General features: G+C 66.4%; 53 protein-coding genes (2 of these 53 cut by a window edge). 33 read left to right on the top strand and 20 right to left on the bottom strand.

What is annotated here, in order from left to right:
- The 3 genes from AC2YJX_RS15455 to AC2YJX_RS15445 all read left to right on the top strand — a co-directional run.
- Positions 1-510 carry the final stretch of an ABC transporter substrate-binding protein gene (locus AC2YJX_RS15455; protein WP_255582552.1) on the top strand. It extends 639 nt beyond the left edge of the window, so 510 of the gene's 1,149 nt are visible here — the last part of the coding sequence; the start codon falls outside the window, past its left edge; its stop codon occupies positions 508-510.
- A 43-nt stretch (positions 511-553) separates the two neighbouring features.
- A complete protein-coding gene (locus AC2YJX_RS15450) occupies positions 554-1,420 on the top strand; it encodes an alpha/beta fold hydrolase (RefSeq protein ID WP_121419559.1) in 867 nt (288 codons plus the stop codon).
- A gap of 80 nt (positions 1,421-1,500) precedes the next feature.
- Entirely contained in the window at positions 1,501-1,968 is a 468-nt protein-coding gene (locus tag AC2YJX_RS15445; protein ID WP_121506988.1) for a DM13 domain-containing protein, read from the top strand.
- Positions 1,969-1,992: 24 nt separating this feature from the next.
- Here AC2YJX_RS15445 and AC2YJX_RS15440 read toward each other — a convergent pair whose 3' ends face one another.
- A complete protein-coding gene (locus AC2YJX_RS15440; protein ID WP_055400446.1) occupies positions 1,993-2,235 on the bottom strand; it encodes a glutaredoxin domain-containing protein in 243 nt (80 codons plus the stop codon).
- Between the two features lie 111 nt (positions 2,236-2,346).
- Between AC2YJX_RS15440 and AC2YJX_RS15435 the strand changes: the two genes are divergently transcribed.
- From AC2YJX_RS15435 to AC2YJX_RS15405, 7 genes are all read left to right on the top strand, one after another.
- The gene (locus AC2YJX_RS15435) at positions 2,347-2,913 is read left to right on the top strand and encodes a lipocalin family protein (protein WP_487256538.1); all 567 of its coding nucleotides are present in this window, start codon (positions 2,347-2,349) and stop codon (positions 2,911-2,913) included.
- The gene (locus AC2YJX_RS15430; RefSeq protein WP_487256537.1) at positions 2,910-3,926 is read left to right on the top strand and encodes an NAD(P)/FAD-dependent oxidoreductase; all 1,017 of its coding nucleotides are present in this window, start codon (positions 2,910-2,912) and stop codon (positions 3,924-3,926) included. The genes AC2YJX_RS15435 and AC2YJX_RS15430 overlap by 4 nt, the downstream gene beginning before the upstream one ends.
- Before the next feature lie 18 nt (positions 3,927-3,944).
- The gene (locus AC2YJX_RS15425; RefSeq protein ID WP_409860204.1) at positions 3,945-4,127 is read left to right on the top strand and encodes a DUF2256 domain-containing protein; all 183 of its coding nucleotides are present in this window, start codon (positions 3,945-3,947) and stop codon (positions 4,125-4,127) included.
- On the top strand, positions 4,124-5,440 hold the full coding sequence (locus AC2YJX_RS15420) for a DASH family cryptochrome (protein WP_487256536.1): 1,317 nt from the start codon (positions 4,124-4,126) through the stop codon (positions 5,438-5,440). The genes AC2YJX_RS15425 and AC2YJX_RS15420 overlap by 4 nt, the downstream gene beginning before the upstream one ends.
- Positions 5,437-7,002 (top strand): cryptochrome/photolyase family protein, encoded by a 1,566-nt coding sequence (locus AC2YJX_RS15415; RefSeq protein ID WP_487256535.1) that lies wholly within the window; start codon positions 5,437-5,439, stop codon positions 7,000-7,002. Before AC2YJX_RS15420 ends, AC2YJX_RS15415 begins: the two co-directional genes overlap by 4 nt.
- A 47-nt stretch (positions 7,003-7,049) precedes the next feature.
- Positions 7,050-7,787, top strand: a complete 738-nt coding sequence (locus AC2YJX_RS15410) for an SDR family NAD(P)-dependent oxidoreductase (RefSeq protein ID WP_487256534.1) — start codon at positions 7,050-7,052, stop codon at positions 7,785-7,787.
- Between the two features lie 195 nt (positions 7,788-7,982).
- Entirely contained in the window at positions 7,983-9,011 is a 1,029-nt protein-coding gene (locus AC2YJX_RS15405) for a phosphotransferase enzyme family protein (protein ID WP_487256533.1), read from the top strand.
- A 28-nt stretch (positions 9,012-9,039) separates the two neighbouring features.
- Here AC2YJX_RS15405 and map read toward each other — a convergent pair whose 3' ends face one another.
- From map to AC2YJX_RS15385, 4 genes are all read right to left on the bottom strand, one after another.
- Entirely contained in the window at positions 9,040-9,837 is a 798-nt protein-coding gene (map, locus tag AC2YJX_RS15400) for a type I methionyl aminopeptidase (RefSeq protein ID WP_487256532.1), read from the bottom strand.
- Entirely contained in the window at positions 9,837-10,091 is a 255-nt protein-coding gene (locus tag AC2YJX_RS15395; protein ID WP_121506978.1) for a ParD-like family protein, read from the bottom strand. Before AC2YJX_RS15395 ends, map begins: the two co-directional genes overlap by 1 nt.
- 131 nt (positions 10,092-10,222) lie before the next feature.
- Positions 10,223-11,107 (bottom strand): alpha/beta fold hydrolase, encoded by an 885-nt coding sequence (locus tag AC2YJX_RS15390; protein ID WP_487256531.1) that lies wholly within the window; start codon positions 11,105-11,107, stop codon positions 10,223-10,225.
- Between the two features lie 29 nt (positions 11,108-11,136).
- Positions 11,137-11,937, bottom strand: coding sequence for an SDR family NAD(P)-dependent oxidoreductase (locus tag AC2YJX_RS15385; RefSeq protein WP_487256530.1), 801 nt, complete (start codon positions 11,935-11,937; stop codon positions 11,137-11,139).
- 108 nt (positions 11,938-12,045) lie between these two features.
- Here AC2YJX_RS15385 and AC2YJX_RS15380 point away from each other — a divergent pair, with 108 nt between their 5' ends.
- Positions 12,046-12,993, top strand: coding sequence for a GlxA family transcriptional regulator (locus AC2YJX_RS15380; protein ID WP_487256529.1), 948 nt, complete (start codon positions 12,046-12,048; stop codon positions 12,991-12,993).
- 136 nt (positions 12,994-13,129) lie between these two features.
- Here AC2YJX_RS15380 and AC2YJX_RS15375 read toward each other — a convergent pair whose 3' ends face one another.
- Positions 13,130-15,064: a sigma 54-interacting transcriptional regulator gene (locus AC2YJX_RS15375; RefSeq protein ID WP_431152469.1), complete on the bottom strand. Its 1,935-nt coding sequence runs from the start codon at positions 15,062-15,064 to the stop codon at positions 13,130-13,132.
- Between the two features lie 280 nt (positions 15,065-15,344).
- On the opposite strand from AC2YJX_RS15375, the gene AC2YJX_RS15370 reads away from it, so the two are divergent.
- The 9 genes from AC2YJX_RS15370 to AC2YJX_RS15330 all read left to right on the top strand — a co-directional run bounded on the left by AC2YJX_RS15370 (position 15,345) and on the right by AC2YJX_RS15330 (position 24,579).
- Positions 15,345-16,820, top strand: a complete 1,476-nt coding sequence (locus AC2YJX_RS15370) for a benzaldehyde dehydrogenase (RefSeq protein ID WP_487256528.1) — start codon at positions 15,345-15,347, stop codon at positions 16,818-16,820.
- A gap of 74 nt (positions 16,821-16,894) precedes the next feature.
- Positions 16,895-17,662 carry a coniferyl-alcohol dehydrogenase gene (locus tag AC2YJX_RS15365; RefSeq protein ID WP_487256527.1) on the top strand — a complete coding sequence of 256 codons (768 nt, stop codon included), beginning with the start codon at positions 16,895-16,897 and terminating at the stop codon, positions 17,660-17,662.
- Positions 17,663-17,677: 15 nt separating this feature from the next.
- Positions 17,678-18,601, top strand: a complete 924-nt coding sequence (locus tag AC2YJX_RS15360) for an alpha/beta hydrolase (protein WP_487256526.1) — start codon at positions 17,678-17,680, stop codon at positions 18,599-18,601.
- Positions 18,602-18,756: 155 nt separating this feature from the next.
- Complete coding sequence (locus AC2YJX_RS15355) at positions 18,757-19,677, top strand: SphA family protein (protein ID WP_431152473.1); 921 nt, start codon at positions 18,757-18,759, stop codon at positions 19,675-19,677.
- Between the two features lie 31 nt (positions 19,678-19,708).
- Positions 19,709-21,052 carry an ABC transporter substrate-binding protein gene (locus AC2YJX_RS15350; protein WP_487256525.1) on the top strand — a complete coding sequence of 448 codons (1,344 nt, stop codon included), beginning with the start codon at positions 19,709-19,711 and terminating at the stop codon, positions 21,050-21,052.
- Between the two features lie 5 nt (positions 21,053-21,057).
- Entirely contained in the window at positions 21,058-21,834 is a 777-nt protein-coding gene (locus tag AC2YJX_RS15345; RefSeq protein ID WP_487256524.1) for an ABC transporter ATP-binding protein, read from the top strand.
- Positions 21,835-21,836: 2 nt separating this feature from the next.
- Positions 21,837-22,634, top strand: coding sequence for an ABC transporter ATP-binding protein (locus AC2YJX_RS15340; RefSeq protein WP_487256724.1), 798 nt, complete (start codon positions 21,837-21,839; stop codon positions 22,632-22,634).
- Complete coding sequence (locus AC2YJX_RS15335; protein ID WP_487256523.1) at positions 22,631-23,530, top strand: branched-chain amino acid ABC transporter permease; 900 nt, start codon at positions 22,631-22,633, stop codon at positions 23,528-23,530. The genes AC2YJX_RS15340 and AC2YJX_RS15335 overlap by 4 nt, the downstream gene beginning before the upstream one ends.
- Positions 23,527-24,579 (top strand): branched-chain amino acid ABC transporter permease, encoded by a 1,053-nt coding sequence (locus tag AC2YJX_RS15330; RefSeq protein ID WP_487256522.1) that lies wholly within the window; start codon positions 23,527-23,529, stop codon positions 24,577-24,579. The genes AC2YJX_RS15335 and AC2YJX_RS15330 overlap by 4 nt, the downstream gene beginning before the upstream one ends.
- A 98-nt stretch (positions 24,580-24,677) precedes the next feature.
- On the opposite strand, the gene AC2YJX_RS15325 is transcribed toward AC2YJX_RS15330, so the two are convergent.
- Positions 24,678-25,559, bottom strand: a complete 882-nt coding sequence (locus tag AC2YJX_RS15325) for a LysR family transcriptional regulator (RefSeq protein WP_487256521.1) — start codon at positions 25,557-25,559, stop codon at positions 24,678-24,680.
- A gap of 121 nt (positions 25,560-25,680) precedes the next feature.
- Here AC2YJX_RS15325 and AC2YJX_RS15320 point away from each other — a divergent pair, with 121 nt between their 5' ends.
- The 5 genes from AC2YJX_RS15320 to AC2YJX_RS15300 all read left to right on the top strand — a co-directional run bounded on the left by AC2YJX_RS15320 (position 25,681) and on the right by AC2YJX_RS15300 (position 29,933).
- Positions 25,681-26,376, top strand: coding sequence for a class I SAM-dependent methyltransferase (locus AC2YJX_RS15320; protein ID WP_487256520.1), 696 nt, complete (start codon positions 25,681-25,683; stop codon positions 26,374-26,376).
- A gap of 121 nt (positions 26,377-26,497) precedes the next feature.
- On the top strand, positions 26,498-26,947 hold the full coding sequence (locus tag AC2YJX_RS15315; RefSeq protein ID WP_228894509.1) for a hypothetical protein: 450 nt from the start codon (positions 26,498-26,500) through the stop codon (positions 26,945-26,947).
- A 44-nt stretch (positions 26,948-26,991) separates the two neighbouring features.
- A complete protein-coding gene (locus AC2YJX_RS15310) occupies positions 26,992-27,408 on the top strand; it encodes a DUF2141 domain-containing protein (protein WP_487256519.1) in 417 nt (138 codons plus the stop codon).
- A gap of 24 nt (positions 27,409-27,432) precedes the next feature.
- Positions 27,433-28,953: a carotenoid oxygenase family protein gene (locus tag AC2YJX_RS15305; RefSeq protein WP_487256723.1), complete on the top strand. Its 1,521-nt coding sequence runs from the start codon at positions 27,433-27,435 to the stop codon at positions 28,951-28,953.
- 104 nt (positions 28,954-29,057) lie between these two features.
- Positions 29,058-29,933, top strand: a complete 876-nt coding sequence (locus AC2YJX_RS15300) for an alpha/beta fold hydrolase (protein WP_487256518.1) — start codon at positions 29,058-29,060, stop codon at positions 29,931-29,933.
- Between the two features lie 130 nt (positions 29,934-30,063).
- On the opposite strand, the gene AC2YJX_RS15295 is transcribed toward AC2YJX_RS15300, so the two are convergent.
- On the bottom strand, positions 30,064-30,453 hold the full coding sequence (locus AC2YJX_RS15295; RefSeq protein WP_487256517.1) for a nuclear transport factor 2 family protein: 390 nt from the start codon (positions 30,451-30,453) through the stop codon (positions 30,064-30,066).
- A 144-nt stretch (positions 30,454-30,597) separates the two neighbouring features.
- Here AC2YJX_RS15295 and AC2YJX_RS15290 point away from each other — a divergent pair, with 144 nt between their 5' ends.
- Positions 30,598-31,578 carry an AraC family transcriptional regulator gene (locus tag AC2YJX_RS15290; RefSeq protein WP_487256516.1) on the top strand — a complete coding sequence of 327 codons (981 nt, stop codon included), beginning with the start codon at positions 30,598-30,600 and terminating at the stop codon, positions 31,576-31,578.
- A 78-nt stretch (positions 31,579-31,656) separates the two neighbouring features.
- On the opposite strand, the gene AC2YJX_RS15285 is transcribed toward AC2YJX_RS15290, so the two are convergent.
- On the bottom strand, positions 31,657-32,079 hold the full coding sequence (locus AC2YJX_RS15285; protein WP_487256515.1) for a DUF1810 domain-containing protein: 423 nt from the start codon (positions 32,077-32,079) through the stop codon (positions 31,657-31,659).
- Positions 32,080-32,218: 139 nt separating this feature from the next.
- Here AC2YJX_RS15285 and AC2YJX_RS15280 point away from each other — a divergent pair, with 139 nt between their 5' ends.
- Together AC2YJX_RS15280 and AC2YJX_RS15275 are read left to right on the top strand one after the other, a co-directional pair.
- Positions 32,219-33,091, top strand: coding sequence for a lysophospholipase (locus AC2YJX_RS15280; protein WP_487256514.1), 873 nt, complete (start codon positions 32,219-32,221; stop codon positions 33,089-33,091).
- 47 nt (positions 33,092-33,138) lie between these two features.
- Complete coding sequence (locus AC2YJX_RS15275; protein WP_306553811.1) at positions 33,139-36,123, top strand: KAP family NTPase; 2,985 nt, start codon at positions 33,139-33,141, stop codon at positions 36,121-36,123.
- A 26-nt stretch (positions 36,124-36,149) separates the two neighbouring features.
- Here the strand turns inward: AC2YJX_RS15275 and AC2YJX_RS15270 are convergent, their stop codons facing one another.
- Both AC2YJX_RS15270 and hemH read right to left on the bottom strand, forming a co-directional pair.
- Positions 36,150-38,642 carry a Lon protease family protein gene (locus AC2YJX_RS15270; protein ID WP_487256513.1) on the bottom strand — a complete coding sequence of 831 codons (2,493 nt, stop codon included), beginning with the start codon at positions 38,640-38,642 and terminating at the stop codon, positions 36,150-36,152.
- Positions 38,643-38,768: 126 nt separating this feature from the next.
- On the bottom strand, positions 38,769-39,884 hold the full coding sequence (gene hemH, locus AC2YJX_RS15265) for a ferrochelatase (protein ID WP_121419588.1): 1,116 nt from the start codon (positions 39,882-39,884) through the stop codon (positions 38,769-38,771).
- A gap of 59 nt (positions 39,885-39,943) precedes the next feature.
- Between hemH and AC2YJX_RS15260 the strand changes: the two genes are divergently transcribed.
- The 3 genes from AC2YJX_RS15260 to AC2YJX_RS15250 all read left to right on the top strand — a co-directional run bounded on the left by AC2YJX_RS15260 (position 39,944) and on the right by AC2YJX_RS15250 (position 41,863).
- Entirely contained in the window at positions 39,944-40,687 is a 744-nt protein-coding gene (locus AC2YJX_RS15260) for an HAD-IA family hydrolase (protein WP_487256512.1), read from the top strand.
- Between the two features lie 112 nt (positions 40,688-40,799).
- On the top strand, positions 40,800-41,654 hold the full coding sequence (locus AC2YJX_RS15255) for a DUF2189 domain-containing protein (RefSeq protein WP_487256511.1): 855 nt from the start codon (positions 40,800-40,802) through the stop codon (positions 41,652-41,654).
- Complete coding sequence (locus AC2YJX_RS15250; RefSeq protein WP_137748564.1) at positions 41,651-41,863, top strand: DUF2788 domain-containing protein; 213 nt, start codon at positions 41,651-41,653, stop codon at positions 41,861-41,863. Before AC2YJX_RS15255 ends, AC2YJX_RS15250 begins: the two co-directional genes overlap by 4 nt.
- A 50-nt stretch (positions 41,864-41,913) precedes the next feature.
- Here the strand turns inward: AC2YJX_RS15250 and AC2YJX_RS15245 are convergent, their stop codons facing one another.
- The 9 genes from AC2YJX_RS15245 to hpnC all read right to left on the bottom strand — a co-directional run bounded on the left by AC2YJX_RS15245 (position 41,914) and on the right by hpnC (position 52,448).
- A complete protein-coding gene (locus AC2YJX_RS15245) occupies positions 41,914-42,951 on the bottom strand; it encodes a Bug family tripartite tricarboxylate transporter substrate binding protein (protein WP_487256510.1) in 1,038 nt (345 codons plus the stop codon).
- A gap of 47 nt (positions 42,952-42,998) precedes the next feature.
- Positions 42,999-44,396, bottom strand: a complete 1,398-nt coding sequence (locus AC2YJX_RS15240; protein WP_487256509.1) for a sensor histidine kinase N-terminal domain-containing protein — start codon at positions 44,394-44,396, stop codon at positions 42,999-43,001.
- Positions 44,397-44,528: 132 nt separating this feature from the next.
- Positions 44,529-45,212, bottom strand: a complete 684-nt coding sequence (locus AC2YJX_RS15235; protein WP_063463203.1) for a response regulator — start codon at positions 45,210-45,212, stop codon at positions 44,529-44,531.
- Positions 45,213-45,368: 156 nt separating this feature from the next.
- Positions 45,369-46,382, bottom strand: a complete 1,014-nt coding sequence (locus tag AC2YJX_RS15230; RefSeq protein ID WP_487256508.1) for a Bug family tripartite tricarboxylate transporter substrate binding protein — start codon at positions 46,380-46,382, stop codon at positions 45,369-45,371.
- A gap of 120 nt (positions 46,383-46,502) precedes the next feature.
- Positions 46,503-47,819 (bottom strand): hydroxysqualene dehydroxylase HpnE, encoded by a 1,317-nt coding sequence (gene hpnE / locus AC2YJX_RS15225; protein ID WP_487256507.1) that lies wholly within the window; start codon positions 47,817-47,819, stop codon positions 46,503-46,505.
- 16 nt (positions 47,820-47,835) lie between these two features.
- The gene (gene hpnD, locus AC2YJX_RS15220) at positions 47,836-48,678 is read right to left on the bottom strand and encodes a presqualene diphosphate synthase HpnD (RefSeq protein ID WP_218299328.1); all 843 of its coding nucleotides are present in this window, start codon (positions 48,676-48,678) and stop codon (positions 47,836-47,838) included.
- Positions 48,679-48,787: 109 nt separating this feature from the next.
- A complete protein-coding gene (locus AC2YJX_RS15215) occupies positions 48,788-49,684 on the bottom strand; it encodes an amino acid ABC transporter substrate-binding protein (RefSeq protein ID WP_216845919.1) in 897 nt (298 codons plus the stop codon).
- A 117-nt stretch (positions 49,685-49,801) separates the two neighbouring features.
- On the bottom strand, positions 49,802-51,211 hold the full coding sequence (locus tag AC2YJX_RS15210; protein WP_228894551.1) for an L-serine ammonia-lyase: 1,410 nt from the start codon (positions 51,209-51,211) through the stop codon (positions 49,802-49,804).
- Between the two features lie 301 nt (positions 51,212-51,512).
- A complete protein-coding gene (gene hpnC, locus AC2YJX_RS15205) occupies positions 51,513-52,448 on the bottom strand; it encodes a squalene synthase HpnC (protein WP_487256506.1) in 936 nt (311 codons plus the stop codon).
- Between the two features lie 207 nt (positions 52,449-52,655).
- Here hpnC and AC2YJX_RS15200 point away from each other — a divergent pair, with 207 nt between their 5' ends.
- Positions 52,656-53,864, top strand: coding sequence for an efflux RND transporter periplasmic adaptor subunit (locus tag AC2YJX_RS15200; protein WP_370449711.1), 1,209 nt, complete (start codon positions 52,656-52,658; stop codon positions 53,862-53,864).
- 8 nt (positions 53,865-53,872) lie between these two features.
- Positions 53,873-56,071 carry the 5' portion of an efflux RND transporter permease subunit gene (locus AC2YJX_RS15195; RefSeq protein WP_487256505.1) on the top strand. Its footprint extends 984 nt past the window's final position, so the window shows 2,199 of its 3,183 coding nt (coding positions 1-2,199); its start codon is at positions 53,873-53,875; the stop codon falls past the right edge of the window.

Genomic DNA, 56,071 nt, shown 5'->3' with positions numbered 1-56,071 from the left:
GATGAAGCCGTCAAGGCCATCAAGGCCGCCGATGTGCACGCGGTCATCATGATTGCGGTGAACAAGCCCGCGGCGGCCTTCATCCAGCGTTACCGCGAGCAGGGCGGCGGCGCGCAGCTGTACAACATCTCGGTGGTGGACCCGACCGAGCTGGTCAAGCTGGCGGGCCTGAAAAACGCGCACGGCCTGGGCATCAGCCAGGTGGTGCCTTACCCCTACCGGCCCCAGTTGCCAGTGGTGCGTGAATACCAGTCGCTGCTCAAGAAATACGCCCCCGAGGCCGAGGTCAACTACACCAGCTTCGAGCAGTTTCTGGGCGCCAAGGTGCTGGTCGAGGCCCTGCGCCGTGCCGGGCCCGCGCCCACGCGCGCCAAGGTCGTCAAGGCGCTGGAGTCGCTGCAGAGCTTTGACCTCGGCGGCATCACGCTGGGCTACTCCCCCACCAACCGCATCGGCTCACGGTATGTCGAGGTCACTGTCATTGGCAGCAATGGCCGCCTCATGAAGTGAGCCACCGATCCTTTTTTATTCTTTGTTCCACAAGGTCGCCATCATGTCCCCCACCTCGCGCTACCTCACCTGCGCTGGCTATGAAATCCACACCACGGAGTGGGGTGCGCCCGACGCGCCGGTGGTGATTGCCTGGCACGGCTTGGCGCGCACCGGGCGCGACATGGACCCCCTGGCCGCCCACCTGGCGTCACGCTACCGCGTGATCTGCCCCGACACCCTGGGCCGGGGCCTGAGCCAGTGGGCGCGTGCACCGCAGGACGAATACCGGCTCTCGTTCTACGCGCGCATTGCGGCCGATCTGTTCGACCAACTAGGTGTCGAGAAAGCGCACTGGGTGGGCACTTCGATGGGCGGGGCCATCGGCACCGTGTGCGCCTCGGGTTTGTTCGAGCCGCAGCTCAAGGGCCGCATCCAGAGCCTGCTTCTCAACGACAACGCCCCGCGCCTGGCCGACGCCGCGCTGGAGCGCATCAAGGCCTACGCAGGCCACCCGCCCGCGTTCGACACCGTGCGGGAACTGGAGGCGTTCTTCCGGCAGGTCTACACGCCCTACGGCTGGCTCAGCGATGCGCAGTGGCGCCTGCTGACCGAGAGCAGTACCCGCCGCCTGCCCGACGGCCGCGTGACGCCGCACTACGACCCGGCCATGGTGCAGCAGTTCACCCACCACACCAACGACTACCTGATCTGGGACCACTACGACGCGCTCGACATCCCCGTGTTGTGCCTGCGTGGCGAAGAGTCGGACCTGGTGCTGCGCGATACCACCGCCGAGATGCTGACCCGGGGGCCTGGCGCCCGTGGCTTGGCCCAGGTGGTGGAGGTGCCCGGCTGCGGCCACGCGCCCGCGCTCAATGTGCCGGAGCACTACGCACTGGTGGATGGCTTTCTGGCCCGCGCATCCTGATCGGACACCGGGGAGCAGCGCAGCGTTGAAGGCGAGGGCGCTGCGCAGTACATTGGGCTCAGTCCACTGAACCCGCTGCCATGAAACCTCTGCTGCTCATCGCCTCGCACCTGCTCACCCTGGTCATCGGGTTTGCGCTGGGTGTGTATGTGCTGCCGATCCTGATCGCGCCCGACGCCCCCACGCTGCAGCAAATCCAGTCAAGCCAGCCCGCTGCGCAATGGACTGCCACGTTCCGCCGTGACCTGAAAGACAGCGACGCCCTGCACTGGGGCGAAGGCGCCGTGTCCATCAGCCCGCAGGCCATCAGCCTGGTGGGCAAGCTGGCCCCGGGGCCGGACTACAAGCTCTACCTGTCGCCCGAGTTTGTCGAGACCGAGGCAGACTTCAAGCGCCTCAAGCCCCAGATGCAGCGCGTGGGCGATGTGAAGACGTTCAACAACTTCATCGTCCCGTTGCCGCAGGGCGTGGACCCGGCCAAGTTCAACACCGTGATCGTGTGGTGCGAAACCTTCAGCGAGTTCATCACCGCTGCGAAGTACCAATAACCAGGGGAGGGACGAAAGCAGGTGTCACTGGCCGATCTGCGCCAGCGCAGCCTGCAGCCCCGCCAGTCCGCCCACGCGCTGGTTGTTGATAAAGATCTGTGGCATCTGCCGCACCGAAGGCCCGCACTTCGCATAGAACGCCAGGCGCTCGGCCTCGTCGTCGATCTTGATTTCCTCAAAAGGCAGCGAACGCGACTGCAGCAGCTTCTTGGCCGAATCGCATTGGGGGCAGGCGGATTTGGAGTAAACGGTGATTTGAAAAGTCATGGGCAGAGTTTACGGGTGGCCCATGGTAGGCGCTCGCGCCGGGCTTTCGCCGCAGCAGCGCTGGCGGTGGCAGAATACCAATTGGTTTGTTTTGTGACCGATTGGTAATTTATGTTCTTCTTCCTATCCTGCTTCCGCCGCTGCGCCTGGTTAGGGCTGGCCGTGTTTTTGCTCGCCTTGAGTGGCTGCTCGTCCACCCGCCCGCCCGAGGGCATCACGCCCGTCACCCCGTTTGACCTAGCCCGCTACGTGGGCCGCTGGTACGAAGTGGCCCGGCTGGACCATTCGTTTGAACGCGGCATGACGGACGTGAGCGCCACCTACCAGCGCCAGGCGGACGGCAGCGTGCGCGTGCTCAACCGGGGTTTTGACACCGGCAAAAACGACTGGCGCCAGGCCAAGGGCAAGGCCCTGTTCACGGGCGATGCCAACACCGCCTCACTCAAGGTGTCGTTCTTTGGCCCGTTCTACGGCGGCTACCACGTGGCCGCGCTGGATGCCAGCTACCAGTGGGCGCTGGTGGTGGGGCCGGACCGCAGCTACTGCTGGATCCTGTCGCGCACCAAGCAGCTGCCCCCTGGTGTGCGCGAGCAGCTAATCGCCCGCGCACAGGCCCTGGGCATAGACACCCAGGCGCTGATCTGGGTGACCCATGACCGCACGGACCCGCAGCCATGAGTGGCGCTACCACCTCTTTGCCCATCGCAATCGTCGGCGCAGGCCTGGCGGGCTTGTCGTGCGCGCAGGCGCTGCTGCAGGCGGGGCACACGGTGCATGTGTTCGACAAAGCCCGGGGCCCGTCTGGCCGTATGAGTACCCGCCGCGCCGAAGATGACAGCGGCCCCTGGCAGTGCGACCACGGCGCCCAATATTTCACCGCCCGCGACCCGGCCTTTCGCGCTGAAGTGGCCCGCTGGCAGCAAGCCGGTGTGGCGGCTTTGTGGGATGCCCGGCTGGCCAGCTTTGACGGCAATGCCTGGTCCACCCCGGCCACCCCGCTGGAGCGATTTGTGGGCACACCGCGCATGACGTCGCCCGCCGCCTGGCTGGTGCAGCACCTGGGCGAGCCTGCGCTGGCGCAGTGGCAAACCACCGTGCAGCGGCTGGACCACACCGAGGGCGGGTGGGCCATCACCTCGGCGGAACATGGCCTGCACAGCCCGCGTTACAGTGCCGTGCTGCTGGCCGTGCCTGCCCCGCAGGCCGTGCCCTTGCTGGCGCCCCTGGCCCCTGCAGGCGCCGCCTTGGCCGCCAGCGCACGCATGCGTGGCAGCTGGGCTGTGATGCTGCGCTACGCAGGCCCCGTGGCCCTGCCGTGGGAGGGTGCGTTTATCAACACCGGCCCGCTGCGCTGGGTGGCGCGCGACAGCAGCAAACCCGGCCGCACGGGGCAAGAAACCTGGCTGCTGCACGCCAGCCCCGAATGGAGCGAAGCCCACATCGAAGACAGCGCCGAGTCGGTAACCACCGCATTGCTCGCTGCCTTTGCCGCCCTGGGTGGCCCCGCACCTTTGGCGGCCACCGCCCACCGCTGGCGCTATGCCGACACCGAACCCGCGCTCACGCAGGGCAGCTGGTGGGATGCGCAAATGCGCCTGGGCCTGTGTGGCGACTGGCTCCACGGCGGCAAGGTCGAAGGTGCGTGGCTCAGCGGGCGTGCGCTGGCACAGCAGGTGTTGAAGCCTGCTTAACCAAACCACAGGCCCGCCATGCGCATGCGCAAAAAATCAGACCTACCGCAAAAAACCTGCCTGCACTGCGGCCTGCCCTTTGCCTGGCGCAAGAAGTGGGAGAAGGTGTGGGACGAGGTCAAGTACTGCTCCGACCGCTGCCGCAGCGAGCGCAAGCGCAGCGGCACTTCGCAAGGTGTGGCAGGGGAGGGCACCGCATGAGCACCGTGCTGTTTTGGTTTCGTAACGACCTGCGCCTGCACGACCAACCCGCGCTGCGCGCAGCTCTCACCAGCGGTGCCACACATTTGCTGCCCGTGGTGTGCCTGTCTGCGCCCGATGAAGGCACGCCCTGGGGCTTTGCCCGCGTGGGCGCACACCGCCGGGCCTTCACCGCTGCAGCGCTGCGTGGGTTGCAGCAACAAACGACCGCACTGGGCAACCCGCTGCTCATCTGCCAAGCTCCACCCGCCACCGCATTGCCGCAACTGGCCCAGGCTGTGGGGGCCACCACCGTGGTGTGCGAAGACATCGCCGCCCCCTACGAGCAAGCCGAGGTGGCCGCACTGCGCGCAGCAGGCCTGCAGGTGCGCACCGTGTGGCACAGCAGCCTGCTGCCCCCGGCGCGCATGCCGTGGCCTGTGGACCAGTTGCCGGGCGTGTTCAACACCTTCCGCCAGAAGGTGGAGCGCGCAGACATCTCCCCCGCAGCGCCATTGCCCGCACCTTCCCAACTGCTGCCACCGCCCGATGTGTCCGCCGCCTTGCTGCAGGCCGTGGGCGCAGAGCAGGGCGCTGTCAGCATCCAGCTACCCGCTCCGCCCCAGGGCTGTGATGCCCGTTCATCCTTCCCCTACGGCACGCCTGCGTGTGATGGCAGCGAAGCCGCCGCGCTGGCCCACCTGGCGCAGTACCTGGCCCGCAAGCTGCCCCACAGCTACAAGGCCACGCGCAACGGGCTCACGGGGCTGGACTACTCCAGCAAGTTCTCCCCCTGGCTGGCTACGGGTGCGCTGTCTCCGCGCCAGATTTGTGCCGACTTGAAAACCTTCGAGCGCGACCACGGCGCGAACGATGGCACTTACTGGCTGTGGTTTGAACTGCTGTGGCGCGACTACTTTCGGCTGCTGCACCTGCAATACGGCGCAGCGCTGTACCGGGTGCGCGGCCTGTCAGAACTACCGCCCGCCCCGCACAACCCGCGCGGCTTTGACCACTGGTGCCGGGGCGAGACGGGCGAGCCGCTGGTCGATGCCGCCATGCGTGAGCTGGCTGCCACCGGGTATCTGAGCAACCGCCTGCGCCAGGTCGTAGCCAGCTATCTTCTGTACGACCTGCACAGCGACTGGCGCGCAGGCGCTGCGTGGTTTGAATCGCAACTGGTGGACTACGACGTTTACAGCAACCAGGCCAACTGGCTCTACATCGCCGGGCGCGGCACCGACCCGCGCGGGGGGCGCCGCTTCAACCCCATCAAGCAGGCGCAAGACCACGATGCCGATGGCAGCTACCGCCGCCTGTGGGGCACGGCATGACCACGCCGCCGTCCCGCACTCACACCCTGCGACTGCTGCTGGGCGACCAGCTCAACCCCGAGCATTCGTGGTTCGCCGCGCAGGACGAAGGCGTGGTCTACGTGCTGATGGAAGTGCGGCAAGAGACCGACTATGTGCTGCACCACGCGCAAAAAATCCTCGCCATCTTTGCCGCCATGCGCGACCTGGCCCGGCATCTGCGCGAGGCGGGGCACCGCGTGCGCTATGTGGCGATTGGCGACGCGAGCAACCGCCAGTCGATCCCCGACAACCTGGCCGCCCTCATGGCCCACTACGGCGCGCACACGCTGCAATACCAGCACCCCGATGAATGGCGGCTGGACGAGCAACTGCGCACTTGGGGCACCGCGCAGCGCTCCAGCCCGCAGCCCTTTGCCGTGCAGGCTGTCAGCAGCGAGCACTTCTACACCACCCGCACCGAAATGGCCGAGGTGTTCCAAGGCCGCAAGCAGTGGCTCATGGAGCACTTCTACCGCCGCATGCGCCAGCGCCACAGCGTGTTGATCGACGAGGCTGGCGAGCCCGAAGGTGGCCAATGGAACTACGACCACGACAACCGCAAGCCCTGGCCCGGCACACCCGCACTGCCGCCCGACGCCCGCCCCACGCACGACCACAGCGCCCTGTGGGCCACCATCCAGGCCGCAGGCGTGCAGAGCTTTGGCAACCCGCAGGCCCATGCACTGCGCTGGCCGCTGAACCGGGCCGAGGCGTTGGCGTGGCTCGACCACTTCGTCACCACCACGCTGCCGCACTTTGGCGCGTATGAGGACGCCATGAGCACACACAGCACGCGGCTCTTTCACTCCCTGCTGTCCTTCGCACTCAACACCAAAATGCTGCGCCCGCACGAGGTGGTGCAGCGCGCCCAAGCCGCTTACCACGCAGGCACTGCGCCCCTGCCTGCCGTGGAGGGCTTTGTCCGCCAGATCCTGGGCTGGCGCGAATATGTGCGCGGCATCTACTGGGCCCACATGCCTGGCTACGACGAGCGCAACGCCCTGGGCCACAGCACGCCACTGCCAGCGTGGTTCTGGACGGGCAAGACCCAGATGCGCTGCATGCAGCACGCCGTGGGCCAGTCGCTGGAGCATGCGTATGCCCACCACATCCAGCGCCTCATGGTCATCGGCAACTTTGCGCTGCTGGCGGGGCTGGACCCTGCCGCCGTGCACCGCTGGTATCTGGGCGTGTACATCGACGCCTTTGAATGGGTGGAAGTACCCAACACTGTGGGCATGAGCCAGTTTGCCGACTGCGGCCTGCTGGCCACCAAACCCTATGTGAGCAGCGCCGCGTACATCGACCGCATGAGCGACTACTGCAAGGGTTGCCACTACGACAAGAATCAAAAAGTGGGTGAGCGGGCCTGCCCCTACAACGCGCTGTATTGGGATTTTTTTGCGCGCAACGAAGGCACGCTGGGTAGCAACTTCCGCCTCGGCATGGTGTACCGCCAGCTGCAAAAGATGCAGGGCCCGCAGCTGGATGCGCTGCGCGAGCATGCGGCCAGCTTGCGCACGCGGCTGGATGCGCTGTAGCCCGCCTGCCGAATCACCCAACGACACCTTCACCGCAGAACCGCGCCATGTCTCAAGCACAACCCGCCGCAATGCCGTTCACTTCTTTGCAATCGCTGCCTGATGGCTACCGCGCCCTCGTCATCGGCTCCACCGGTGCCATCGGCAGCGCCTTCCTCGCCCACCTGCAGGCCGACCCGCGCTGCGCCCTGGTCGTGGGCCTGGGCCGCCACACCCACCCGGCGGTCGATCTGGACGACGAAGCCACCATTGCCGCCGCCGCCCAGCAACTCAGGGCCCAGGGCCCGTGGCACTGCATCATTCACGCCGCTGGCCTGCTGCACGGCCCCCACGGCATGCCAGAAAAGCGCCTGGGCCAGTTGAACTACGCGCAGATGGAAGCCACCTTCCGCACCAACACCTTTGGCCCCGCGCTGGTGCTGGCCCACTTTGCACCGCTGCTGCCCAAGCAGGGGCGCGGCGTGCTGGCTGTGCTCTCGGCCAAGGTGGGGAGTATTGGCGACAACCGCCTGGGTGGCTGGTACGGCTACCGCGCCAGCAAGGCCGCGCTCAACATGCTGGTCAAAACGGCGTCCATCGAAGTGGCCCGCACCCACCCGCAGGCCGTGCTGGTGGCGCTGCACCCCGGCACCGTCAACTCGGCCTTGTCGGCCCCGTTCAATGGCGCAGAAATCGGCCGTCCCGCTGCAGATGCGGCGGGCGACATGCTGCGGGTGCTGGATGGGTTGCCGGTGGAGGAAACGGGGTGCTTTTACGCCTACAGCGGCGACAAGCTGCCGTGGTGATGGCGACGTGGAGTGCTATGGTTTTGATACCGATGGTGCAATACCAGCGGGCGGTAGCAGCCATTTCAAGCAGTTTCTCGTGATGTAGCTGTTTTCCCGCTAGTACCAGCCTGGGAGGCAGCGACAACGTCTGGGTGCAAGCCCATCGAACCACGTCGCACGGGTGTTTCATGCTGCATCCATGGAGAATGCCGCATGCTTTCACCAACATCGCATGACCTCAGCCCGATTGCCTCGCACACCACAGCCGCTGCCTTTGCCGTGAGTGTTTGGGTGGCGCAGCACTACGGCCTGCCAGTGCAGCAGTGCTACCTGATCCGCCGCAACCTCAATGACAACTACGCCGTGCGGGCCACGGACGGCAGCCGCTATGTGGCGCGGCTTTGTGCCATCCGGCCGCGCGGCCCATTCAATGTGGATTTCGAGGTCGCGCTGCTGGCCCACCTGCACGCACAGGGTGTGGGCGTGGCCACACCGGTCCTGGCTGCGAATGGTGCTGCCAGCGTTACCCTGCCGTTCCCTGAGGGGCCGCGTGCGCTGGTCCTGTTTCGCCACTGCGACGGCGCCGTGCCCGATACGCCCGAAGAACTGCACCTGACTGGCGCCACGCTGGCGCAGATTCACAGTGCTGCGCAAAGTTACGCAGGCCCAACAAGCCGCTATGTGCTGGACGGCCACCATCTGGCAGGCCGCACGCTGGACTACCTTGCCGCCCATCCCGAGATCGACCCTTCCGTGCTGGATGCCTACCGGCAACTGATTGAGCGTCTTCAGAGCGAGTTGGCGGATGTTGAGGGCACCTTGACCCGCGTGATGTGCCACGGCGACACGCATGGCTTCAACAACCATGTGACCACCGATGCCGAGGGTGTGCGGCGCGCAGCCTTCTTTGACTTTGACGACGCCGGGCCAGGGTTCCTGGCTTATGACCTGTGTGTGTGGCTGTGGTCGAACCTGCCGCGCAAGGCCCCCATGGAGCCCGACGAAGCCTTGCTCAAGCGCTGGCAGCAGTACCTGGCCGGCTACCGCGCAGGCGGCGGCCATATCACCGATGCCGACCTCGCCGCCTTGCCGCTCTTCGTGCAGTTGCGGCACCTGTGGAACATGGGGGAGGGCGTGGCGCGCATCCACCACTGGGGCGCCAACATGATGTCTGCCGACTGGATCAAGAAGCAGCTCGATGTGATGGCCGCTTGGGCCCGTCTGGAGCTGCCACCCGGCTGATGCGGCAATCTCCTCGTGCAGGCCATCCCTAAATCGCAGGGTAGCTGCCCGTGCCCCCCGGCCATGCTGTCAGCACCTCAAAGCCGCTGTCTGTCACCGCCACCATGTGCTCCCACTGGGCCGAGAGCGACCGGTCCTTGGTCACCACCGTCCAGCCATCGGCTAGCTCCTTGGTTTCCCGCTGGCCTGCGTTCAGCATGGGCTCGATGGTGAAGACCATGCCTGCTTCCAGCCGCAGCCCCTGGCCGCGCCGCCCGTAGTGCAGCACCTGGGGCTCATCGTGGTACACGGTGCCAATGCCGTGGCCGCAGTACTCGCGCACCACGCTGAAGTTCTCGCGCTGCGCCACGGTGGCAATCGCATGGCCCACATCGCCCAGTGTGGCGCCGGGTTTTACCTCGCGGATGCCTGCGCACAGCGCCTCGTACGTGGTGCGCACCAGCCGCTGGGCCAGCACGCTGGGCGTGCCCACGCAGAACATGCGGCTCGTGTCGCCGTACCAGCCGTCTTTTTCCACCGCCACATCGATGTTCACGATGTCGCCCTTCTTCAGCATCTGCTGGGGCGAGGGGATGCCGTGGCACACGACATGGTTCACCGAGGTCAGCACCGTTTTGGGGTACCCCAGGTAGCCCACATTGGCAGGCCGCGCGCCCTGCACGTTCACGATGTGGTCGTGGCACATGCGGTCCAGTGCGTCGGTGGTTACGCCAGGCACCACATGCGGCTCGATCATCGCCAGCACCTCGGCCGCCAGTTGTGCGGCCCCCCGCGCCATCACCAGTTCTTCGGCCGAGCGGATCGGCACCCCACCACCGCGCGCCATCAGTGCTTCCCGGCGGGGCGCACCCCCGCTTTGTCCAGCTGCGCTGTGGCCGCCAGCGCCACGTCCAGCCCGCCCGCCAGCTCTGCCCGCACGAGAAGCTGGCAGATTTCGCGGTGGTCCAGGTCGGGATACATCTCGGTCAGCATGCCCACCCGCATCCAGTGCTCGGCCTGGGAGTTGATGGAACGGCTGAGTGCGCCACTGGCCACGCGCAGGTTTTCGTGCATCTGGTCGGAGATTTTGACTATGCCCATGGTTGACTCTATATAAAATATATACGAATTGTATATGTTTTGTATGGTGTCGATCCAGCGGCACCCGCGTGTTGGCGGTGCCGAAGCTTGTGCGGGCAGCATCTGCCTGCGGTCTTCGAAACGCACTTGGGTCAGGCCACGTCGTTCAACACCTTCGCAGCGACGTCCGGCCGCTCAAGAACAATGAAGTGGCCCGCGCCAGGCACCTGCACAAACTCGGCCGCGGGCAGGAGCTGCTGGTTGGCTTGCCGGTCCGAGGGTCTGGACCAATCCGTCTCTCCATAGATGAGGTGGACGGGTGCCCTGACCTCGGGGTAGCGGGCGCGGGCCGCGATGAGGCTGGACAGGTTGCCGTACACCGCGCGGGCGACGACCGGATAGCCAGGCCGACGTCCGACCTTTAACAGTTCATCGAGGTAGTCATCGCGCAGAGCGGCTGTGTCGCCGAGCCCCCCATGGAGCACGGCGCGCACGATAGGCTTGGGTTGGACGCCCGCGATCGTCGTGCCGACAACCGGCGCCAGCGCGCCGGTCACGACGAACCGGGCCAGCAGGCTGGACCGCGTGATGCCGCCCGCATAGTCATAGGCATTGATCGCCACAACCCGCCGCACTCTCTCGGGCAGATCGGCTGCGGTGGTGAGGGCGAGCGTGGCTCCCATCGACTCACCGAGCAGCGTGACGTCGCGCAGATCGAGCCGGGTGATGAGGCTCTTTACCGCCTCGCGCATGGGCGGCTCCTCGTAGGAAGCGCCCGGCACGATCTCCGAGTAACCCATTCCAGGGAGATCGAGGGCATACACGGTGTACCTGTCTTTGATGAGAGGGATGAGGTGACGGAAGTGCTCGGCCTGGGTGCGCACGGTGTGTAGCAAGACGAGGGCTGGCCCCTTTCCGCCGGAGAGATAGCGCAAGCGCCCGGGGCCTCCCTTGCCTGATTCCAGCGGATCGAGAAAGTGCGCCTCGGTTCCGGGGATCTTGATGGTGGAGCGTGAATCGTTGTTGGTGCGTTGCATAGCGGGCTTCTTTGGGTCTTCAGAGGGTCTTAACGCAAGGGCTGGTAGCGCGACGCTGCTTCGTTGCTCGACAGGTGGGGCGCCATCGCCTTGCGTGCGCCTTCGTAGGCATCCCAGAGGGCGCCGTCATGCAGCGCAGGAAGCGTCACCAACTCGCCGCGCTCGAAGCCCTGCAAGGCGGCATCCACGAGGTCTTCGGCACGCATCACGATCTGCGCCGGCAGGTGCTCCACAGGAAGGCCGCCGCGTGCCCAGAACTCGGTGGCCGTCGCACCCGGCAGCACGGCCTGCACCCGCACACCCTTGCCGACCAACTCGTGCTGCAGCGATTGACTGAAGGCCAACACGAAAGCCTTGCTGCCGCCATACACGCCATTCAACGTTTCCGGCGAAACGGCCACGATGGAGGCGATGTTGATCAACGCACCGTTGCCGCGCGCCACGAAGCCGGGCACCGCCGCGTAGCTCAGCCGGGTCAGCGCCGTGACGTTGAGGTCGATCATGCGCGCCATCTGGTCCACGTCGCTCTCCAGAAGCGGCGTGTGCGTGCCGATGCCGGCGTTGTTGACCAGCAGGGTGATGCTGGCATCGCGCTTGAGCTTGTTCTCCACGCTGCGCAGCGCCACCGGATCGTTCAGGTTGGCGGGGAAGACCTCCACTGCGCGTCCGTGGCGGCTGGTGATCTCCGCGGCCAACGGGTTCAAGCGTTCGCGGTTGCGGGCAACGAGGATGAGGTCGTAGCCGCGCTGCGCCAAGCGGTCGGCGTAGAGAGAGCCGATGCCGGAGGAGGCTCCGGTGATGAGGGCGGTGCCCAGGTTCGTCTGCGTCATGGTGGTAATCCGTTTGTGGTTGCGATGGAGCGAATTTTGTGCCGCCTGGCATCTGGCGTAAATGACGCTTATAGTCACGTTTTATGCCATCGACGTCGGAGAAAACAAATGCACAAGATCGGCTACGTCCTGCCGGCCGGCTTTCAGGTGATGGCGCTGGCCACGCAGGCGGTGTTCGAGTTCGCCAACGTTGTGGCGGGCGAACCCTTCTACGAGGTGGCTTGTCACTCGATGCCTGGCGGTAGCGTGAAGGCATCGCTGGGCATGGCCCTGCAGACGCGTCCCTTTACCGCACGCAGCACGGCCGATACCTGGATGGTGGTCGGCGTGCTCGACCCGTTGGCCACGCCCTCGCCGTCCGACCTGCTGCATGCGCTGCGAAAGTGCAGCGCTCGTGCGCGTCGGACCGTGGGGCTGTGCACCGGGGCCTTCGTGCTGGCCGAGGCCGGCTTGCTGGCGGGGCGACGCGCAACGACCCACTGGGCTTATGCAGACGCACTGCAGCAGCGGCATCCCAATATCCAGGTCGAGCCGGACCGCATCTTCATCGCCGATGACCCGATCTGGACCTCGGCCGGCATGACGGCGGAACTGGATCTGGCGCTCGGCCTCGTCGAGAAGGACCTGGGCGACGACGTGGCGCGAGCGGTGGCGCACCGGCTGGTCATGCACCAGCGCCGCTCGGGCGGCCAGTCCCAGCATTCGGAAATCCTGAACCTCGCACCGCGCTCGGACCGCATCGCTCGGGCGCTCGAGCATGCCCGCAGCCATCTGGCGCAGCCGCTGAACGTGGAAGAACTCGCTGCGGCCGCAAACCTCAGCCCGCGCCAGTTCAGCCGTGTGTTCACGGCCGAGACCGGCCAGTCGCCAGCCAAGGCGGTAGAGCGTCTGCGCGTGGAGGCAGCGCGCTTGATGATCGAGCGCAGCCGCCATCCGCTGGAGGTGGTTGCGCGCGAAACGGGTTTTCGCGATCGCCGCCATCTTCGCGAGGCGTTCATGCGCGGCTTCGGCAAGCCGCCTCAAGCACTCCGGCGCGACGCGCGGGTGGGATCCTGAAGCGGGTCGAGAAGACTGCGGCAATCCGCCATGCACCGATCAACCGCCATCGCTGGCCCTGGGCAAGCACTTTGACGGCAGCGCGCCATGTGCCCCGCGGCCCGTTACTGTTGCGCGTCCCTCGCGTCGCCCATGCTCAAATGCCAAACTTCTTCAGCCGATACGCCATCGTCGCCCGGCTGATCCCCAGCAGCCGCGCCGCTGACGCCACATTGCCCCCCGCGCTGTGCAGCGCCTGCCGCAGCAGCTGTTCCTCGGCCTGATGCAGTGGCGCGACCGTCGGTATGGTGGCGGGTGTCGGGTTCCAACTGGAGGCGGGCTGCGAGTGTGCTGAGTTCTGCGGAGCAACCGCCCCTGCAGCAACTTCGCGCTGCGCTTGCCCTGTTGGATGCAGCGTTGCCGTGCTGTTTGGATTCAGGTGCAGTGACATCACCCCCCGGCCACTTTGCTCACCCCCCGCAAACAGATGGTGCGGCTCAATCGGTTCGCCATCCGTCGCCAAAATCACCGCCCGTTCAATCAGGTTCTGCAACTCGCGGATGTTGCCGGGGAAGGGGTAGTGAAACATCGCCTTCACGGCTGCCTGGCTAAAGCCGGGCACCTGCCGCTGGTGCTTGCGCTGGTAGTGGGCCAAGAAGTGGCTCATCAGCAAGGGGATGTCGTCGCGACGGTCGCGCAGCGGGGGCAGGTGGATGGGGAAGACGTTGAGGCGGTAGAACAGGTCTTCGCGGAATGTGCCTTCGCGCACGGCCTGGCGCAGGTCCACGTTGGTGGCGGCCACCAGGCGCACGTCCACGCGCACGGTGCGGGTGCCGCCCACGCGCTCCACCTCGCCTTCTTGCAGGGCGCGCAGCAGCTTGCCCTGGGCCACCAGGCTGAGCGTGCCGATTTCGTCGAGGAAGAGGGTGCCGCCGTGCGCGCGCTCAAACCGGCCGGGGCGCGATGTGCCTGCGCCGGTGTAGGCGCCGCGCTCCACGCCAAACAGTTCGGATTCGACCAGCGTCTCAGGGATGGCCGCGCAGTTGATGGCTACAAAGGGCTGGCTGCTGCGCGGGCTGATGCGGTGGAGCATGCTGGCAAACATCTCCTTGCCCACGCCCGATTCGCCGGTGAACAGCACGGTGGCGGCGGTGGGGGCCACGCGCTGCAGCATGTGGCAGGCGGCGTTGAAGGCGGATGAGGCGCCGACCATGGTGGCGTGCGCCGTGGCCTCGGCGGCGGTGCCTGCATCGCTGGATGCCGTCGCCTTGCCCGGTGGCACGCCCAGGTAGGTTGTGCGGGCCTTGCCCTGCGCACCTGCAGGCATCGAGGTGGGCAGTGTGGCGGGCGGGGTGCCCACAAAGTCCTGGGCGTTCAGGTAGAACAGGTCTTGCTCGGGGTCATCCCACAGTTCGGCCGATTTGCCCACCACGCGGCAGTGCGCGGCGCCGGAGGAGCGGCAGTCCACCTCGCGGAAGACGATCATGCGGCCAAACAAGGTGCTGACGTAGCCGGTGGCGTAGCCCACCTGCATCCAGCACGCGGGCGATCCGCCCACGCCGTAGGCGGCGATGTGCTCGTCGTCTTCGCTGGAGTTGTGCCAGATGAACTCGCCGTCGTATTCGCCCAGCTCGGCGTTGTAGCGGGCGTGCACCACCTCCACCTGCACCACGCCCTCCAGCGCGTGCAGGCGCGTGCCGGCCATGGCGGCGGCGGTGGGCTCGGCATCGGGCCATTGCTGGCGCACCAGGCGGGCGTCGCGCGCGCCGCTCACGTAGCCCGCGCGGGTGAGCAGGCCACGGGCCTTGTCCAGGCCAATGCTGTCGATCAGCTCGCGCCGCAGCGAGCCCAGGGCCTCGGAGTGCAGCAGGATCATGCGCTGGTCTTGCAGCCAGATGCGCCCGTCGCCGGGGGAGAAGAACAGGCATTCGCTGATGTCGGCCACCGTGGGGTGGGTGTGCTGGCTGATGCCATGGGTGTCAAACCCGCCCAGGGCGCGGGGGGCTTCGGCAGGCACGGTGCCCAGCAAGGCCTGGCCTTGACCCACGGCGGTGCGGTGCAGGTCGGCCAGAGAGACGCGGCGCTTCGGCATGGGGTTCTCCGGTGGTGGATCAGAAAGTGATCAAAAAGTGATCATTTGATCAATCTTTGCAGTGCTATTTGTTTATGAATAGTAACTATTTGGTGGCAAAAAGTCGCCCGTGCCAGCCATGTTTTGGCCTAGGGAAAGTCCGTAGCGCTCCCTCTCACAAAGCTCGTTTTTCAGGCGTTTTGGGGCTTGGTGGCAGGCGGGGCTGGTACGCCCGTTGCAATTTGAGGTCACACCGCCGCAGCCATGCGGTGGGTTTTGATTTCAACCAAGGAGCAATGCAATGGGTGTTTCAGAAAAACCAGGCCTGCTGGACAACCGCCTGTGGGCGGGCAAGGCCTTTGATGGTGCTTGGTCTACCGTGCTGAACACGGCGCGTGATGCGGTGGAGCCCGCCACGGGCCAGGTGTTCAGCCGCGTGGGCATTGCCAGTGCGGCAGACATGCAGGCCGCCATTGGCCGTGCGCAGCAGGCGCAGGCCGCCTGGGCGGCCACGGGGCCGCGCGAGCGTGCGGCGGTTTTCCACCGCGCGGCCAGCATTTTTGAGCAGCACTTTGACGAGCTGGCCATGACAGTCGCCCGCGAAACCGGCGGCATCGTGCCCAAGGGCCAGCACGAGGTGCGCGAGGCCATCACGCTGTGCCACCTGGCCGCAGCCCTGCCCATGCAGGCCCAGGGCCAGGTGCTGCCCAGCACGCCGGGGCGCCTGTCGATTGCGCGGCGCGTGCCGCACGGGGTGGTGGGGGTGATCTCGCCATTCAACTTCCCGCTTATCCTTGGCTTGCGCTCGGTGGCCCCGGCGCTGGCGCTGGGCAATGCGGTGGTGCTCAAGCCCGACACGCGCACGCCAGTGAGCGGTGGCTTCATCATGGCCCGCGTGTTTGAAGAAGGGGGCCTGCCGAAGGGCCTGCTGCAGGTGGTGCCCGGCGATGCCGAGGCGGGCGAGGCGCTGGTGGTGGACGAGCGCGTGCCCATGATCGCCTTCACCGGCTCGCCCACGGTGGGCCGCCGCATTGGCGCGCTGGCCGGGCAGCATCTCAAGAAGGTGTCGCTGGAGCTGGGCGGCGCCAACAACCTCATCATTCTGGAAGACGCCGACCTGGACGCCGCCGCCAGCGCCGCAGCGTTTGGCGCGTGGTTCCACCAGGGGCAGATCTGCATGGCATCGAACCGCATCCTGGTGCACGAGTCGATTGCCGAAGGCATCCTGCAACGCATGGTGGGCAAGGCCACGCACCTGCCCGTGGGCGATGGCGCCAGCGGCCAAGTGGCCCTGGGGCCGATGATCGACGCCAAACAGCTGCAACGCTTCGACAAGCTCATCAAGGACAGCGTGGCCCAGGGCGCCAAGCTCGAAGCAGGCGGCACCTACGAAGGCCTTGGCTACAAGCCCACGGTGCTCTCGGGCGTCAAGCCCGGCATCCGTTCGTTTGACGAAGAGCCTTTTGGCCCCGTGGCCAACCTCGTCACCTTCCGCACCGATGAAGAGGCCGTGCAACTGGCCAACACCAGCCAGGGCGGACTGGCTGCGGCTGTTATCAGCCCTAGCGTGGGCCGCGCCATGGCCATCGGCCATCGGCTGCGCGCGGGCATGGTCCACATCAACGACCAGACAGTGAACGACGAGTGCACCAACCCTTTTGGCGGCCCTGGCGTGGGCGGCAACGGGGGCAGCGTGGGTGGTCCGGCGGACATTGATGAATACACGCAGTGGCAGTGGATCACCGTGAAGGACGCGCCACCCGCATTCCCGTTCTGACATCGCAAGCCCTCGGCGCGGTTGGGCCGCTCCGAGGGCTTGTGCCCCCCCACAAAAATCAGGAGACAACTTTCATGACCCTACACAACAAAACCATCGTCGTCACCGGCTGCTGCTCCGGCATCGGCGCAGACTTTGCCAAGCTCGCCCGCCAGCAGGGCGCCCGCGTGATCGGTGTGGACCGCAATGCGCCCACGCTCACGCTCGACGGCTTTGTGCAGGTGGATTTGGGCGACCCTGCCGCCATCAACGATGCTGTGGCGCAACTGCCTGCCAAGGTGGATGCGCTGGCCAACATTGCGGGCGTGCCCGGCACATCGCCCTCTGAGCTGGTCGGCCGCGTCAACTACCTGGGCCTGCGCCACTTCACGCAGCGCGTGCTGGAACGCATGGGCGAGGGCGGCTCCATCGTCAATATCTCTTCCATCCTGGGGGCAGAGTGGCCGCAGCGCCTGGAGCTGCACCGCGCACTGGGCGCCACTACCAGCTTTGAAGCAGGCGCCAAGTGGCTGGCTGCGCATCCCGTGCCGCAGGAGACCTGCTACCAATATTTCAAGGAAGCGCTGATCGTGTGGACGTACACCCAGTCGCAAAAGATCTTCATGGAGCGCGGCGTGCGCATGAACTGCGTGGCCCCCGGCCCGGTGTTCACGCCCATCCTGGGCGACTTTGTGCAGATGCTGGGCCAGGAGCGCGTGGAGAAGGATGCCCACCGCATGAAGCGCCCAGCCTTCAGCGACGAAGTGGCGCCCGTCATCGCCTTCCTGTGCAGCGACGCGGCACGCTGGGTGAGCGGCATCAACCTGCCGGTGGATGGCGGGCTCGCCTCCACCTACCTCTGAGCGAAGGGGCCACACATGTCCGCACAACAGCTTGAGGCCATCTTGCAGATGGCCGCACAAAACCCACCGCCACCACAAGCCACCCCCGCGCAGCTGCGTGCGTGGTTTGACGCCAGCAACTCGCGAATGCCCCTGGCCCAGGGGCTTCCCATCCAGACGCTGCGCATCCCCAACGGGGCGGGCGGCACCATGGCGGCGGAGCTGCTGAGCACGCCGCAGGCGGACCCCCGCAGGCTGGTCATCTACTACCACGCGGGTGGCTTTGTGTTCGGCTCGCTCACATCACACCGGGCGCTGTGCTCGTACCTGGCGCAGTTCAGCGGCGCACAGGTGCTGAACGTGGACTACCGCCTGGCACCAGAGCACCCGGCCCCCGCAGCACACGACGATGCGCTGGCGGCCTACCAGTGGGCGCTGGCCAACGGCTATGCCGCTTCGGCCATCGCGCTGATGGGTGACTCGGCGGGCGGTAACCTGGCCTTGTCCACTGCCGTGCGCGCCCGCAACCAGGGCCTGCCCCTGCCTGCGGCCATCGTGGCCTTGTCGCCCGCGCTGGACCTGGCGTCCGAAGGTGCGTCCCACCACACGGTGGACGACCCGTTCATCACGCGCGAGCTCATGGGCTTTTTCAACGCCATGTACGTGCCCGGTGGCGATGTGCGTTCACCCACAGTCACGCCGTTCTACAGCGCCGATCTGCAAGGGTTGCCCCCTGTGCAACTGCAAGTGGGCGGCTGGGAACGCCTGCGCGACGACGCCGTGACCATGGCCGCCCGCTTGAAGGCGGCGGGCGTGCAAGCGGACTGCACCGTGTGGGACGGCATGGTGCATTGCTGGCAGCTGTTTGCGCCCGCGCTGGATGAAGCGCTGGCCTCGCTGGAGCAGGCGGGCCGGTTCATTGCCGCGCACCAGCGCACGGCGGTGGCGGCTGCTGCATAGCGCAGCGGCGTCCTCCAACCCCAACCACCCCAAGGGCCGACGCATTGGCCGCGCCCCACCGGCACAGGCCGGGGCGCGAGCCTGCGCGCCACCCAGCCATGGCCTGCGCGGAGCCACAGAAAACCGATCGACATAACAACGAGGAGACAAACGACATGAAAACACTGGAGAGACTGAAAGCATCGCCCCCCAAGACAAGCCGCCTCGCCGCGCTGGCCCTGGCCAGCACGCTGGGTGCAGCGGCGTTCGCCACCGAGGGCGGGGGCTCCACCTACCCGCTGGGCACTGAGAACTTCGTGGCAGGCGCTGCGCCGCCGCCCGGGCTGTATGTGCTGGAGTACCTCAACTACTACACCACCAGCCGCGTGAACGATGGCCAGGGCAACGCCGTGCCCATCCCCGGCTTCAAGGTGCGTGCCGCCGCCGCTGCCACACGCGTGATCTGGATCACGCCCCAGCAGGCGCTGGGTGGCCATGTGGCGGCCCACGCCATCTTCCCGCTGGTGGACCTGTCGGTGCGCGCCGGGGGCGCGAGCGATTCGCGCACCGGACTGGGCGATGTGACGGTGGGGGGCTCGGTGGCCTGGCACCACTCCCCGCAGCTTCACAGCGTGCTGGGGCTCGATGCCGTGCTGCCCACCGGGGCGTATGACCGCACGCGCCAGGCCAACATTGGGCGCAACTACCTGTCGCTGCAGCCCCTGGGCGTGCTGACCTGGATGGACCCCAGCGGCTTCAACGGCGACTTGAAGGCCACCCTCAACTTCAACCGCACCAACAGCGACACCAACTACCGCTCGGGCCGTGAACTCATCGTGGACTACGCCGCAGGCTGGGGCCTGGGCAATGGCTGGGTAGTGGGTGTGGGCGGCTATGTCTACCGGCAGTGGAGCGACGACAAGGTGGGCGGTGTGGCGCTGGCGGGATCGCGTGGCCGCAGCCAGTCCATCGGCCCCTCGGTGCGCTATGCCAATGGCAAGGGCTGGCTCATCACCGCCAAGGTGGAAAAGGAGTTCGGCGTGCGCAACCGCGCCCAGGGCTCGCAGTTCTGGCTCAAGACCACCATCCCTTTCTGAACCCCGCAACCGATCGCTGGAGAACTTCACCATGACAACCAACACCCCTGAATCCACGGTGCCCGCCGCAGACGCTGCGCAGGCCGCATCCCCCACCATCTCGCGCCGTGGGCTGATCGCTGCTGCAGGCGCTGGCAGCCTCGCACTGGGTGCCCGCCCGCTATGGGCCCAGGCCGCAGGCGCCGCGCCCGTGCTCAAGGTCGGCTTCATCAGCCCCCGCACCGGCCCGCTGGGCGCGCTGGGCGAAACCGACACCTTCATCCTGGCCCAGGTGCGCAAGACGCTGGCTGCAGGCCTGACCATTGGCGGCGTGAAGTACGCGGTGGAGATCCTGGACCGCGACACGCAGTCCGACCCGGCCCGCGCGAGCCAGCTGGCCAAGGCCTTGATCAACAGCGACAAGATCGACCTCATGCTCACCACCACCACACCCGAAACGGTGAACCCGGTGTCGGATGCGTGTGAGGCGGCGGGCGTGCCCTGCCTGTCTACGGTGATGCCGTGGGAGGCCTGGTACTTTGGCCGGGGCGCCAAGCCCGGCGCGCCATCGCCCTTCAAGTGGACGTACCACTTCTCGTTTGGCGGAGGCAGCTTCACCACGTCGTACACGTCGCAGTTCGCGGCGTTGCCCACCAACAAGAAGATTGGCGTGCTGTACCCCAACGATGCCGATGGCAACGCGATTCGCGCCACGTTGGCGCCTGAGCTGGCCAAGGCGGGCTTCACCGTGGTGGACGCCGGGCCGTATGAGAACGGCACCACCGACTACTCAGCACAGATCGCCAAGTTCAAGGCCGAGCGCTGCGAGATCTTCAACACCTTCCCCATTCCGCCAGACTTCGCCACCTTCTGGCGGCAGGCGGCGCAGCAGGGCTACACGCGCATGGTGAAGATTGCGCAGATCGCGAAGACGGGCCTTGTGCCCTCGCAGGTGGAGGCCCTGGGCCCGCTGGCGCTGAACCTAGGCGCTGGATGCTTCTGGCACAAGAGCTTTCCCTACGCGTCAGCGCTCACAGGCCTCACGGGCGTGCAGCTGGCCGATGCGTATGAGGCCAGCACCGGCAAGCAGTGGACACAGATGCTGGGCTCCACCGTGTCGCTGTTCGATGCAGGCACCGAGGCGCTCAAAGCCAGCACCAACCCCCGCGACAAGGCGGCGCTGGCCAAGGCCATCAGCACGCTCAAGGCCACCACCATGCAAGGTCCGGTGGACTTTGCCAAGGGGCCTGTGCCCAACGTGTCGGTGACACCGGTGGTGGGCGCGCAGTGGGTCAAGCCCGCAGCGGGCAGCAAGTTCAAGCTCGACCTCCTCGTCACCGAGAACGCCACCGACCGCAACATCCCCGTGGCGGCGGCGCTCAAGTCCTACAGCTGATCTCCATGCGACATCCACAACCCCTTTGGAGCCCGTCAGCGGGCGGGCCGCAGCAGCAGCCGTTGCTGCTGCAGGCGCAGGGCATCGACATGCGGTTTGGTGCGCTCAAAGTGCTGGACCGGCTCGATTTTTCAGTGGGCAGTGACGAGGCCGTGGGCATTGTCGGGCCCAACGGTGCGGGCAAGACCACGCTGCTGAACGTGTTGGCCGGAGCGTTTGCGCCAAGTCAGGGCACCGTCTGGTTCCAGGGGGTGGATGTGAGCGCCCGCAGTGCGGCAGACCGCTGCCGTGCAGGTATTGCGCGCACCCACCAGGTGCCTCGGCCGTTCCTGGGCATGACGGTGTTTGAAAACGTGCTCACCGGCGCCACGCATGGCGCGGCCCTGCACGCCCGCGACGCGGGTGACCGGGCCATGGAGTGCCTGCGCCTGTGTGGCATGGAGGCGCTGGCCAACCGCCGTGCAGAGACGCTGGGCCTGCTCGGCCGCAAGCGGCTGGAGCTGGTGCGGGCGCTGGCCACCGGCCCCCAGGTGCTGCTGCTCGACGAGATCGGCGGCGGGCTGACCGATGCCGAGGCCAGTGAACTGGTGGACCTGGTGCGCACCCTTCGCAGCCAGCGCATCGCCATCGTCTGGATCGAACACATGGTGCATGTGCTGCTGCAGGTGGCCACACGCCTGGTGTGCATGGACGGCGGGCGGATCATTGCCAACGGTGATCCGCAGGCCGTGTTGAACGATGCGACCGTGGTCGAGGCCTATCTGGGCGGGGTGGCGGCATGAGCGTGTTGTTGAGTATTGACAACCTGAACGCCCACCACGGCCAGCTGCCCGCTGTGCGCAATGTGTCGCTGCAGGTGCACCAGAGCGACGTCCTGGCCCTGGTGGGGGCCAACGGCGCGGGCAAGACCACGCTGCTGCGCACGCTGGCCGGTGCCCACCGCGCCAGCAGCGGCACGGTGCGGTGGGACGGTGTGGACATCACCCGCCTGCCCGCCCACCAGCGTGTGGCTGAGGGCCTGGCCCTGGTGCCCGAGGGGCGGCGCCTGTTTGCGGGCATGACCGTGCGCGAAAACCTGCTGGTGGCCCGCGCGGCGGGCCGGCGCGGACAGTGGAGTTTTGACACCGTGCTGGACGCTTTCCCGCAGCTTGCGCCGAAGCTGAACGCCCGCGCGGGCGAGCTGTCGGGCGGGCAACAACAGGCCGTGGCCATTGGCCGCGCGCTCATGACCAACCCGCGCGTGCTGCTGCTCGACGAGGTCTCGCTGGGCCTGTCGCCCCTGGCCGTGCAGGGCGTGTACGACGCGCTGCGTGGCGTGGTGGGGCAGGGCACTACGCTGGTATTGGTAGAGCAGGATTTGCAGCGCGTGCAGGCCGTGGCCAGCCGCATTGTCTGCATGCTCGAAGGCAGCGTGGTGGCCGATGCGCCCGCCAACCAGCTCACCCGCGCGCAGATCACCGCGTTTTACTTTGGCGCGCAGCGGCCCGAAGCTGCGCCCGTCAGCCACACCACGGGCAGTGCCGACGGCGAAGCTGCCAACCACGCGAGCCACGTCCACCCCGCCCACAAGGAGGCCGCATGAACCTTCTCAATCAGATCGTCCAGGGCCTATTGCTCGGCGGCTACTACGCCTTGCTCGCCTGCGGCCTGTCGTTCATGTTCGGGGTGATGCGCATCATCAACCTGGCCCACGGCAGCCTGACCGTGGTGGCGGCATACCTGCTGTGGGTGCTGGCCGAGCCGATGGGCTGGCACCCGTTGCTGGCCCTGCTGGCGGTGGTGCCTGCCATGGCGCTGCTGGGCTGGCTGCTGCACAAGCTGGTGCTGGAGCGCAGCGCGCGCCTGGGCGCCCTGGTGCCGCTGCTGGCCACGTTCGGCCTGGCCAGCGTGATCGACAACGTGTTGTTCCAGCACTTTGGCGCCGACACGCGTTCACTGGCCACCTCCATCGGCACGCTGGCGTACAACAGCTGGGAGCTGCCCGGCGGCCTGTATGTCGGGCAGCTGCCCACCTTGGTGCTGGTGCTGGCGGTGCTGCTGCTGGGCGGGTTGCACGCCATGCTGGCGCACACGGCGCTGGGGCGGCAGATCCGCGCAGCGTCGGAAGACGCCGACACCGCGCGCCTGGTGGGCGTGCGCACCGGTACGGTGTTTGCGGCGGCCTCGGCCATCACCATGGTCACCGTCACGCTGGCCGGGGCGTCGCTGGCCCTGCGCGCCACGTTCGATCCGTTCTCGGGCCCGCAGCAACTGATCTTCGCGTTCGAGGCCGTGATCATCGGCGGCGCCGGATCGCTGTGGGGCACCTTGCTGGGCGGCGTGGTGCTGGGCGTGGCGCAGAACCTGGGGGCGCAGGTGCATCCCCAGGGTTTTCTGATCGCAGGGCACGTCACCTTTCTTGTCATCCTGCTGGCCCGGCTCTACGCGAGCGGTGCGCTGCGCAGGTTCTTCTCTTCCCGCCGCAGGGCCGTGCCATGACTGTTCCAACGATCTCTGTTCCCTCCGCACCCACGGGTCCATCCCCATGGGTCATCCAGCGCTGGACGCGCGCGTCCATCGCCTTCGCCAGCGCCACCGTGCTGCTGCTGGCCGTGCTTTGCCTGGGGCCGCTGTGGCTGCAGGCGGGCACGGTGGACCGGCTCACTACGTTGTTCATCTACGTGATCCTGGCCGTGATGTGGAACGCTTTGGCGGGCTACGCCGGACTGGTGTCGATTGGTCACCAGGCGTTCTTTGGCCTCGGGGCCTACGCCATGGTGCGGCTGGCCGATGCGGGCCTGGGCCCGTACCCGGCGCTGCTGGTGGGCGCTGTGCTGGTGGCCTTTGTGGCGGTGCCGCTGGCGGCTTTCATGCTGCGCTTGCAGGGTGGCGAATTCGCCATCGGCATGTGGGTGGTGGCGGCGCTGGCCCACCTGTGTGTGAACCTCGATAGCCTGGTGCAGGGAGAGACGGGCACCTCGATGATCGCGCTGCAGCAGTACGCGGCCGACGACCGGCGTGCATATACCTACTGGGCGGCTCTCGCTGCGATGGCGGGGCTGTGCTGGGTGGTCTTCCTGCTCTTGCGCAGCAAGGTGGGCACGGCCGCACAGGCCATTCGCGACAACGAGGTGGCAGCCATCTCGCTCGGTGTGCGTGTGGTGGCCATCAAGCGGCTGGTGTTCGTGCTGTCGGCCTTTGGCTGCGCCCTGGCCGGCGGCCTGTGGCTCGCCACGTCCATCAGCTTTCAGCCCAAGACCTATTTCAGCGTGCAGTGGACGGCCTACATGATCTTCATGGTGTTGGTGGGGGGGATAGGCACCATGGAGGGCCCCATCCTCGGCGCGCTGCTTTTCTTTGCGGTGGAAACGCTATGGGGCGGGCAGGGCGTGCTCTACCTCATCGGCCTAGGCGCCATTGCCATGTTGTTTGCGCTGTTTTTGCCCAAGGGCATCTGGGGTGCGGTGCAGCAGCGCTGGGATGTGCACCTGCTGTCGGCGGGGTACCGGGTGCGTCTAGGCACGTCGCACACGGTGGATGGAGGTTAGGGCCTCTTCGCACTGGCGAAAAATAGTGTGAACAGAGGCCCTAGTCCACGGCAGGGCCGGGCGCGCGAAGGGCCGCGCAGAGGCGCAACGGCGCGCCCTCAGTCCTCGCCCTGCAACCCCTCGGCGAGCGCCTCAAACACCACCCGAATCCGCCGCGAGGTGCGCAGCTCGCGATGGGACACCAGCCAGATGGGAAAGCGCACTGGCGGCAGGTCGTCCAGCACCCGGACCATGCCCGGCGTCTTGCGCGCGATCTCGGTCATCATGGCGCCGATGCCCATGCCCTGGCACACCAGCGCCCAGTGGGCCACGGTGTGATCGGAATAGCAGCTGAAGTTGTCCTCGCTCAGGTTCAGCCCGTGCAGGCGCAGGTACGCTAGGTATTGGCCATTGCGGTCTGAGCCCACAAAGGGCAAGCGTGCGGCCTCCTGTGCGTTGCGTGGATGGCCGTGGGCCTGGACCCAGTCCTCTGAGGCGTAGAAGTAGGCCTGTGCCTCACGGATCAGGCGAGCGATCAGGTCGGGCTGCTCGGGCTTAACGTGGCGGATGGCAATGTCGGCCTCGCGGCGCAGCAGGTCGCTCAGCGCGTTGGACGAGATCACTTCGACGGCAATGCCTGGCTCCTGCGCGCGCAGGCGCTGCACGATGGGCGGCAGCAGGTAGGCGGCCACGGCGTCGGTGGCCGACACCGACACCACGCCCCCTACCGCTTGCGACCGCCCGCTAGCCGCCAAGCCCAGCGCCTCGGCGGCAGCGCCCATGGCGCGGGCGTGTTCCAACAGGTCCAGCCCCGTGGGCGTGAGCACCATGGCCTTGCCCACGCGCTCGAACAGCGTCACCCCCATCTGCTGCTCAATGGCGGCCACTTGCCGGCTCAGGGTGGGCTGGGTCAGGCCCAGCTTGCGCGCGGCGGCAGACAGTGAGCCGGTCTGGGCCGTTTGCAGAAAGGCTTTTAGCTGATTCCAGTCGAGGTTATCCATGCGTAAACGTATATGTTCACTGCAATTTACCGCAGTTTCCTGCGCTTCAATGCATGGATAGCATCCGGGTGTTGCTCCTTCCTGCATTCCACCGCGTCAGCACTTCCCCCGAACCGTATCCATGTCTTTGCCCGCCATTGCTCCCGCCTCCAGCGCTTCTCCCTCTGCGGTCCGTTCGGGTGCGGCGTCCCAAGCGCGGTTCTGGGACCGCATCGCGCCCAAGTACGCAGCCGACCCCATTGCCGACCTGGCGGGGTATGAGGCCACACTGCAGCGTGTGCAGGGCCTGCTGTCCACCCAGCAGGACGTGCTGGAGATTGGCTGCGGCACGGGCAGCACGGCGCTGCGCCTGGCACCTTTCACCCGCAGCTTGCTGGCCACTGATGTCTCGCCCGCGATGATTGCCATTGCCCACCAGCGGCTGGCCGCGCAGCCCTCGCCACAGCTGAGTTTTGCCGTGGCCGACGCCGAGGCCGCGGCCTTTGGGCAGGCGGCGTACGACGCGGTGCTGGCCTTCAACGTGCTGCACCTGGCGAGCGACCTCGACGATGCGCTGAAGCAGGTGGTGCAGGTGCTGCGGCCGGGTGGGTTGCTGATCTCCAAGACGGCTTGCCTTGCCGAGATGAACCCGCTGATTCCCTACCTGGCCGTGCCGCTGATGCGCGCCATTGGCAAGGCCCCGCCCGTGCTGTGTTTTGGCGAACAGCGGCTGCAGTCGGCCATGGTGCAGCAGGGCCTGCAGATCGTCTGCGCCGAGCGGCATGGCACGCGCGGCAAGGACATCCGTGCCTTTGTCGTGGCCCGCAAACCGGGCTGATCTTTCCTCCTCCTTTCACCGCAACACATGCGGCCCTTTTTGGGGACGCAGGGAGTTGTTTTGCCTGCTGGTTTTTGCCGAGCCGTTTTGTTCATTCCCCATTGATCCCAAGGAGCCTGTCATGTCTGTTTCTTCCCACTCATCGCACCGCACCCGCTTTGTTCGCTGGTCTGCGGGGGCGCTGACCCTGGCGCTCTTCGCCGGTTGCGCTTCCACCCTCGACCAGTCGGGCCTGGAGCAGCGCACGGCGCAAGCCATCGGGCGGACTGCCGACCAGTTCACCATCACCGATCGCCAGGAGGAAACCGGTGGCCGGGTCAACTACACCGTCAACACCCGCGACGGCGCCACCTACCGGTGCTACGTGTACGGCGCCACAGGCTTTCAGAAGGCCATGAGCTTTGGGCAAACACCCCATTCCGACGCCATCTGCACAGCCATGGTGGGCAGCAAGAGCGGTAGCAGCAGCCCTGCAGCCGCAGCGCCAGCAGCAGCCACGGCGCCTGCCGCCCGTGGCCGCAATGCCAGCCCCGAGTGCAACGCCTTGCTGAAAGCGGCCGGGCGGTGCTGATGTTTCCGCTCCCTCCTTCCACGCAGCCCCGTACGCAGAACGCCATGAAGGTGATCCACACCACCTTGTTGATGGCTGCGGCCTGGCTGCCCCTGGCGGCCAGCGCGGCGGACCTGCGGGTTGCCGTGACCGACGGCCCCGCTGCGCCAGCAACGCTCTACCTCGCCGTGTTTGACTCGGCCGATGCATTTGCCAGCAACCAGGCGGTGGTCTCGCAAAAGATCGAACTGCGCGACGGTGCCGCGCAGCTGGTGTTCAGTGGCTTGCCCGCCGGGCGCTACGTGGTCAAGTCGTTTGCCGACGAAAACGGCAACGCCAAGCTGGACACCAACCTGCTGGGCCTGCCCACAGAGCGGTATGGCTTCTCCAATGACGCCCGGGGCCGCATGGGCCCGCCCAGTTTTGATGCTGCCGCCGTGCCGCTGGATGCCGACCACAGCATCACCATCCGCCTGCGCTAGCCCCCTGGAGGCGTACTCATGTCCATCCATCGCCGTGATCTGGTGCTGCGGCTCATGGCCGCTGGCGGCGGCCCCTTGCTTGCGTCCCTGGCATCCCAGGTGCCCCGCACGGCGCATGCGCAAGCGTCGTCCCCCAGCTGGCACGCCCAGTTCGAAGCGTCCCACGCGCCGTGGAAGCCGGCGTTTGCCACTGCGGCGGCAGACATTCCTCTGACCGCCGCCTCGGTGCGCGGGCGCTTCCCGGATGCCGTGGCGGGCACGTTGTACCGCGTGGGCCCGGCGGGCCACGACCTGGGCGGAGAGCGTTACCAGCACTGGTTTGACGGCGACGGGATGGCCCACCGTTTTGTGATCGACGGCAGCACGGTGCACCACCAGGGCCGCTATGTGGCCACCGCCAAGCGGCTGGCTGAAGTGCAGACGGGCCGCAGGCTGACCGAAGGCTTTGGCACCGTGTTCCCGGGCCGCGAGCCACCCAGCTCGCCCGACAGCATGAACGCCGCCAACATCAGCATGCTGCCTGTGGGCGACGATGTGCTGGCGCTGTGGGAGGGCGGATCGGCCACGCGCCTGGACCCCCGCACGCTGGAGACCCGGGGCCTCAAGACCTGGCGCGCAGACCTGGCAGGCGTGCCCTTCTCGGCCCACCCTCGGGTGGAGCCCGATGGAACGATCTGGAACTTTGGCGTGGATGCCCACCACGGCCTGTTGCTGCTGTACGAAATCACGCCTGCAGGGGCGCTGCGGCGCGCCGAGGCTTTCCCGCTCAGCCACATGCCCATGGTGCACGACTTTGCGGTCACGGCCGGGCACCTCGTCTTCCTGCTGCCCCCGCTGGTGTACGACGCGCAGCGCCGCCTGGCCGGGGCGAGCGTGCTGGACGCGCACCAATGGCGCCCCGAGCTGGGCATGCGTGTGCTGGTGGTCCACAAGCAGGACTGGACGCGGCAGCAGATGTTCCACCTGCCAACGGGTTTCCTGTTCCACCTGGGCAACGCCTGGGAGGAGCACACCGCCAGCGGCACGGTGATTCACCTCGACTATGCGCGCGCAGCCGACGCATCCAGCGTCCTCACCGACACGCGTGAGGTAATGCGCGCCCGGCTGGCGGGCTCGGCAGGCCCGGTGCTGACGGTGGCCCGCCTGGACTTGCACACCGGCCAGGCCACGCAGGCCAGCCTGGGTGTGGAGGCGGAGTTTCCGCGCATCGACCCCCGGCGGGTCGGGCAGCGGCACCGCCAGGTCGTCCACGCCACCGGCACCCAGGGCGGCCTGCCGCTGTGGGGCGCCATTGCCTCCACCAACGTAGAGACCGGCGTGTCGCAGCGCTTCCGCTACGGCCCCCACACCATCGTGGAAGAGCATGTCTGGGTGCCCGACGCGCGCGGCCCCGGCTGGGTGCTGGGTACCGCGCTGGACTACGCCCGCAAGCAAACCCTGCTGTCGTGTTTTGCCGCCGACGCGCTGGCCGACGGCCCCTTGGCGCAGGCCACGCTGCCGTATGCACTGCCGCTGGGGCTGCACGGCGTGTTTGTGGCAGCGTGATGCGGCGTGATGCGCCCCCGTGGCGTGCCCCCGGCAGGCTTTCAAAGGCCCTGGCTTGTACCCGCAAGCGCTGCGGCTTCACTCAAAAAAATGGTCAAGGCGAAATGAAAAGATGGCGGTGGGCGGGCTTGTGGTTGTCCGTGTGTCTGGCGGGCTGTGCCACCGTGCCGGGCGTGGTCACCGACACGGCGGGCGGCCGCACGGTGGAACATGCCCTGGCAGGGCAGGGCGCACCGGTGGTGGTGTTTGAGAATGGGCTGGGGGCAAGCCTCGATTGGTGGGCCAAAGTCTGGCCAGACACCGTGCAGGAGACCACCGCGCTGGCCTACAACCGCGCAGGCTACGGCCACAGCGAGGCATCGCCAGGCCCCCGCGACGGCGCCCATGTGGTGGAGGAACTGAGGGCGCTGCTCCAGGCACGCAAGCTGCCGCCACCCTACGTGCTGGTGGGCCATTCGCTGGGCGGCCTGTACATGCAGCTGTTTGCGCGCCAATACCCCGGCGAGGTGGCCGCGTTGGTGCTGGTGGACTCCACCCACCCCGACCAGATGCGAGGGGCTGGCAACCCAGACCTGTGGCCGACATGGCTCAAAGTGGCGTTCCGCCTGAGCACCTCTGACGTGGTCAAGCAGGAGCTGGCAGCGCTGGATGCCACCGGGCAACTCGTTGCCAGCCTGCCGGTGGACCCCTCTATGCCCGTGTTTGTGCTCAGCGCGTTGCGCACCCCGGGGGCTTCCCCTGCGCTGGCCGACGATGTGCACCGAAAACGCGCCGACATCGCGCACCTCTATCCAGGCTCCACCCAGGTGTGGGTGGACAGCGGGCACGGCATCCCCCTGGAGAAGCCCGAGGCGGTGGTGCAGGCGATTCGCGATGCGGTGCAGGCCGCCCGCGCGCCCCGCGCTACTGCGCCGGGATGCGCGCCTGCGGCAGGCGGGTTGCCGGGTGCGTGCACACAGGGCGTGCAATCTGGTGGGTAATTGATTGCTATAAATTGGATACCTAACAATGAATACAGACGGGCGGTAAGCCACTTTTGACTCAAAAAACCCGCGTTGCTTGCCCCAAGCCGGTGGCTAGGGCGCACAGGCAAGGGCAGGCCGTGGGCCGTCACTGGCCCCAGAACGCGTCTTCCTGCGCCGGATTGCTGGAGAACAGGCGGACTTCAACGATCTTTCCATCGGCGATACGCAGCAGGTCCACGCCCGGCTGCTGGAGCGTGAGGCCGTCGCGCTCGCCAGCAAACTCGATGCTCACGGCCACCCAGTCTCCGTTGGCCATGTAATGGTCGGCGCGGGTGATCGCAAACGTCCCTTTCGACACGGCCATCATCTGGCCGAGCATCTGGCCCACGGCGGCCATGCCACGGTGCGTGCCTGAGAACTGGTTGTGGCCCGGCTGGTGCCAGACCACATCGGGCGAGATGACGCGGCCGAGGGTGGCCTGGTCGCCGGTTTGTGCGGCTTGGATGTAGGTCTTGGCGATTTCTATGGCGTGCATGGGGATTCCTTGGTGGTTTTGGGGCAACGCCCCTTGTGGCGCTGTGAGGTCATTGTTGGACAATCAAAGCCCCCGCAGGCGGTGAAAACCGGGCGATTTACTGTCACTTCAGGACAAACCTCTGCACCCCGCCGTTGCTGACCCATGACCCCACGCCACCACAAACCCGCCGCAGCCCGCCACCCCGACATCCAGCACCTGAGCTACCAGCCCGAGGGGCTGTACCCGCTCGACCTGGAGATATTCCGGGTGTCGGACCTGCGGCAGCGGGTGGGCGGCGAGGCGCTGGCGTCCACCTACCGCTACGCCTTTCCGACCCTGATCTTTGTGACGCAGGGAACCTGCCTCCACCTGGTGGACTTCGAGCATGTGCGCTGCGGCCCGGGCTCGGTGCTGGTCCTGCGGCCCGGCAAAGCCCACAGTTTTGGAGATACCCAGGACTGGGACGGGTGGATGGTGCTGTTCCGCCCCGAATTTCTGTGGGCAGCCGCACCCGCCGCGCAGGCGCAGGCCCCGGTCGACGGGCTGGGCGGCCTGCCGACCGCGTGGGCGCTGGGCAGCGACAGCGCGCCGGTGATTGCCCACGCCATTGCGCAGATGCAGCAGGACACGCAGACCCACGCCGCATCGCTGCATGCCCACGCCTTGTTGCGCTACCAGCTCTATGCCTTGCTGACGCGGCTGCGCATGGCGCACGAGCAGCAGTCCGCGCAGCGCGTTCCCCCGGGGCGCGCGCTGCAGAGATTCAAGGCGTTTGAGTTGCTGGTGGAGAAGCACTTTGCCACCTGGCACCAGCTGCCCCGGTACGCACAGCAGCTGGGTTGCTCCGAGAAAAGCCTGGTGCGCGCGTCGCAGGAAGCAGCCGGGATCACGCCCAAGGCTTTCATCTCCGCCCGCATCGTTCTGGAGGCCAAGCGCCTGCTGGCCCACACCACCTGGCCGGTGGCGCGCGTAGCCGAGGGGCTGGGCTATAGCGATCTGGCGAACTTCGCCAAGTTCTTCAAGCGGGAGGCGGGGTGCACGCCGACCGAATTTCGCAGCAGGCAGACGGCCCATCAGCAGGGGATGGCGGGGCGCCTGCAGGCAACGGCTTCGCACCCGATTCCCCCACGGCCCACAGCCTGAACGGCCCGGCCGCCGCGCCGGGGCATGCCCTGCCCGAGACACACGGTGCCCGCAGCTGCGCAGCCAGCAAGCAGCAAGCTACCCCAGCAGTTGGACCGTGCGCGGGTCTTTTGCCCCGCCGAAATACTTTTGCAGCACCGCCTCGAACACGCTGCCCGGCGCAGAAGCTTCGCCAAACAGCGTCATGCTGGAGCACAGCTTGAGGTCGTCTGGCGAGCCCAACACATCCAGCGCAGAAGACGTCTCCAGGTCCAGCAGGATCTGGCAGCACTCACGCAAACGGCCTGCGAGCACTGGGTGCGCCAGGTAAGCCTGCGCCTCGGCCATCGATTGAATGGCATAGCGCTGGGCCATGTCGCTGTGCCCCAGCCCCTGTATCTGCGGAAACACAAACCACATCCAATGCGTGCGCTTTTTGCCCGCCCGCAGCTCAGCGATCACACGGGGCCAGACGGGCTCCTGGGCTTGGAGGAAACGGTCGAGAACTGGGGGGAGCGGCATGCTGGATTGGGTGGTGGGATGGTTGTAGTGGATGGTGACTGCGAACCCTTGGCAGGGCAAGAATTGAATGGTGATGGCAGTGCAGGGGAGGGGGCGCGTGCGCGTGACACGCAGTCAGACCCCATGCCAGAATGAACCGATGAGCACCACCACCTCCTCCTTCCAATCCAACGCAGACGGCACCCAGGTCACCACCTACACCTGGGCCCAAACCCCGGGCCAACCAGTGGGCGTCGTTCAAATCTCCCACGGCCTTGCCGAGCATGGCGAGCGCTACGACCGCTTTGCGCGGGCCTTGAACGCCGCAGGCTTTATCGTCCACGCCGTGGACCATCGCGGCCATGGGCGTACAGCCGGTGGCAAGCTGGGCGACTTTGGCAGCGCTGGTTTCAGCGGCCTCATTGCCGACGTGGCACAGTTCGGCGCGCTGCTGCGCGCGCAGCACGCCGGCCTGCCGCTCTTCCTGTTCGGCCACTCCATGGGCTCGTTCGCAGCGCAGGCGGCTATCCTCGACCACTCTTCCACCTGGTCCGGCGTCATCCTGTCAGGCTCCACCGCCCTCGACCTGTTCGCCGCCGCCATGGCCAACGCCCCCGCCGATGCGCCCGCCGGGCTCGCGGCATTCAACGCGGGGTTTGAGCACCGCACCGGCTACGAATGGCTGTCGCGCGATGCTGCGGAGGTCGATGCCTACGTGGCCGACCCGTGGTGCGGCTGGGACATGCCGCCCGATGTGATCCCCTCACTCTTCGCCCCCGCGCCCCGTCTGGCCGACCCCGCGCAACTCGCGGGCATTCGTAGCGACCTGCCCATCCTCATCGCATCCGGCGACGCCGACCCGCTGGCCGCAGGCGGGGTATTGCTGGAGCAACTGGGCCAGCGATATCGCGATGCCGGTGTGGCCGATGTCACGGTCAAGCTGTACCCGGCGGCGCGGCATGAAATCTTGAACGAGACGAATCGGGATGAGGTGACGGGGGATGTTGTGGTGTGGCTTCGGGCGCGTGGCTAAAGAGCCACACGTACACAGTGACCACGCTTAGCAGCTAGGAATGGTGAATGGCGGCTACCAAACACACGATGAAAATGCCCGAACTCTTGGTCTTCGCCAAGATGTTTGCTGTCGGCTTTGTCGTCATTGAAATTTGCAGGATCACCTACTACTTAGGAACCTCGTTTGCTCCTGCCATAGCCGACTTTTCTCTCTGGGTAAGGGCCATCGTGGTCCTCATGGGTCTGGCGTTGTGTGTGGTCTACCCCTTCAATCGTGGGGCACATATTTCAGTCGCGCAAATGGGTCGAAGCTTTCGTCTCGACCTGCTCATCGCAATGTGCTTGGGAGCTTGGTCGAGCGAGTTGGCCATGCCTCGGCTTTCCAAGCTTCATGCAGCGCTGAAAGCGTCGGACCCGCTTTGGGCGCCAGTTGTACTTCTGATGTGCTGCACTGTGCTTCTGTCGCCGCTCGTCCAGCGACATTGGCCGAGGAAACGGCAGGCTCCTTCACAACTCCGTTTCCTAGCGGATGAAGAGATCGGACGCGAAACCGACGATCTGCTTTCTAACGAGACCCAAGCAAAGTCGTTCGCAGAGTCAGTCCTCGCAAGCAGCCTGCATCCGGGATTGGTATTCGGTGTTGATGGTCCGTGGGGCGTGGGTAAGACCAGCTTCATTAATCTCGCTCAGTGCTATTGGGAAAGGGCTGCTGACGAGGTGATAGTTTGTCGTTTTGAGCCCTTGCGCTACGCGTCGGAGCCAGATCTTGCCGATCGCTTGATTCGCGACCTGTCAGCCGCGATCCAAAGCAAGGTTTTTGCACCAGAGTTCCGCTCAGCTGCTTCCCGATACGCCCGACTCATCAAGGGGAAGGCGGATATTTCGTTTCTGGGATTCAAGCTATCACTGGAGCCGTCGCAGGAAACTGTTGATGAACTGCTTGACGACATTGATGAGGTCCTTCGTCGTATTGGTCGACGAGTGATTGTCGTCATTGACGATTTGGATCGTTTGGATGCGAAGACCGTCAACAACGTCCTATTCGCAACTCGGCGTACCTTCAAGCTGTCGCAAGCGACCTACGTGCTTTGCTATGACACCGAGGTACTAGCAGGTGGCAAAGAGGAGGGATCCAGAGCGCGCGAATTCCTTGAGAAGTTTGTGACAGTTAAGCTGAGCTTGTTTGTGGACAGTTCTAGCATCCGCGACTTTCTTCGGCGTGACTGGCAAGGAGCCCAAGCTCAGATCGGCTCAGTGCCATCAGACACGATGGTCAGGCTTGGCGCAGTTCTCAATGAGCTTGCGAACATTTTGGATGGCGACTCTGCGGCAAAGTACCTGCCTTTGGTCGGCGATCTACGCAAGGTCAAGCGGTTCATCAATGCGATTCTTCTTATGCAGATTGAGAAGACTGATCTTGGACGTACTGACTTCGACAGGCGTGACCTCATTAACTTGATGCTCCTGCATCTGAACTATCCGGGGTTATTTAGGCGCATATACGCAGAAGAAACGGAAGGGCGCACTGGCACGTTTTCAGTTAGACGGAAGTACGACGATCCGGAGTTCAAGAACGCTGAAGGCTTTGAACAGGTTAAGGAGGAGTACCAGCACCAGGGCACCGCCAAGTTCTTGTTAGAGCAGTTGTTTGATGTAGGGGTCTTGGCGCTAGGCGATGCGCGAAACGTTGAAGAGTCAGTCCTACGGTCTCGCGCGTGCTTCAACAAGGGAAAAACCCGAAACCTGGAGGGCTTCCTTAAGCTCATAGTTCGCTTCGCGACTCCAGAGCCGCAAGAGACTTTTTTTCTTTACCAAGCAGCTGTTGATCGAGTTCGCAAGGGGCAATCCATTGCTTCGGTACTCGCTGAGACGGACTTTCTTTTGGAGAAGACAGAGACAGCGCACGACCAGTTTTGGCGTGTATTGGTCAACCAAGTCCACACATTCACCAACGCGACAACCGCTGAGGACGCTATTGAAACGCTTGTTGACTTCCTGCCTCGCTACTCGTCGTTCGACAACGATGATCGTGGCTTGCGGCCGAGGTCAATTTACTCGTTGGCGCGTCTACTGGATAGCGTAGGGTGGGGGCGAACCAATGGGCAACGACGGACTAACAGTTCAGAAAACGTCGTAGAGATTGCATGGCGGATATTTGGCGAACAAGCATTCGTTGGTAGAGGCCTGTTGGAGCGGCTTGTCAGTACCGACCGCGGCGTGCTTGGTTGGAACGACCTCATGTTGTTCAGGTTGCAGTGCTCGGAGGATCGCGGTGGACAGCTGTACAACTTGTACAGAGCACTCATCGCTGACCAGGACATGTCAGCTCCGACGACTGGGTTGGTCAGCGAACTAGCGTTGATGGGGATGAGGAAGCTCTCCCAGCGGGTTTTTGCGCTTTTCAAGCGTTCTTACATTGACGCTCGACGGAACTTTATTGCCGAAGCATCTGAAGTACCCGTTGACGCGCTCCTGGGGCAGGCTTTTGTGCATCTTCATGCCCAGGCTTCGCAGGACCCCGGATCGCAGCATGGCGACGAAACAATCGCGGGTAAAGTCGCGTCGGCACGCTTCTTCGCAGGCTCGTTCGTGATTTATCAGCTCAGCAAATCGCTCGCCCCAAATGGCGTGGGTGTCGGCTGTGGTTACTACGATGAAGTTGGGACTGAGGATCGTAGTGGGATATCGAAGCTGATGAACGAGTACGTCTTCGACTTTTGCTTCAATCCGAAGGTTGATGAGGACAATGTGTTTAGATTCCTCGACCACTGCCTGGCTCATTTGAGTAGCCCGTTCCAAACAGGTCGAGATGAGGACGGCTTTATCGCGACTAAGACGGAGTTACCAGGTGGGCTCGATCCGAAAGCGATGGGTATGTACTGGCAGCAGCATCGCGATCACATCCGGGGGCTTGGACTCCAAGACAGCGGACGATGTGTATTCATGCCTCGCTACACGGCTTTCTATCGCGACGACTTAGCGGGTGTGTTCGCCGTGCTGGACGAACTAGCCGAGGAGGCAGCTTCCGATACGCCCATCGCGGAAGACTGAGTGCACTTCATGTAGAACGGATCGATCTACCTCGCTCGCATCCCACGCCCCCTTCGCGCCCCCCCCGCCACCTGACAAGCCCGCCGATACGCCCGCAGCGTCACCTCCGCCCGCTGCATCACCGTGTCCTCCACCGTAGCCGCGTCTCCGGCCAGTTCGTCGGCCTGCGCCTGCAGCAGCTCCGCCGGGCTCATTCCCGACGCCTCGCCCGTCAGCAGCGCAATCCCTTCGCTCACGTGCCCCATGGTGTAGACATGGAACAGCCCGCGCTCCACCGCGTCCAGCACGGTGCGGTCCAGCATCAGGTGGCGCTGGTTGCGGGCGGGGATCAGCACGCCATGGGTGCCGTCCAGCCCTGCGGTGCTGCAGGCGCGGAACCAGCCTTCGATCTTTTCGTTGATGCCGCCCACGGGCAGCACTTCGCCGTGCTGGTTCAATGCGCCCGTCACCGCGATGCCCTGGCGCAGGGGCAGGCCAGACAGGCTGGACAGCAGCGCGTACAGCTCGGCGCACGAGGCCGAGTCTCCTTCCACGCCGCTGTATTCCTGCTCGAACACGATGGACGCGTTCAGCGCCAGTGGGGCCACGTGGCTGAACAGCGCGGTGAGGTAGCTGTGCAATATCAGCATGCCCTTGTCGTGGATGGGGCCGGACATATCGACCTCGCGCTCGATGTTGAGCAGGCCCTCTTGCCCGGCAAAGGTGCGCGCGGTGATGCGGACGGGGAAGCCGAAGCGGTAGTCGCCCAGGTCGATCTGCGTCATGGCGTTGATCTGGCCGGTGATGGAGCCTGCCAGCGAGATCAGGCGCTCGCCCTCGGTGATGGAGTCGTGCAGCTCTTCTTCGGGCTGGTTGTGGCGCTGGGTGCGGGCGGCCAGGGCGGCCTGCACGTCGGCGGCTTGCACCAGGGGGCCGCCGCGCGCCTTGCACAGCGAGGCGCTTTCAATGGCCAGCGCTTCGGTGTGCGCAAAGCGTGCGCTCTGGCGGCGCTGGTCGTCGGCCTCGCGGTGGGTCTGCTCCAGCACCAGGGCCACGGCGTCGGGGCCGAAGTGGGGCAGGCCGCGCTTTTTGCAGACTTGGGCCACCAGGATGGCGGTGGCGTGGTGGGTGGCGGGGGTGGCGGCAAAGTGGTCTGAAAAATCCACCTTCACGCGGAAGCGGCGCGCGGCGTCGGGGTCGGCGTCCTGCAGGGCGTAGTACTCGTCCACCGATCCGATCAGCACGATCTTCACGTCCACATCCACCGGCTCGGGCTGCAGCGCCACGGCGCCGCCGGGGCCGTGGCCCGGGCCGCCGCCGCCTTCCTCGATCTGCAGGCGGCCGCAGCGCAAAAAGCGGCGCAGGCGCTGCCACAGGCCTTCTTCGGCGGCCAGGTCGTGCAGGTGCAGCAGGATGAAGCCGCCATGCGCCTTGAGCAGGCTGCCCGCGTGGATGCTGGTGTGGTCGGCCTGCACGGTGTCGGCGTCCGAGCCATGTTCGATGCTGCCAAACAGCGTGCGCTGGGTGGGGTTGTCTTCCACCACCACGGGCGCGGCGGTGCGGCCGTGGTTGTCCACCACCAGGTTCACCTGGCAGCGGGCCAGCAGGTCGTCGAGCGCGTCCTTGCGGTCGTCTTCGGCATCGGCGCTCTGGTCACCACCTCGTTCGGCATCGAGGGGCTCGAACAGGTCGATGTCGCCCAGCACAGCCTGCTCCACCTGGTCGAGCCAGTGGGTGAGCTTGACGGTGTCCTTGATCTGCTTGCGCAGGCCCTGGCGAATGTCGTGCAGGGCGTGTTCAACCAGGGGCTTGATGGTCTGGCGGCGCAGGGCGGCTAGGGCGTCGTCGCGGGTGCGCTCCAGCGGGCGGACGGCTTCCAGAAAACGGGCGATCTCGGTCCGCAGTTCTTGTTCGGCGGCGTCGATCTCTGCGCGGCGCTCGCGCGGCAGGGCGCGGGCCTCGGCTTCGGTCAGCGCCTGGCCTTTGGGGCCGGTGAGGGTGAACACCATTTGCCCGCCCTCGCGGGTCAGGCGGAACTGGCGCGCCTCGGCAAACGCGTCGAGCACGGCAAAGGCTTCGCCTTCTTGCGCCTGCCAAGTTTTCTCGATGCGCTCCGCCTCGGCCTTGAAGTCGGCGGCGGCCAGGCGTTTGGGGATGTCGGCCTGCAGGTTCTTGGCCATGTCGGCCATGCCTTGGCGCAGTTGGCGGCCCTGGCCCGCCGGCAGGCGCAGGGCGCGGGGGCGGTCGGGCGTGTCGAAGTTGTGCAGGTAGCACAGGTCGGGCGGCACGGCGCGTTCTGCCGCAGCAGTCTGCATGGCCTGGCGCAGCAGCGATGCGCGCCCGCTGCCCACTTCGCCCAGCACGAACAGGTGGTAGTCAGGCTGGTGCAGCCCCAGGCCAAACTGTGCGGCGGCCTGGGCGCGCTCCTGGCCGATCCAGGGCAGGGGCAGGTCTTGCAGCTCGGCCGTGCTGGCAAAGCCCAGCGTGGCGGGGTCAATCGTCAGCCGCAGCTGGTGGGGGGCGAGGGCAGAAGCGGGCATCAGTACAGGTGTTGGGGGAGGGGCAGGTCACCAAAGTGTGTCTGCCATCTCAGAATATGGGTCAAATTGGCTGCTAGCGCTTGATGGATAAGCGTAAATAGCTATAAAAATAGTAGTAATCAGCAGTCAGTGCGCCACGGGGCACACGCCTTTGGGTGCCCCACCGGCCAGCGCATGGCTGCGCGCATCGGCCAGCGCCGCAGCGGTGGGCACCTCGGTGGGCCAGCCCGCCAGGTGCTGTTGCGCCACGCGGCTCAGCGCCGTGATCCAGTGGCTGTTGTCGTTCAGGCAGGGGATGTAGTGAAACTCCTGCCCGCCTGCGTGCAGGAACGCCTCGCGCACTTCCATGTTGATTTCTTCCAGCGTCTCCAGGCAGTCGCTGGTGAAGCCGGGGCACACCACGTCCACCCGGCGTGTGCCCGCCTTGCCCAGGGCCTCGATGGTGGGCTGGGTGTAGGGTTCCAGCCACTTGGCCTTGCCAAAGCGCGACTGGAAGGTGATGCGGTAGCGGTCTTCGCGCAGGCCCAGGCGCTCGGCCAGCAGGCGGCCGGTCTTTCGCGACTCGCAGTGGTAGGGGTCGCCCAGGTGCAGCGTACGTTCGGGCACGCCGTGAAAGCTCATCACCAGCTGGTCGGGTTGGCCGTGGGTCTTCCAGTGCGATTCGATGGTGCGGGCCAGCGCGTCGATGTAGCCGGGGGCGTCGTGGTACCGGTTCACAAACCGCAGCTCGGGCACGTTGCGGGTGGCGGCGGCCCAGGTGTAGACGGCGTCGAACACGCTGGCCGTGGTGGTGGCCGAGTACTGCGGATACAGCGGCAGGATGAGGATGCGTGTGGCGCCTTCGGCCTTGAGCGCATCAAGCTGGCTGGCGATGGACGGGTTGCCATAGCGCATGGCATGGCGCACCAGCACCGCGTGGCCCGCCTCGCCCAGCCAGCCGCGCAGCAGCGTGGCCTGCTTGGCCGTCCAGTGCGCCAGGGGCGAGCCCTCGGGCGTCCAGATGCTGGCGTATTTGGCGGCCGACTTGGCCGGGCGCGTGCGCAGGATGATGCCGTGCAGGATGGGTAGCCACACGAGTTTGGGGATCTCCACCACGCGGTGGTCACCCAGGAACTGCGCCAGATAGCGGCGCACGGCCGGGGCCGTGGGTTCGTCTGGCGTGCCCAGGTTGCACAGCAGCACTCCAGTGCGTTCGGCCTGGCCGTGGGTGTAAGGGGGTTCGGTGTGGAAGGGTGAGCGCATGCCCCGATTGTGGCAAACGGACCGGCCCTTCGGTGACCGTGGAGTATTCTCTGCAGACCATGCCCGATTCCCCCGCTGAACTGCCCGCTGCCCAGCCCACCGCGCTGCAGCTGGACACCTCCCGCATCCGCGCCATCTCCATCGACCTGGATGACACGCTCTGGCCCATCTGGCCCACCATCACGCGGGCTGAAAACGTGCTGCTGGACTGGCTCACGCACCATGCGCCCGCCACGGCAACCTTGTTCTCCAGCACCGAATCGCTGCGCGCCATCCGCAACCAGATGGTGGCGCTGCGACCCGACCTGCTGCACGACCTGAGCGCGCTGCGGCGCGAGTCCATCCGCCTGGCGCTGACCCAGGCGGGCGACGAGCCTGCGCTGGCCGAACCGGCGTTTGACCTGTTCTTTGCCGAGCGCATGCGCGTGGAGCTGTTTGACGACGCGCACGACACGCTGGCCTTCTTGTCGGCGCGTTACCCGGTGGTGGCGGTGTCCAACGGCAATGCCGATGTGCACCGCATCGGCATCGGCCACTACTTTCGCCACAGCATCAGCGCGTCGGAGTTTGGCGTGGCCAAGCCCGATGCGCGCATTTTTCACGCTGCCGCCACGGCCGTCGATGTGCTACCCCACGAGGTGCTGCACGTGGGCGACGACGCCACGCTGGATGCGCAGGGCGCGCTGAACGCGGGCATGCAGGCCGTGTGGATCAACAGCGCCAACCACCCCTGGCCGCACGACGACACACCGCCGCATGCCACGGTGGACAGCCTCACTGCGCTGTGCAGGCTGTTGGCCTGACGGGCTTCCCTCGGTTCGATTTCTTGCCTCAGGTCAAGGTTTGGGCGTGCGGTGGTTGAAGCCGCTGCCCGATGAAGTCACACTCACCCGTCGCTGAGCGACCCCTCCCAACATGCCCCGTAATCCCCCGCCATTGCCCGCCATCCGCACCATCGGCCTCATGCAACCCATGGCCTGGCTGGTGCTGGCCTGGCGCGACATGGCGCGCGCGGGCTGGATCAGCTTTGCGCATGGGCTGGCGCTCACGCTGTTCGGGGCGGCCATCTTTGCGGTGGGGCACCACCGCTTCTGGCTGCTGGCGGGGGCGCTGTCGGGCTTTCTGGTGGTGGCGCCGGTGCTGGCCACCAGCCTGTATGCGCTGAGCCGCGCGCTGGAGCGCCGCGAAAGCGCCAACCTGGGCGTGGTGCTGAAGACATGGTTCAACTGGCAGAACAGCCATGTGAACAAATGGGGCAACGACTACTGGTGCATGGTGCAGTTTGGCGCCCTGCTGGCGCTGGCGGCTTCGGGCTGGGTCATGACATCGGCGGCGCTCATCACGCTGCTGGCGCCGGTGCCCATCGAAACGCCGCTCGACTTTCTGCGCCACGTGGTTATGGCGCGCGATGGCTGGTTGTTTGAAATCTGGCTGGCCCTGGGCAGCCTGATGGCCGCGCCGATTTTTGCGTCCAGTGTGGTGGCCATGCCGCTGCTGCTGGATCGCCGCGCCACGCTGCTGCAGGCGGTGCTGACCAGCTGGCAGGCCGTGGTGGTCAACCCGCTGCCCATGGCGTTCTGGGCGGCGATCATCCTGGGCTTTACCTTGCTGGGCCTGGGCTCGCTGCTGCTGGGCCTGATCGCCGTGATGCCCATGCTGGGCCACGCCAGCTGGCACGCCTACCGCGACCTGGTGGATGCATCCAGCCTGCCCGAGCGCGACCTGGCTGCACCCGCTGCAACAGCGCGCACGCCTGGAGGGGCATCGTGATTTTTGGCTTCACCGAGGCGCAGATCTCGGGCTTCTTCCTCACCTACGGCGTGGGGGCGTTCATCGTCTACATGCTGTTCATCATCGGCCAGCTGGCATGGGAGTCCAAGGCCGGGCGGTTTGGCACTTTTGTGCTGTTTTTGGGCCTGGGCGTGGGGTTTCTGGGGTTCCTGGCCAAGGTGGTGATCCAGTGGTGGCTGGAGAAGTGAGCGGGCCAGAGGTCCTCTGAGACCTCCGTACGGGCTCTGCAGCAGCCGCCTCAGCGGGGCCAGGACCGCAGGCCCAGCTCCTGCGCCAGCTGGCGGTAGTCGGCCAGACTGCGTTGCACGAACTCATCCAGCGCCGCGCCGGTGCGCGCAAACGGGTACAGGCCGTACTGGCTGCACAGCGCGGCATAACCGGGTGCGGCCAGCGCATCGGCGAAAGCCATGACCCAGGCACGCACGGCGGCATCGGGGGCGGTGGCGGCCATGTACAGGCCGCGCACCGTGGGCCAGACAAGGTCCACGCCCTGTTCGCGCGCCGTGGGCAGGTCGGCCAGGGCGCCGGGCAGGCGGGCCTGGGCCAGCACGGCCAGAAAGCGCAGGGGTGCGCCTTTTTCCAGGGCCTGCCGGGCCTCGGCCGCATCGCCGGTGAAGACACCGATGTGGCCGCCGCGCAGGGCCTTGAGCGCCTCGCCGCCGCCTTCGAATGACACAAAGCGCATGCGCTTGGGGTCCTGCCCGGCAGCGCGGGTCAGCAGGGCGGCTTTTATCCAGTCCTGGCTCCCCAGGGTGCCGCCCGCGCCAAACACCACGCGGGCCGGGTCCTTGCGCAGCGCGGCCACCACGTCTTGCAGGCGCTGGTGGGGCGAATCGCGGTGCACGGCCACCACGCCGTAGTCGGTGCCCAGCGTGGCGATCCAGCGCACGGCGCTCACCGGGTGCGGGCCGAAGCGGCCCTGTGCGATGTTGAGCAGCGAGCCGCTGGAGAACGCCACCAGCGTGCCTGGCCCGCCCAGCCGTCCGGTGGCAACCTGGTCAAACGCCATGGCACCGATGCCCCCGGGCAGATAGCGTGTGTGCATCGGTGGGCGTGCGGGGCGCACGGCTTGCACGGACTGCGTGGCCAGGCCGCAGGTCAGGTCGAACCCGCCGCCGGGGCGGGAGGGGGCGATGCATTCGGCGGGCTCCTGCGATGCGTCGGCCGCCCACGCAGCAGGCCCGTGCGCAGCGCCTGAAGTGCCCGCCAGTGCTGCCAGCCACTGCAGGGCGCGGCGGCGGGGCAGGGTGGGGAGGGGGAGTGGTGCGGACGGCATGCGGGGCGAATTCTGGCGGAATCTGGGGTGCTGCGGGATGGGGGTTTTCAGCCCCGGGGCCACCACAGGATGGCCAGCAGGCCGGGCCCACCCGCGCGTTCTTCGAGTCGCAGGCCGCCCCGGTGCCGTTCGGCGATGGAGCGCGCGATTGCCAGCCCCAGGCCTGAGCCGCCTGCCGCCGCCTGCGAGCCACGCCGGTAGCGCTGGCCCAGTGCATCGCGTTCGCTGGCGGGCAGGCCGGGGCCGTTGTCTTCCACGCTAAGGCTCCAGCCGAGGTCATCGCCTGCGGCTGACACGGTGACCGTGCCGTGTTCAGGTGTGTAGGCAATCGCGTTGGCCGCCAGGTTGGCAAGCGCCTCGCGCAGCAAGCCGCTGTCGCCCACGGCCATGAACTCGGGCGTGGGTGTATGGATGCCAAAGTCGATCTGCCGGGCGCGGGCGCGGGGCAGCAGCTCCAGCGCCACGGCGCGCAGAAGCGCGGCCAGGTCGAACGGGGCCAGCTCTACTGCCGCTGTGTCGCTGCGGCCCAGGGCCAGCAGCTGCTGGGTGCTGCGCGTGGCGCGTGCGACTTCGCCGCCGATGGCTTCCAGGGTGTGCTGAACCTGGGTGGCGTCGGCCTCGCGCCGGGCGTAGTCGATCTGCATCTGCAGCGTGGTGAGGTGGGTGCGCAGCTGGTGCGAGGCATCGTCCAGAAACTGCCGCTGCTGGGCCACCAGGTCTTGCGTGCGCGCCATCTGCTGGTTGGCGGCGGCCACCAGGGGGCGGATGTCGGCGGGCAGGTCGCTGTCGGCCATGGGGGTCATGTCGTCGGGGCTGCGCGCCTGCACCTCGCGCGCCAGGCGCGCCAGCGGGCGCAGCGCCACGGCCAGTGTGGCAGCCGTGCCCAGCACCATGAGCGCCAGCACCAGCGCGTCGCGCAGCGCGGCCCGACGAACGAAGCGGCGGGTGAACTCCTGCCGCGAGCGGGTGCTTTCAGCCACCTGCACCAGCACGCTGCTGGCATCGGCTCCGGGCGCGGCGCCGTCCACCGCACGGCGGTAGGCGGCCAGCCGGACGGATTCGCCAAAGTAGGTGGCGTCGTAGAAGCGGGGCACGCCGGGCGTGAGCGGGCCGGGCGGCAGGGGCAGGTCGGCGTTGCCCAGCTCCACCAGCCCGTCGGAAGACGCCACGCGGAAGTACACATTGCCGCTGGCCGTGAGTTCAAAAAATTCGAGCATGCTGTAAGGCAGCTCGGCCGACAGGCCGCCCGAGGCGGTGGAGATGTTGGCGTCGATGGATTTGAGCGCCCCGAGCAGCGAGCGGTCGTAGGCCGCGTTGGCCGCCTCCAGCGCGTCGTGCCGCGTCATCCACAGCTCCACGCCCGTCACCACGGCCAGCAGCGGCAGCAGCAGCAGGGCCAGCAGTCGCCACAGGCTGGCGCGGCGCAGGCGTTGTATCAAAGACATGGCAGCGGACTCCGCCGCAAAGAACAGGGAGCGGTCCTGAACATGCGCGTGGCCCACGCCAGTGCCACCGTGGAACTGGCTTTGCCAGGCCACGGGTGGCGTCCCCCCTCAGGGGGGAAGACGCGCAGCGTCTCAGGGGGGAGCCACATCATTTGCTTCGAGCGCATAGCCCAGGCCGCGCAGGGTGGTGATGCGCACACCGCTGCCATCGAGCCGCTTGCGCAGGCGGTGCACGAACACTTCCACGGCTTCGGGGTGCACGTCTTCGTCGTCAGAGAACACGCGGTCCAGGATCTGCTGCTTGGAAAACGGCTCGCCGCTGCGCTGCACCAGCACGCGCAGCACGGCATGCTCGCGCGGCGACAGGGCCAGGGGCTCGCCGTGCAGCGTGAACTGCTTGCGCGGGTTGTCGTACACCAGCGCGCCACAGGCCAGACGCGGGTGCTCGTTGCCGCGTGCGCGGCGCACCAGAGCATGCAGGCGGGCCTCCAGCTCGGCCAGCTCGAAAGGTTTGGCCAGAAAGTCGTCAGCCCCCGCATTGAGCGAGCGCACGCGCTCGTCCAGCGAATCGCGGGCCGTGAGGATCAGCGCGGGCAGCCGCTGGTCGCGGTCGCGCAGGCGCTGCAGCACGGCCTGGCCGTCCAGCCCGGGCAGGCCCAGGTCCAGCACCAGCGCATCGTAGTTGTCGTGCTGCTGCAGCGCACGGTCGGCCAGGCGCCCGTCGTTCACCCATTCCACCTGGATGCCCGCATGCTCCAGCGCGCGGCTGAGCCAGGTGCCCAGGTTGTGGTCGTCTTCGGCCAGGAGGATGCGCATGGGTGGATGCTAATGCCGTTGTGCCGTGGCCCGGCCCGCCAGCAGGCTGTTGAAACTGGCGCGCCCCCAAAGCCAGTGCCACCGTGGAGCGGGCTTTGCCCGGCCACCGGTGGCGTCCCCCTCGCGGGAAGACACGAAGCGGCTCAGGGGGGCTTCCTAGTCCGGCTTGATCTGCGCGCGCTTGATGACTTTCTGCCAGCGCGCCTGCTCCGCCGCAATGAACTGCGCAAACTGCGCGGGCGTACCGCCGATGGCTTCGGCGGCGTCGCCGTTCAGGCGCTTGAGGGCTTCGGGTGCCTTCACGGCCTTCATGGTTTCGGCTGCCAGCTTGTCCAGGTGTTCCTTGGGCAGGCTCGCGGGGGCCAGCATGCCGTACCACTGCGTCATCTCGAAGCCGGGGAAGCCCTGTTCGGCCACGGTGGCCACGTCGGGCAGCTGCGGCAGGCGCTGCGTGGAGCCGGTGGCGATGCAGCGCACCTTGCCGGACTTGATGAACGGCAGCAGGGCCGCTGCGCCCACCGACGCGGCATCAAGCCGGCCCGAGAGCAGGTCGGTCATCATGGGGCCGGTGCCCCGGTAGGGCACGTGCAGCATGAAGATCTCGGCGGTCATCTTGAGGTATTCAAACGCCAGGTGGCCCGCGCTGCCGTTGCCTGCCGAGCCGTAGCTGAGCTTGCCCGGGTTCTTCTTGGCGTAGGCGATGAACTCCTTGAGGTTCTTGGCAGGCACGTCGGGGTGCACCACGTACAGGCTGGGCACCTTGGCCAACAGGCTCACGGGCTTGAAGTCCTTGTTGGCGTCGTAGGGCAGTTTGTCGAAGATGTAGGGGTTGACGGCCAGCGTGCCGATGTGGCCCAGGATGAGGGTGTGCTGGTCTTCGGCGCGGGCGACTTCCTGCATGGCGATGTTGCCTGCGGCGCCGGGTTTGTTGTCCACAAACACGCTCTGGCCCAGGGTCTTGCTCAGCTCGGCCGCCGTGGAGCGCGCCACGATTTCGGAGCTGCCGCCCGGTGCAAAGGGCACCACAAAACGCACGGACTTGGAAGGCCACGCGGCCTGGGCCGACGCGGTGGTGGGCAGCAGGCCGCCCAGGGCCAGGGCGCTGCCTGCGCCCAGCAGGTGGCGGCGGGTGGGGTGGAAGGCGGGGGTGGTGTCGTTATCGAACAGCATGGGTGTCTCCGTGAAAGCCGTTATGGCGTTGCCCGGCGTATGGTGTGCGGAGCGTGCTTTCGGAATGCTGTCAGTCGGCCTGGGGTTTACCCGAGGCACCCCGCACCGACAGAGCGAGGATTACGCCAGTGCCGCTACTGCCGTGCCGCTGAGCACGGCCCCTTCCAGCGTGGCGGGGTAGGGGCCGTCCACATAGTCGCCGCAGGCCGTCAGCCCCGGCAGCACCTGCATGCCGGGCCGCTGCAGGCCAGGGGTGCAGGCAAAGGTGGCGCGTTTCTCCACCACGGTCTGCACGGGCTGCAGGCCGGGAAGGCCCAGCTGGGCGGCGGCCTGCTGCAGCACCTGCTGCTCGATCAAGGCCCGGTCCCCATCACTGGCGCTCACCACAAAGGCCAGCAGCCCGTGCTGGCCGTCGAGCTGGCCCCGGTCGAACACAAACTGCGCCGGTTGGGCAGCGGTGTTGTGCAGTGCCAGTATGGGCTGGGGCAGGTGGGCGCCTGGGGCATGGGCATAGACGGTGGTGATGGCCTCGAACCGCAGGGCGCTGGTGGTGGCGCTCCAGCGGGCTGCACCCGCTAGGCCCGCCGTGCCTGCCAGGCCTTCGACCAGGCGGCTGGCCTCCCAGGACGGGCAGGCCAGGGTGACGTGGTCGAACGCTCCGGGTTCTTCGGTGCCGTTGGCGGCCACGACCGGCTGCCAACGCCCGCCGGGCAACGGCTGCAGGCGCTGAATGCGCTGGCCGGTGAGGACCTGGCCGCCTAGCTGCTGCAGCCAGCGGGCAGCGGCTTCGGGAAAGAGGGCGCCTAAGTCCGCACGTGGCAGCAATAGGTTGGAGCCGCCGCGCCCGCTGAACAGGCTGTCCTGCAGCACGCGCAGAAACACCTGGCCGCTGGCCTGGTTGGCAGGGGTGTTGAGGGCCGACACACACAGCGGGTCGATGAACTCGGTCATGAGCCGGGGCGTGAGCGGCGCGCACAGCGCGGCCACCGATGTGGCGGGCGCGCAGCGAAAGCCGCGCAGCTGCCAGGCCGTGGCTGTGCGCAGCAGTGCTAGCTTGTCGCGCCAGCCCCAGCCCTTGGCGCGGGCAATGCCCAGCAGCGCATCGAGGGGTGGGGGCAGGTCGGGCAGTTGCAGGCCCTGGCCATCAGGGAATTGCAGCGTGAGTGGCAGGCGCAGCAGGGCGGTATCGATGTCCACGCCCACCAGCCGCATCAGGCGCAGGCTTTCGGCGTAGGCGCCGATCAGGATGTGCTGGCCGTTGTCGAGCGTGGCGGGCGTGCCATCGGGCAGCGCTCCCGGCACGGCGCGCGCCCGGCCGCCCACGGTGCGCGCGGCCTCGAACACGGTGACCTGGCGCCCTGCCTGCACATGGGCAATGGCGGCGGCCATGCCCGCCCAGCCTGCGCCCACCACTGCCACGTTCGCGGCGACCTTCATGGACGCGGGCCCACGGCTACGACATCCGGCCGAGCGCCTGCACCTTCCACGCCAGCCAGAACTTGCGCAAGGGCGTGAGTCGGATGCGCTGGTGCAGCACCTGGAAGTTCTCGTGCTCGATCTCGCGCAGCAGGGTGCGGTAGATGTTGGCCATCATCAGGCCGGGCTTCTGGGCGCGGCGGTCGGCATCGGGCAGCAGGGCGAAGGCCTCGTCGTACAGGCGGTGCGCGCGCTCGGCCTGAAAACGCATCAGCGCGGTGAAGCGGTCGGAATACTGGCGCTTCAGGATCTCGTGCGCCTTCACGTCAAATTGCTGCAGCTCGCTCACCGGCAGGTAGATGCGGCCCAGCATGGCATCTTCGCCCACGTCACGGATGATGTTGGTGAGCTGAAAGGCCAAGCCCAGCGTGTGGGCGTAGTCGGTGGTGCGCGGGTCGGTCTGGCCGAAGATGCGTGCGGCGACTTCGCCCACGATGCCCGCCACCAGGTGGCAGTAGCCCTTGAGGCCCGCAAAGTCGAGGTAGCGGGTCTGCTCCAGGTCCATCTGGCAGCCGTCGATCACGGCCTGCAGGTGGCGTTGTTCAATGCCATAGTCGGCCGCCAGTGGCATCAGTGCCAGCATCACAGGGTGGGTGGGCTGGCCCGCATAGGCCTTGGCCACCTCGGCCTGCCACCAGGCGAGCTTGGTGCGCGCCACGCCAGGGTCGGAGACTTCGTCCACCACATCGTCCACTTCGCGGCAGAAGGCATAAAACGCCGTGATCGCGGCGCGGCGCGGGGCCGGCAGGAACAGGAAGGCGTAGTAGAAGCTGCTGCCCGAGGCCACGGCTTTTTGCTGTACGTATTGCTGTGGGGTCATGGGGCGCGATTGTCCCATGGCGGACATGGCCCGCGAATGCAACCTGGCAGCTGGTGGAGGCCGCAGTTCCCCAGTTTGGCCTGCCTGTTCTGCGGCAGGCCGAAGGGCATCAAAAGGCGATCTGTTCCACGCCCACGTCGCTGGGCCGCTTGAGCGCTTCGCGCATGAAGACGCTCATGGGGAGCGTGCCTTGGTCCGAGTGGAACCACTTTTTGTAGAGAGCCGCCATCTCCCCGGTCTGGATCAGGCGGCGGGTGACTTGGTCTACCAGCTCCTTGAAACGAGGGTCTTGCCTGCGCAGGCCAATGCTGTAGGGCTCTACCGAAAGGCGCTTTTCCAGAAACTGGTAGTCCCCCATGGCCTTGCCCAGCCGGGTCATGGGGCTCCACAGGCCTGCATCGTCTGCAAAAACCGCATCTGCCTCCCTGCGCGTGAGTGCATCCAATCCCTGTGCGGTGCTGTCTACCGGCACGTAGATGAATTTGCGGTGGTAGGTGCGTTCGTTCGTGGCCAGCAGGCCGTCATTGGTGGTTTTCCGTTCGACGGCAATGCGTTTGCCGTTCAGATCGTCCACCGTCTTGATGCCCGAGTCCTTGCGCACGAGGAACGCAGTGGTGGCGATGAAGATGTGGTGGCTGAAGGCGACTTCCTTCTGGCGCTCCAGGGTGTTGGTGGTCGTGCCGCATTCCAGGTCCACTACGTTGTTTTTCAGGTCCGCAAGGCGGTTCTTGCCGTCTACGAGTACATAGGTCAGGCGCAGGTCGGGGCGCTTGAGTTCCTTCTTGAGCTCCTCGTAAATCTTGGTGCAGATATCAACGCTGTAGCCACGCACTTGTCCAGTGGCTGGGTCTTTGTAGGAGAAGGGGTGGGATGCCTCGCGGTGCCCCAGTCGCAATTCGCCGGTCTTGGCAATGTGGGTCAGGGTGTCTTGCGCCCAGGCGCCAGGGGACATCCAGGACAGGGGAAGGATCAGTAGCAGGGCTCGCAGCGCAGAGAAGAGGTGCATAGGAAACGGAAAAGGTGACGGGACCATGCATGCCAGGCGTCGCAGGAAGCGCGCGAGGCTGCACGCCGCGCATTGTGCTGCGGCATCTGTTGTTGTGTCACATTGGCGACAGGTTTGTCAGCATTCCACAACATTCACCGCCAGCCCGCCACGCGATGTCTCCTTGTATTTGACCTTCATGTCCGCGCCGGTCTGCATCATGGTCTTGATGACCTTGTCGAGCGAGACCACATGCTGGCCGTCGCCACGCAGCGCCATGCGGGCGGCATTGATGGCCTTGATGGCGCCCATGGCGTTGCGTTCGATGCAGGGGATCTGCACCAGGCCGCCCACGGGGTCGCAGGTCATGCCCAGGTTGTGCTCCATGCCGATCTCGGCGGCGTTCTCTATCTGCTCGGGGGTGCCACCCATCACCGCAGCCAGCGCGCCTGCTGCCATGGAGCAGGCCACACCCACTTCGCCCTGGCAGCCCACTTCGGCTCCCGAGAGCGATGCGTTTTCCTTGTAGATGATGCCGATGGCGCCTGCCGTGAGCAAAAAGGTGGCAATGCCGTCGTCGTTGGCCGGGATGGGGCCTTGCAGGAAGTTGACGTAGTAATGCAGTACGGCGGGGATCACGCCTGCAGCCCCATTGGTGGGCGCCGTCACCACGCGGCCGCCGGCGGCGTTTTCTTCGTTGACGGCCATAGCGTAGAGGTTCACCCAGTCCAGCATCGAGAGCGGGTCGCGCAGCGCGGCCTCGGGCTGCGTGCTGAGCTTGTGGTGCAGCTCGGCCGCGCGGCGGCGCACATGCATGGGGCCGGGCAGGGTGCCGGTGCTGGCGCAGCCGCGCTGCACGGCACCGGCCATGGTCTTCCAGATGGCCATGAGCTGGCGGCGCACCTCGGAAGCGCTGCGCCAGTGTTGCTCATTGGCCGCCATGAGCTGGGCGGGGGTGAGGCCGGTGGCCTGGCACTGGGCCAGCAGCTCGGCCCCCGTGCGGAAAGGGTGGGGCAGGCCTTGGGCATGGCCGGCCGCATCGGGCCCAGCGGTGGCGGCGCTGTTGAGTACACGCTCGCCCGCCGCGTCGATCACAAAACCGCCACCCACCGAGTAGTACTCACGCGCCGCAATCTCGTTGCCCTGCGCGTCGAACGCGTGAAACGCCATGCCGTTGGGGTGCAGCGGCAGGCTTTTGCGGCGAAACAGCAGGTGCTCTTTTTCGACAAACGGCACCATATGCTCGCCCAGCAGCTCCAGCGTTTGCCGGATGCGGATGTCGGCAATGGCAGGCTGGATCTGGTCCGGGTCGATGTGGTCGGGCTCGTGCCCGGCCAGGCCCAGCAGCACGGCCTTGTCGGTGCCGTGGCCCACGCCGGTGGCCGACAGCGAACCGAACAGTTCTATGGTGACGTGGTGCACGGCGGCTAGGCCCACCGTGTCACGCACATGGCAGGCAAACTGCCGCGCCGCGATCATGGGGCCCACGGTGTGGGAGCTGGACGGGCCGACGCCAATCTTGAAGAGGTCGAAAACGCTGACGGACATGGTGGGTGCGTACCGGAAGGGCCCGGGGCCGCAGCGCTTGTGGCGCGGGCTTGGGTTGCGTGATGGGGCCGCACGGGGCGGTTGGTGGCCGCGAGGCTAACCGCGCGCTGCAGCAGCCGGATGCTCGCTATCCCTGCCTTGCGGGATTGCCCCTCATCAGCGTGCAGCGCCCAGCAGGGAAAGCGTTCCTGAATTGATAGCTGCCAGCGATTGATAGATAAGCGCTAGGAGCCAATTTGGCTTGTAATTTTGGCCAAGAAGCATGCCGATGTCAGCGCGCCTTGTGGCCCATGAATCTTTCTTACATCACCAGCGCGCGGCCCAGCATCACGCACCAATCCCACGCATGCAGGCGTGGACGGGTGTGCAGGCTGCCGCCTTTGAGGGCGTCCACCTTGTCCAGAATGCGCAGGCCGCCTTGCACCACCAGGCGCAGCTCCCACCCGGCGCGGCCGGGCAGGCGGTGCACCAAGGGGGCGCCTATTTGCATGCTGGCGCGGGCCCAGCGGGCGCAATCGGTGATGAGGCGCACGTTCTCGGGGGTACTTCTGAGTGCCAGCAGTTCGGCCTGACAGGCGCCATGAACGGCGCAGTCGGCGCGGGGCAGGTAGTGGCGCCCTCGGGGGATGTCCACGGAGAGGTCCTGCCAGAAGTTGATGAGCTGCAGCGCGGTGCAGATGGCATCGCTTTCTTGCAGCGCCTGGGCGTCTGTTACGCCGTACAGGTGCAGCAGCAGCCGGCCCACGGGGTTGGCGGAGCGGCGGCAGTAGTCCAGCAGCTCGGCGCGGTCGGCATAGCCCTCGGTATCACGGGTTTTTTCAACATCCTGGGCAAAGGCGCTGAGCAGGTCTTCCAGCAGTGGTATGGGCAGCTGGTGGCTATGCAGCACCGCTTGCAGCGGCAAGAACACGCTGGCCCAGCGGGGCGAGGGCGGCTGGCCTTGGGCGACGGCCATCAGGTCGGCATGGTAGGCGGCCAGGTCGGCCAGGCGGGCGGCAGCCAGCGCGTCGCCCTCATCCGCGATGTCGTCGGCGGTACGCGCAAAGCCGTAGATGGCGGCAATGGGCTGGCGCAGGTGCGGTGGGCACAGCAGGGACGCGACCGGGAAGTTCTCGTAGTGCGTGACAGGGGCGGCCAGGGTGGCAGACGCATGGTGTGGTGCGGTCTGGAGCGGCTGTGGCGCGGAAGTTGCAGCAGACGCCACTTCAGGCTGGGGAGGGGGGGATCGGTCGTTCACACCCTGGATTGTCGCTTGACAATGCCAAGGGCTTCTCATAGATTACTAACCGGTCAGTCAGTAATCAAAAAACCAATTCAATCAGGGACAAGGAGGCTGGCCGGTAACTGCTACTGCAGTTCCGTTTTCAGCGCAGGCATTCATGCCTGCGTTTTGCGTGCAGCCCCTGCAACTCCTTGTAGCCCTTCTCTATTCACCGGATTTCCCATGCGCACATCCTCCGCTTCGCGGCCTTTTCAACGGCACTGCCGGACCTTGCTGATGGTGGCCGCCGCTGCTTTGCTGGCCGCCTGTTCCCGCCCCGCGCCGCCCGAAGAGCCGGTGCGCTCCGTCAAGTTGCTGACGGTGGGGGTGGGTGCGCTGCAATCCAGCCTGGAGTATTCGGGTGAGGTGCGGGCGCGCGTGGAGTCGCGCTTGGGGTTCCGCGTGGCGGGCAAGATCGTGCAGCGCCAAGCCGAACTGGGCCAGCGTGTGCGGGCCGGACAGGTGCTGGCCCAGCTGGACCCCAAGGATTACCAACTGGCCACCGACGCCGCGCGCGCACAGTTGGCATCGGCCACCACGCAGCGTGATCTGGCCGCTGCCGACTACAAGCGCTACCAAGCCCTGAAGGACCAGAACTTCATCAGCGGCGCCGAGCTGGAGCGCCGCGACGCGACGCTGAAAGCCGCCCAGGCCACGCTGGACCAGGCCCGCGCGCAGCTGTCATCGCAAGGCAACCAGGCGGCCTACACCACGCTGGTGGCCGACGTGGCGGGCGTTGTCACTGGCATTGACGCCGAGCCTGGCCAGGTGGTGTCGGCCGGGACGCCTGTGGTGCGCATTGCGCAGGATGGCCCCCGCGATGTGGTGTTTGCGGTGCCGGAGGACAAGGTGGGGCTGATCACCCCAGGCTCAGAAGTGGCGGTGCGCGGCTGGTCCGGTGGCGCCAACCTGACGGGCCGCGTGCGCGAAGTGGCCGCCAGTGCCGACGCCGCCACGCGCACTTACCAAGTCAAGGTGGCCATCGACGGTGCCGATGCGCCTGCCCTGGGCTCCACCGTGTATGTCACGCCCAAGGCGCTCAGCCATGCGGGCATTCCGGCTATCAAGCTGCCCACCAGTGCGCTGCGCCAGGAGGGGCAGTCCACGGCGGTGTGGGTGTATGACGCGGCCAGCAGCACGGTGAAGTCGCAGGTGGTGCAGATTGCCACGGCCGATGGCAACGAGGCCGTGGTGGCTGCGGGTCTAGCCCCCGGCATGCAGGTGGTGGCCACGGGGGTGCATGTGCTCTCGCCTGGGCAGAAAGTGCTGATTTATCAGCCAAAAACGGCCTCAGCGCCCGCCAGTAAAGCGCAGACAGCTACCAATCCAGTAGCAATGCCTGCCGCGCCTGCTGCCACAGCAGCGGCACCCGCAGCTTCCACAGCCAACTGAGGCCGGCCATGACGCAAGTACAACCCAAAGAGGGGTTCAACCTCTCCAAGTGGGCGCTCGACCATCCCGCCCTCACGCGCTACCTGATGGTGGTGCTGATGCTGCTGGGCTTTGCCGCCTACTTCCAGCTAGGGCAGGACGAAGATCCGCCCTTCACCTTCCGTGCCATGGTGGTGCGTACCTACTGGCCCGGCGCCACGGCGCAGCAGGTGGCCGAGCAGGTCACTGACAAGATCGAGCGCACGCTGCAAGAGGTGCCCTACGCGGACAAGATCCGCAGTTATTCGAAGCCCGGCGAGTCGCAGATCATCTTTCAGATCAAGGATTCGTCCAAGGCCAGCGAGGTGGCCAACGTCTGGTACAGCGTGCGCAAGAAGGTGGGCGACATGCGCTACACCTTGCCGCAGGGCATCCAGGGCCCGTTCTTCAACGACGACTTTGGCGATGTGTATGGCGTGATCTACGCGCTGGAGTCCGAGGGCTTCAGCTACGCCGAACTCAAGCAGTTTGCCGATGACGCACGCCAGCAGCTGCTGCGTGTGCCCGATGTCGCCAAGGTTGAGCTGTTTGGCGTGCAAGACGAAAAACTGTTCATCGAAATCTCGCAAAAACGCCTGTCGCAACTGGGCCTGGACATGAACCAGGTGCTGGCCCAGCTGGGCCAGCAAAACGCCGTGGAGAGCGCCGGAGCTATTCAGACCCCGCAAGACCAGGTGCAGGTGCGGGTGCAGGGTCAGTTCAACGCCATTGAAGACCTGCGCGCCATGCCGATCCGTGGCCCGTCGGGCGCACAACTGCGCCTGGGCGATATCGCCGAGGTCAAGCGCGGCTATGTGGACCCGGCCACCGTGAAGGTGCGTCACCAGGGGCAGGAAGTGATTGCGCTGGGCGTCTCCATGGCCAAGGGCGGCGACATCATTGCGCTGGGCAAGGCGCTGCATGCCGCCACCGACCGCATCGGCGGCACGCTGCCAGCGGGGGTGAAGCTCGTCAACGTGCAAGACCAGCCCAAGGCGGTGGCCACCTCGGTGAATGAATTCGTCAAGGTGCTGATCGAGGCCGTGGTCATCGTGCTGGCGGTGAGCTTCATCGCGCTGGGCCTGCACAAGCGCCCCGGCAAGAACCCGCTATGGAAGCGCTGGTACATCGATCCGCGCCCGGGGCTGGTGGTGGGCATCACCATTCCGCTGGTGCTTGCCGTGACCTTCCTGGCCATGTGGTACTGGGGCATCGGCCTGCACAAGATATCGCTGGGCTCGCTCATCATCGCACTGGGCCTGCTGGTGGATGACGCGATCATTGCGGTCGAAATGATGGTGCTCAAGCTTGAAGAGGGCTACGACAAGGTGCGTGCCGCTACCTTTGCCTATGAGATCACGGCCATGCCGATGCTGACGGGCACGCTGATCACGGCGGCGGGCTTTTTGCCCATCGGCCTGGCCAAGTCCACTACGGGCGAATACACCTTTGCCATTTTTGCGGTCACCGTGATCGCGCTGGTGCTCAGCTGGTTCGTGTCGGTGTACTTTGTGCCGTACCTGGGCACGCTGCTGCTCAAGGTGCCCCCGCATGTGCTGGCTGCCCAGGCCAACAAGGGCATCACCGACGATCCACACGAAGTGTTTGACAGCCCGTTTTACCGCACTTTCCGCCGCCTGGTGGACTGGTGTGTGTTGCACCGCTGGATCACCATCGGCGCCACGGTACTGACCTTTGCGCTGGGCATTGTGGGCATGGGCAAGGTGCAGCAGCAGTTCTTCCCCGATTCGAGCCGGCCTGAAATTCTGGTGGACATCTGGTTCCCCGAGGGCACCTCATTTGCTGGCAATGAAGAAGTGACCAAACGTGTGGAGCAGCGCTTGCTCTCTGAGCCTGGCGTCAGTTCTGTCAGCACCTGGGTCGGTTCCGGCGTGCCGCGTTTCTATTTGCCGCTGGACCAGGTGTTTCCACAGAGCAACGTGTCGCAGTTCATCGTTCTGCCCCAGGATCTGAAGGTGCGTGAGTCCCTGCGCGTGAAGTTGCCTGCGCTGCTGGCCGAAGAGTTCCCGGAGGTGCGTGGTCGCGTCAAGCTGCTGCCCAATGGACCACCGGTGCCTTACCCCGTGCAGTTCCGCGTGGTGGGGCCTGATCCGCTGGTGCTGCGTGAGCGCGCCGATGAAGTGAAAGCCCAGCTGCGCAAGAACCCGGACATGCGCGGTGTGAACGAC

The organism is Acidovorax sp. SRI_002 (assembly GCF_057586455.1).
Note: the sequence above shows the minus strand (reverse complement) of the source record. Positions and strands in the feature narration are given on the sequence as shown.

Coding starts and splice junctions, on each gene's coding strand:
- AC2YJX_RS15260 (WP_487256512.1), top strand. CDS start 39,944: ATGCCCGATTCCCCCGCTGAACTGCCCGCTGCCCAGCCCACCGCGCTG.
- AC2YJX_RS15280 (WP_487256514.1), top strand. CDS start 32,219: ATGAGCACCACCACCTCCTCCTTCCAATCCAACGCAGACGGCACCCAG.
- AC2YJX_RS15430 (WP_487256537.1), top strand. CDS start 2,910: ATGAGTGGCGCTACCACCTCTTTGCCCATCGCAATCGTCGGCGCAGGC.
- AC2YJX_RS15315 (WP_228894509.1), top strand. CDS start 26,498: ATGTCTGTTTCTTCCCACTCATCGCACCGCACCCGCTTTGTTCGCTGG.
- AC2YJX_RS15350 (WP_487256525.1), top strand. CDS start 19,709: ATGACAACCAACACCCCTGAATCCACGGTGCCCGCCGCAGACGCTGCG.
- AC2YJX_RS15285 (WP_487256515.1), bottom strand. CDS start 32,079: ATGCCGCTCCCCCCAGTTCTCGACCGTTTCCTCCAAGCCCAGGAGCCC.
- AC2YJX_RS15235 (WP_063463203.1), bottom strand. CDS start 45,212: ATGCGCATCCTCCTGGCCGAAGACGACCACAACCTGGGCACCTGGCTC.
- AC2YJX_RS15320 (WP_487256520.1), top strand. CDS start 25,681: ATGTCTTTGCCCGCCATTGCTCCCGCCTCCAGCGCTTCTCCCTCTGCG.
- AC2YJX_RS15215 (WP_216845919.1), bottom strand. CDS start 49,684: ATGCACCTCTTCTCTGCGCTGCGAGCCCTGCTACTGATCCTTCCCCTG.
- AC2YJX_RS15255 (WP_487256511.1), top strand. CDS start 40,800: ATGCCCCGTAATCCCCCGCCATTGCCCGCCATCCGCACCATCGGCCTC.
- AC2YJX_RS15450 (WP_121419559.1), top strand. CDS start 554: ATGTCCCCCACCTCGCGCTACCTCACCTGCGCTGGCTATGAAATCCAC.
- hemH (WP_121419588.1), bottom strand. CDS start 39,884: ATGCGCTCACCCTTCCACACCGAACCCCCTTACACCCACGGCCAGGCC.
- AC2YJX_RS15440 (WP_055400446.1), bottom strand. CDS start 2,235: ATGACTTTTCAAATCACCGTTTACTCCAAATCCGCCTGCCCCCAATGC.
- hpnE (WP_487256507.1), bottom strand. CDS start 47,819: ATGAAGGTCGCCGCGAACGTGGCAGTGGTGGGCGCAGGCTGGGCGGGC.
- AC2YJX_RS15365 (WP_487256527.1), top strand. CDS start 16,895: ATGACCCTACACAACAAAACCATCGTCGTCACCGGCTGCTGCTCCGGC.
- AC2YJX_RS15270 (WP_487256513.1), bottom strand. CDS start 38,642: ATGCCCGCTTCTGCCCTCGCCCCCCACCAGCTGCGGCTGACGATTGAC.
- AC2YJX_RS15275 (WP_306553811.1), top strand. CDS start 33,139: ATGGCGGCTACCAAACACACGATGAAAATGCCCGAACTCTTGGTCTTC.
- AC2YJX_RS15345 (WP_487256524.1), top strand. CDS start 21,058: ATGCGACATCCACAACCCCTTTGGAGCCCGTCAGCGGGCGGGCCGCAG.
- AC2YJX_RS15310 (WP_487256519.1), top strand. CDS start 26,992: ATGAAGGTGATCCACACCACCTTGTTGATGGCTGCGGCCTGGCTGCCC.
- AC2YJX_RS15230 (WP_487256508.1), bottom strand. CDS start 46,382: ATGCTGTTCGATAACGACACCACCCCCGCCTTCCACCCCACCCGCCGC.
- AC2YJX_RS15330 (WP_487256522.1), top strand. CDS start 23,527: ATGACTGTTCCAACGATCTCTGTTCCCTCCGCACCCACGGGTCCATCC.
- AC2YJX_RS15435 (WP_487256538.1), top strand. CDS start 2,347: ATGTTCTTCTTCCTATCCTGCTTCCGCCGCTGCGCCTGGTTAGGGCTG.
- AC2YJX_RS15415 (WP_487256535.1), top strand. CDS start 5,437: ATGACCACGCCGCCGTCCCGCACTCACACCCTGCGACTGCTGCTGGGC.
- AC2YJX_RS15385 (WP_487256530.1), bottom strand. CDS start 11,937: ATGACGCAGACGAACCTGGGCACCGCCCTCATCACCGGAGCCTCCTCC.
- AC2YJX_RS15300 (WP_487256518.1), top strand. CDS start 29,058: ATGAAAAGATGGCGGTGGGCGGGCTTGTGGTTGTCCGTGTGTCTGGCG.
- AC2YJX_RS15380 (WP_487256529.1), top strand. CDS start 12,046: ATGCACAAGATCGGCTACGTCCTGCCGGCCGGCTTTCAGGTGATGGCG.
- AC2YJX_RS15245 (WP_487256510.1), bottom strand. CDS start 42,951: ATGCCGTCCGCACCACTCCCCCTCCCCACCCTGCCCCGCCGCCGCGCC.
- hpnD (WP_218299328.1), bottom strand. CDS start 48,678: ATGACCCCACAGCAATACGTACAGCAAAAAGCCGTGGCCTCGGGCAGC.
- AC2YJX_RS15240 (WP_487256509.1), bottom strand. CDS start 44,396: ATGTCTTTGATACAACGCCTGCGCCGCGCCAGCCTGTGGCGACTGCTG.
- AC2YJX_RS15355 (WP_431152473.1), top strand. CDS start 18,757: ATGAAAACACTGGAGAGACTGAAAGCATCGCCCCCCAAGACAAGCCGC.
- AC2YJX_RS15410 (WP_487256534.1), top strand. CDS start 7,050: ATGTCTCAAGCACAACCCGCCGCAATGCCGTTCACTTCTTTGCAATCG.
- AC2YJX_RS15395 (WP_121506978.1), bottom strand. CDS start 10,091: ATGGGCATAGTCAAAATCTCCGACCAGATGCACGAAAACCTGCGCGTG.
- AC2YJX_RS15290 (WP_487256516.1), top strand. CDS start 30,598: ATGACCCCACGCCACCACAAACCCGCCGCAGCCCGCCACCCCGACATC.
- AC2YJX_RS15360 (WP_487256526.1), top strand. CDS start 17,678: ATGTCCGCACAACAGCTTGAGGCCATCTTGCAGATGGCCGCACAAAAC.
- AC2YJX_RS15405 (WP_487256533.1), top strand. CDS start 7,983: ATGCTTTCACCAACATCGCATGACCTCAGCCCGATTGCCTCGCACACC.
- AC2YJX_RS15425 (WP_409860204.1), top strand. CDS start 3,945: ATGCGCATGCGCAAAAAATCAGACCTACCGCAAAAAACCTGCCTGCAC.
- AC2YJX_RS15325 (WP_487256521.1), bottom strand. CDS start 25,559: ATGGATAACCTCGACTGGAATCAGCTAAAAGCCTTTCTGCAAACGGCC.
- map (WP_487256532.1), bottom strand. CDS start 9,837: ATGGCGCGCGGTGGTGGGGTGCCGATCCGCTCGGCCGAAGAACTGGTG.
- AC2YJX_RS15200 (WP_370449711.1), top strand. CDS start 52,656: ATGCGCACATCCTCCGCTTCGCGGCCTTTTCAACGGCACTGCCGGACC.
- AC2YJX_RS15335 (WP_487256523.1), top strand. CDS start 22,631: ATGAACCTTCTCAATCAGATCGTCCAGGGCCTATTGCTCGGCGGCTAC.
- AC2YJX_RS15370 (WP_487256528.1), top strand. CDS start 15,345: ATGGGTGTTTCAGAAAAACCAGGCCTGCTGGACAACCGCCTGTGGGCG.
- AC2YJX_RS15210 (WP_228894551.1), bottom strand. CDS start 51,211: ATGTCCGTCAGCGTTTTCGACCTCTTCAAGATTGGCGTCGGCCCGTCC.
- AC2YJX_RS15390 (WP_487256531.1), bottom strand. CDS start 11,107: ATGCAACGCACCAACAACGATTCACGCTCCACCATCAAGATCCCCGGA.
- AC2YJX_RS15375 (WP_431152469.1), bottom strand. CDS start 15,064: ATGCCGAAGCGCCGCGTCTCTCTGGCCGACCTGCACCGCACCGCCGTG.
- AC2YJX_RS15445 (WP_121506988.1), top strand. CDS start 1,501: ATGAAACCTCTGCTGCTCATCGCCTCGCACCTGCTCACCCTGGTCATC.
- AC2YJX_RS15295 (WP_487256517.1), bottom strand. CDS start 30,453: ATGCACGCCATAGAAATCGCCAAGACCTACATCCAAGCCGCACAAACC.
- AC2YJX_RS15420 (WP_487256536.1), top strand. CDS start 4,124: ATGAGCACCGTGCTGTTTTGGTTTCGTAACGACCTGCGCCTGCACGAC.